General features: G+C 68.3%; 55 protein-coding genes and 3 pseudogenes (1 of these 58 running past the window's edge). 35 read left to right on the top strand and 23 right to left on the bottom strand.

Features of this window, described 5'->3' with window-relative positions; genetic code table 11:
- The 4 genes from M3C25_RS02350 to M3C25_RS02335 form a co-directional block, all read right to left on the bottom strand.
- A protein-coding gene (locus M3C25_RS02350; RefSeq protein ID WP_259854843.1) for a DUF2332 family protein crosses the window boundary here: on the bottom strand, positions 1–70 show its start. The gene continues 449 nt to the left of window position 1, outside the view; the window shows 70 of its 519 coding nt (coding positions 1–70); the start codon lies at positions 68–70; its stop codon lies off the left edge, out of view.
- 92 nt (positions 71–162) lie between these two features.
- Positions 163–474 carry a DMT family transporter gene (locus M3C25_RS02345; RefSeq protein ID WP_259854873.1) on the bottom strand — a complete coding sequence of 104 codons (312 nt, stop codon included), beginning with the start codon at positions 472–474 and terminating at the stop codon, positions 163–165.
- Positions 474–869: a DMT family transporter gene (locus M3C25_RS02340; protein WP_259854842.1), complete on the bottom strand. Its 396-nt coding sequence runs from the start codon at positions 867–869 to the stop codon at positions 474–476. Before M3C25_RS02340 ends, M3C25_RS02345 begins: the two co-directional genes overlap by 1 nt.
- Before the next feature lie 117 nt (positions 870–986).
- The gene (locus M3C25_RS02335) at positions 987–1,331 is read right to left on the bottom strand and encodes a hypothetical protein (protein WP_259854840.1); all 345 of its coding nucleotides are present in this window, start codon (positions 1,329–1,331) and stop codon (positions 987–989) included.
- 215 nt (positions 1,332–1,546) lie between these two features.
- Between M3C25_RS02335 and M3C25_RS13095 the strand changes: the two genes are divergently transcribed.
- Genes M3C25_RS13095 through M3C25_RS02325 form a run of 3 tightly spaced genes read left to right on the top strand, consistent with a single transcriptional unit; the run spans position 1,547 to position 3,389 of the window.
- Positions 1,547–2,128 carry a nucleoside recognition domain-containing protein gene (locus tag M3C25_RS13095; RefSeq protein ID WP_311200478.1) on the top strand — a complete coding sequence of 194 codons (582 nt, stop codon included), beginning with the start codon at positions 1,547–1,549 and terminating at the stop codon, positions 2,126–2,128.
- 51 nt (positions 2,129–2,179) lie between these two features.
- Positions 2,180–2,866 (top strand): YjiH family protein, encoded by a 687-nt coding sequence (locus M3C25_RS13090; protein WP_311200477.1) that lies wholly within the window; start codon positions 2,180–2,182, stop codon positions 2,864–2,866.
- A gap of 22 nt (positions 2,867–2,888) precedes the next feature.
- Entirely contained in the window at positions 2,889–3,389 is a 501-nt protein-coding gene (locus M3C25_RS02325; protein ID WP_259800409.1) for a GNAT family N-acetyltransferase, read from the top strand.
- Between the two features lie 95 nt (positions 3,390–3,484).
- Here the strand turns inward: M3C25_RS02325 and M3C25_RS02320 are convergent, their stop codons facing one another.
- Positions 3,485–4,204, bottom strand: a complete 720-nt coding sequence (locus tag M3C25_RS02320; RefSeq protein ID WP_311200476.1) for a M23 family metallopeptidase — start codon at positions 4,202–4,204, stop codon at positions 3,485–3,487.
- 194 nt (positions 4,205–4,398) lie between these two features.
- Here M3C25_RS02320 and M3C25_RS02315 point away from each other — a divergent pair, with 194 nt between their 5' ends.
- Together M3C25_RS02315 and M3C25_RS02310 are read left to right on the top strand one after the other, a co-directional pair.
- Positions 4,399–5,322, top strand: a complete 924-nt coding sequence (locus M3C25_RS02315) for an ornithine cyclodeaminase family protein (RefSeq protein WP_259854838.1) — start codon at positions 4,399–4,401, stop codon at positions 5,320–5,322.
- A gap of 100 nt (positions 5,323–5,422) precedes the next feature.
- Entirely contained in the window at positions 5,423–6,247 is an 825-nt protein-coding gene (locus tag M3C25_RS02310) for a trimeric intracellular cation channel family protein (protein ID WP_311200475.1), read from the top strand.
- Positions 6,248–6,275: 28 nt separating this feature from the next.
- On the opposite strand, the gene M3C25_RS02305 is transcribed toward M3C25_RS02310, so the two are convergent.
- Positions 6,276–7,577: an aspartate aminotransferase family protein gene (locus M3C25_RS02305; protein WP_259854837.1), complete on the bottom strand. Its 1,302-nt coding sequence runs from the start codon at positions 7,575–7,577 to the stop codon at positions 6,276–6,278.
- A 70-nt stretch (positions 7,578–7,647) separates the two neighbouring features.
- Here M3C25_RS02305 and M3C25_RS02300 point away from each other — a divergent pair, with 70 nt between their 5' ends.
- The 3 genes from M3C25_RS02300 to M3C25_RS02290 are packed head-to-tail and all read left to right on the top strand — an operon-like array spanning position 7,648 to position 9,808.
- On the top strand, positions 7,648–8,745 hold the full coding sequence (locus M3C25_RS02300; protein ID WP_259854836.1) for a phosphotransferase: 1,098 nt from the start codon (positions 7,648–7,650) through the stop codon (positions 8,743–8,745).
- Entirely contained in the window at positions 8,742–9,392 is a 651-nt protein-coding gene (locus M3C25_RS02295; protein WP_259854835.1) for a DUF421 domain-containing protein, read from the top strand. The genes M3C25_RS02300 and M3C25_RS02295 overlap by 4 nt, the downstream gene beginning before the upstream one ends.
- On the top strand, positions 9,389–9,808 hold the full coding sequence (locus M3C25_RS02290) for a QcrA and Rieske domain-containing protein (protein ID WP_259854834.1): 420 nt from the start codon (positions 9,389–9,391) through the stop codon (positions 9,806–9,808). The genes M3C25_RS02295 and M3C25_RS02290 overlap by 4 nt, the downstream gene beginning before the upstream one ends.
- Positions 9,809–9,812: 4 nt before the next feature.
- On the opposite strand, the gene M3C25_RS02285 is transcribed toward M3C25_RS02290, so the two are convergent.
- The 3 genes from M3C25_RS02285 to M3C25_RS02275 are packed head-to-tail and all read right to left on the bottom strand — an operon-like array spanning position 9,813 to position 11,975.
- Entirely contained in the window at positions 9,813–10,211 is a 399-nt protein-coding gene (locus M3C25_RS02285; protein ID WP_259854833.1) for a hypothetical protein, read from the bottom strand.
- Positions 10,208–11,338: a serine hydrolase domain-containing protein gene (locus tag M3C25_RS02280; RefSeq protein WP_259854832.1), complete on the bottom strand. Its 1,131-nt coding sequence runs from the start codon at positions 11,336–11,338 to the stop codon at positions 10,208–10,210. Before M3C25_RS02280 ends, M3C25_RS02285 begins: the two co-directional genes overlap by 4 nt.
- Positions 11,339–11,393: 55 nt before the next feature.
- Complete coding sequence (locus M3C25_RS02275; RefSeq protein WP_259844317.1) at positions 11,394–11,975, bottom strand: helix-turn-helix domain-containing protein; 582 nt, start codon at positions 11,973–11,975, stop codon at positions 11,394–11,396.
- 114 nt (positions 11,976–12,089) lie between these two features.
- Here M3C25_RS02275 and M3C25_RS02270 point away from each other — a divergent pair, with 114 nt between their 5' ends.
- The 5 genes from M3C25_RS02270 (at position 12,090) to M3C25_RS02250 (ending at position 18,972) form a co-directional block, all read left to right on the top strand.
- The gene (locus M3C25_RS02270) at positions 12,090–12,785 is read left to right on the top strand and encodes a hypothetical protein (protein WP_259854831.1); all 696 of its coding nucleotides are present in this window, start codon (positions 12,090–12,092) and stop codon (positions 12,783–12,785) included.
- A gap of 81 nt (positions 12,786–12,866) precedes the next feature.
- On the top strand, positions 12,867–13,274 hold the full coding sequence (locus tag M3C25_RS02265; RefSeq protein ID WP_102162540.1) for an acyl-CoA thioesterase: 408 nt from the start codon (positions 12,867–12,869) through the stop codon (positions 13,272–13,274).
- Positions 13,275–13,377: 103 nt separating this feature from the next.
- Positions 13,378–16,152: a trehalose-phosphatase gene (gene otsB / locus M3C25_RS02260; RefSeq protein ID WP_259854830.1), complete on the top strand. Its 2,775-nt coding sequence runs from the start codon at positions 13,378–13,380 to the stop codon at positions 16,150–16,152.
- A 158-nt stretch (positions 16,153–16,310) separates the two neighbouring features.
- On the top strand, positions 16,311–17,192 hold the full coding sequence (gene erm / locus M3C25_RS02255) for a 23S ribosomal RNA methyltransferase Erm (protein WP_259854825.1): 882 nt from the start codon (positions 16,311–16,313) through the stop codon (positions 17,190–17,192).
- Between the two features lie 133 nt (positions 17,193–17,325).
- Entirely contained in the window at positions 17,326–18,972 is a 1,647-nt protein-coding gene (locus M3C25_RS02250) for an HNH endonuclease (protein ID WP_259854824.1), read from the top strand.
- A 51-nt stretch (positions 18,973–19,023) separates the two neighbouring features.
- Here M3C25_RS02250 and M3C25_RS02245 read toward each other — a convergent pair whose 3' ends face one another.
- The 3 genes from M3C25_RS02245 to M3C25_RS02235 form a co-directional block, all read right to left on the bottom strand.
- The gene (locus M3C25_RS02245) at positions 19,024–20,316 is read right to left on the bottom strand and encodes a sensor histidine kinase (protein ID WP_259854822.1); all 1,293 of its coding nucleotides are present in this window, start codon (positions 20,314–20,316) and stop codon (positions 19,024–19,026) included.
- Between the two features lie 8 nt (positions 20,317–20,324).
- Positions 20,325–21,239, bottom strand: coding sequence for a response regulator transcription factor (locus M3C25_RS02240; protein WP_259854820.1), 915 nt, complete (start codon positions 21,237–21,239; stop codon positions 20,325–20,327).
- A 100-nt stretch (positions 21,240–21,339) separates the two neighbouring features.
- Positions 21,340–21,954, bottom strand: coding sequence for a hypothetical protein (locus M3C25_RS02235; RefSeq protein ID WP_259854818.1), 615 nt, complete (start codon positions 21,952–21,954; stop codon positions 21,340–21,342).
- A gap of 68 nt (positions 21,955–22,022) precedes the next feature.
- Between M3C25_RS02235 and M3C25_RS02230 the strand changes: the two genes are divergently transcribed.
- A complete protein-coding gene (locus M3C25_RS02230) occupies positions 22,023–22,298 on the top strand; it encodes a DUF3021 family protein (protein ID WP_259854816.1) in 276 nt (91 codons plus the stop codon).
- A gap of 39 nt (positions 22,299–22,337) precedes the next feature.
- Here the strand turns inward: M3C25_RS02230 and M3C25_RS02225 are convergent.
- The 6 genes and pseudogenes from M3C25_RS02225 to M3C25_RS02200 form a co-directional block, all read right to left on the bottom strand.
- Positions 22,338–22,646, bottom strand: a pseudogene (locus tag M3C25_RS02225) (Fic/DOC family N-terminal domain-containing protein); the annotation flags it as partial.
- A 133-nt stretch (positions 22,647–22,779) separates the two neighbouring features.
- Complete coding sequence (locus M3C25_RS02220) at positions 22,780–25,038, bottom strand: heavy metal translocating P-type ATPase (protein WP_259854812.1); 2,259 nt, start codon at positions 25,036–25,038, stop codon at positions 22,780–22,782.
- Positions 25,038–25,250 (bottom strand): heavy-metal-associated domain-containing protein, encoded by a 213-nt coding sequence (locus M3C25_RS02215; protein WP_259854810.1) that lies wholly within the window; start codon positions 25,248–25,250, stop codon positions 25,038–25,040. The genes M3C25_RS02220 and M3C25_RS02215 overlap by 1 nt, the downstream gene beginning before the upstream one ends.
- Positions 25,251–25,264: 14 nt before the next feature.
- The gene (locus M3C25_RS02210) at positions 25,265–25,621 is read right to left on the bottom strand and encodes a metal-sensitive transcriptional regulator (RefSeq protein ID WP_102162456.1); all 357 of its coding nucleotides are present in this window, start codon (positions 25,619–25,621) and stop codon (positions 25,265–25,267) included.
- Positions 25,622–25,716: 95 nt separating this feature from the next.
- Positions 25,717–26,490 (bottom strand): aldehyde dehydrogenase family protein, encoded by a 774-nt coding sequence (locus M3C25_RS02205; protein ID WP_259854809.1) that lies wholly within the window; start codon positions 26,488–26,490, stop codon positions 25,717–25,719.
- 103 nt (positions 26,491–26,593) lie between these two features.
- Positions 26,594–27,328, bottom strand: a pseudogene (locus M3C25_RS02200) (aldehyde dehydrogenase family protein); the annotation flags it as partial.
- A 540-nt stretch (positions 27,329–27,868) separates the two neighbouring features.
- Between M3C25_RS02200 and M3C25_RS02195 the strand changes: the two are divergent.
- The gene (locus tag M3C25_RS02195; RefSeq protein WP_259854807.1) at positions 27,869–29,071 is read left to right on the top strand and encodes a cation:proton antiporter; all 1,203 of its coding nucleotides are present in this window, start codon (positions 27,869–27,871) and stop codon (positions 29,069–29,071) included.
- A gap of 38 nt (positions 29,072–29,109) precedes the next feature.
- On the opposite strand, the gene purB is transcribed toward M3C25_RS02195, so the two are convergent.
- On the bottom strand, positions 29,110–30,531 hold the full coding sequence (gene purB / locus M3C25_RS02190) for an adenylosuccinate lyase (RefSeq protein ID WP_259854806.1): 1,422 nt from the start codon (positions 30,529–30,531) through the stop codon (positions 29,110–29,112).
- Positions 30,532–30,546: 15 nt separating this feature from the next.
- On the opposite strand from purB, the gene M3C25_RS02185 reads away from it, so the two are divergent.
- The 7 genes from M3C25_RS02185 to M3C25_RS02155 all read left to right on the top strand — a co-directional run bounded on the left by M3C25_RS02185 (position 30,547) and on the right by M3C25_RS02155 (position 37,340).
- Positions 30,547–30,747, top strand: coding sequence for a hypothetical protein (locus M3C25_RS02185; protein WP_259795014.1), 201 nt, complete (start codon positions 30,547–30,549; stop codon positions 30,745–30,747).
- Between the two features lie 94 nt (positions 30,748–30,841).
- Positions 30,842–31,258: a hypothetical protein gene (locus tag M3C25_RS02180; protein WP_259844313.1), complete on the top strand. Its 417-nt coding sequence runs from the start codon at positions 30,842–30,844 to the stop codon at positions 31,256–31,258.
- Positions 31,255–31,926, top strand: coding sequence for a hypothetical protein (locus tag M3C25_RS02175; RefSeq protein WP_259795017.1), 672 nt, complete (start codon positions 31,255–31,257; stop codon positions 31,924–31,926). The genes M3C25_RS02180 and M3C25_RS02175 overlap by 4 nt, the downstream gene beginning before the upstream one ends.
- Entirely contained in the window at positions 31,923–33,446 is a 1,524-nt protein-coding gene (locus tag M3C25_RS02170) for a hypothetical protein (protein ID WP_259854804.1), read from the top strand. Before M3C25_RS02175 ends, M3C25_RS02170 begins: the two co-directional genes overlap by 4 nt.
- Before the next feature lie 403 nt (positions 33,447–33,849).
- The gene (pdhA, locus tag M3C25_RS02165; protein WP_259854803.1) at positions 33,850–34,950 is read left to right on the top strand and encodes a pyruvate dehydrogenase (acetyl-transferring) E1 component subunit alpha; all 1,101 of its coding nucleotides are present in this window, start codon (positions 33,850–33,852) and stop codon (positions 34,948–34,950) included.
- Complete coding sequence (locus M3C25_RS02160; protein ID WP_259854801.1) at positions 34,951–35,925, top strand: alpha-ketoacid dehydrogenase subunit beta; 975 nt, start codon at positions 34,951–34,953, stop codon at positions 35,923–35,925.
- 8 nt (positions 35,926–35,933) lie between these two features.
- Positions 35,934–37,340 (top strand): dihydrolipoamide acetyltransferase family protein, encoded by a 1,407-nt coding sequence (locus M3C25_RS02155; RefSeq protein WP_170273771.1) that lies wholly within the window; start codon positions 35,934–35,936, stop codon positions 37,338–37,340.
- 150 nt (positions 37,341–37,490) lie between these two features.
- On the opposite strand, the gene M3C25_RS02150 is transcribed toward M3C25_RS02155, so the two are convergent.
- Entirely contained in the window at positions 37,491–38,636 is a 1,146-nt protein-coding gene (locus M3C25_RS02150) for a hypothetical protein (protein ID WP_259854799.1), read from the bottom strand.
- Between the two features lie 471 nt (positions 38,637–39,107).
- Between M3C25_RS02150 and rpmB the strand changes: the two genes are divergently transcribed.
- The 12 genes and pseudogenes from rpmB (at position 39,108) to M3C25_RS02090 (ending at position 48,632) form a co-directional block, all read left to right on the top strand.
- Complete coding sequence (gene rpmB / locus M3C25_RS02145) at positions 39,108–39,344, top strand: 50S ribosomal protein L28 (protein WP_102162445.1); 237 nt, start codon at positions 39,108–39,110, stop codon at positions 39,342–39,344.
- A complete protein-coding gene (rpmG, locus tag M3C25_RS02140; protein WP_102162444.1) occupies positions 39,344–39,514 on the top strand; it encodes a 50S ribosomal protein L33 in 171 nt (56 codons plus the stop codon). Before rpmB ends, rpmG begins: the two co-directional genes overlap by 1 nt.
- 9 nt (positions 39,515–39,523) lie before the next feature.
- The gene (gene rpsN, locus M3C25_RS02135; RefSeq protein WP_102162443.1) at positions 39,524–39,829 is read left to right on the top strand and encodes a 30S ribosomal protein S14; all 306 of its coding nucleotides are present in this window, start codon (positions 39,524–39,526) and stop codon (positions 39,827–39,829) included.
- Positions 39,830–39,889: 60 nt separating this feature from the next.
- Complete coding sequence (locus tag M3C25_RS02130; RefSeq protein WP_102162442.1) at positions 39,890–40,180, top strand: HU family DNA-binding protein; 291 nt, start codon at positions 39,890–39,892, stop codon at positions 40,178–40,180.
- A gap of 119 nt (positions 40,181–40,299) precedes the next feature.
- Entirely contained in the window at positions 40,300–41,157 is an 858-nt protein-coding gene (locus M3C25_RS02125; RefSeq protein ID WP_259854797.1) for a nitrilase-related carbon-nitrogen hydrolase, read from the top strand.
- A gap of 16 nt (positions 41,158–41,173) precedes the next feature.
- Positions 41,174–43,273: a bifunctional copper resistance protein CopD/cytochrome c oxidase assembly protein gene (locus M3C25_RS02120; protein ID WP_259854795.1), complete on the top strand. Its 2,100-nt coding sequence runs from the start codon at positions 41,174–41,176 to the stop codon at positions 43,271–43,273.
- Between the two features lie 155 nt (positions 43,274–43,428).
- Positions 43,429–44,046 (top strand): annotated as a pseudogene (locus tag M3C25_RS02115) (MFS transporter); the annotation flags it as partial.
- Positions 44,047–44,100: 54 nt separating this feature from the next.
- Complete coding sequence (locus M3C25_RS02110; protein WP_259854793.1) at positions 44,101–44,874, top strand: 3-hydroxybutyrate dehydrogenase; 774 nt, start codon at positions 44,101–44,103, stop codon at positions 44,872–44,874.
- Between the two features lie 44 nt (positions 44,875–44,918).
- Positions 44,919–45,845: a 3-hydroxyisobutyrate dehydrogenase gene (mmsB, locus tag M3C25_RS02105; RefSeq protein ID WP_259854792.1), complete on the top strand. Its 927-nt coding sequence runs from the start codon at positions 44,919–44,921 to the stop codon at positions 45,843–45,845.
- 47 nt (positions 45,846–45,892) lie between these two features.
- Positions 45,893–47,392 (top strand): sensor histidine kinase, encoded by a 1,500-nt coding sequence (locus M3C25_RS02100; protein ID WP_259854790.1) that lies wholly within the window; start codon positions 45,893–45,895, stop codon positions 47,390–47,392.
- A complete protein-coding gene (locus M3C25_RS02095; RefSeq protein ID WP_259854788.1) occupies positions 47,389–48,078 on the top strand; it encodes a response regulator transcription factor in 690 nt (229 codons plus the stop codon). Before M3C25_RS02100 ends, M3C25_RS02095 begins: the two co-directional genes overlap by 4 nt.
- Before the next feature lie 89 nt (positions 48,079–48,167).
- Complete coding sequence (locus M3C25_RS02090) at positions 48,168–48,632, top strand: hypothetical protein (RefSeq protein WP_259854786.1); 465 nt, start codon at positions 48,168–48,170, stop codon at positions 48,630–48,632.
- Positions 48,633–48,732: 100 nt separating this feature from the next.
- On the opposite strand, the gene M3C25_RS02085 is transcribed toward M3C25_RS02090, so the two are convergent.
- The 3 genes from M3C25_RS02085 to M3C25_RS02075 all read right to left on the bottom strand — a co-directional run bounded on the left by M3C25_RS02085 (position 48,733) and on the right by M3C25_RS02075 (position 52,732).
- Positions 48,733–50,478: an ABC transporter transmembrane domain-containing protein gene (locus M3C25_RS02085; RefSeq protein ID WP_259854784.1), complete on the bottom strand. Its 1,746-nt coding sequence runs from the start codon at positions 50,476–50,478 to the stop codon at positions 48,733–48,735.
- Positions 50,475–51,689, bottom strand: a complete 1,215-nt coding sequence (locus M3C25_RS02080) for a P-loop NTPase family protein (protein WP_259854783.1) — start codon at positions 51,687–51,689, stop codon at positions 50,475–50,477. The genes M3C25_RS02085 and M3C25_RS02080 overlap by 4 nt, the downstream gene beginning before the upstream one ends.
- Before the next feature lie 290 nt (positions 51,690–51,979).
- Positions 51,980–52,732: a YggS family pyridoxal phosphate-dependent enzyme gene (locus tag M3C25_RS02075; protein ID WP_259854777.1), complete on the bottom strand. Its 753-nt coding sequence runs from the start codon at positions 52,730–52,732 to the stop codon at positions 51,980–51,982.
- A 109-nt stretch (positions 52,733–52,841) separates the two neighbouring features.
- On the opposite strand from M3C25_RS02075, the gene M3C25_RS02070 reads away from it, so the two are divergent.
- Positions 52,842–54,749, top strand: coding sequence for an NHL domain-containing thioredoxin family protein (locus M3C25_RS02070; protein ID WP_259854776.1), 1,908 nt, complete (start codon positions 52,842–52,844; stop codon positions 54,747–54,749).
- The last annotated feature ends 408 nt before the right edge of the window (positions 54,750–55,157 follow it).

Below are 55,157 nucleotides of genomic sequence, written 5' to 3'. Positions count from 1 at the left end.
GAGATCGAGGCCAGCTGACCAGACCACCGCAGGAACGGACTCGGGAACCCGAGCACCGGAGATCGTGCACGGTCCTGGCTGCCTCTGCAACGACGGGACCGGACGCTAACGGCATGCTGCCAGACTGCGCCAGGACCACCTCGGCGGCGGGGTACTCAGCCCCTATCCGAGCTCAACCATCAGCACACCGGTTGCGACGAGCACAATGCCCAATCCCATCACCCAGGTGAGCGGTTCGCGGAAGAGCAGGTGAGTCAGCAGCGCGGTCAGGGCGACACCCCCGGCGGCCCAGATGCCGTAGGCGACGGCCAGATCCATGCCGCTGGCGAGTGTGAGCGACAGGCACGAGAACGCGATGATATAGCCGAGGCCGACGGCGGCGTACCAGATGCGGCCGCCGGTGACGGCCATGCGCAGGCACAGGGTGCCGGCGACCTCGGAGACGATCGCAGCGGTGAGGAACACCCAGGCGATCATGCCGGCCCCTCAGCGGTTTCGAGCCCATCGACTGAACGGTTCGCGGCGTGGGCGCCGAGTTCGATGCACAGCACCCCGGCGATGATGACGATGATGCCCGCACTCATGAGCCAGGAGAACGGCTCGGCGTAGATGATGACCGAGAGCACCGCGGTGAGTGCGACCCCGAAGGCCGCCCACACGCTGTAGGCGACCCCCAGGCTGATCCCGGCGCGCAGCACCCCGGCCAGGCATGTGAAGGCGATGAGGAAGCCGGCCACCACGACGGCGTAGAGCGCCGGGTGGGTCAGAGCGCCCTTGAGCGACAGCGAGCCCGACACCTCGGCGATGATCGCGACGATGAGCAGCACCCAGCCGCGCGCTCGCCGCGGCGCATCAGCAGTCCCAGCCACCGAACCCTCCCGTCATGTGCAGCGTCATCTCAGGTGCACAGCCCGGGCATCACGCGACCCCCAGGCGGCAGCACCTGGGTCAGTGTAGCGGTTCGGCGACGGCAGCGACGGCGCCTGTCAGACGCCGGCCGACGGGCTGCCGGGTGAGTCCGTCTGGCGCTCGCCGTAGACGAGGACGAACTCGTCGATCGCCTCGCGCGTCAGATGCGCGATGTCGGAATGGAGCTTCTCCTCCAGCAGCAGCCGTTGGGCGAGGAGTTCGGCGTGGGATTCGCGGGCTTCGTCAGCGGCTTCGATGAGGGCTTCGCGTTCATCGCCGTCGAGGTTCGGATCACCGGCCGTGATGCGCAGGCACTGTTCGCAGCGGGCGACTTCGCGCCGGGACTGCTCAGCGGCTTCGGTGAGGTCGTTGAGGATGGATTGGTTGTCGAGACAGTCTTCCCATTGGATCTGCGGCGTCATGGCTTTCACCTTTCTCGCTCCCCTGACCCAAGCATAAACAACACCGCTGACATTCGAGCTGAGAATCGCTCATTCCCGCCTGTGAGTATCGGCCCGGCACGCCAGCCGGAATTCCGCGATATCGGACAGCGAACCATGCCCGGGCGCTCATAGCTCAGGTGACATGCCTTACAGTGACCGGGAAAGCTCCACTGAACCTCCGCGGAGAACCGACCATGACGGCACGCACCGAACCGAGCTCCCCGACCCGGCCGCGGGGCATCTGGCGCATCTTCGTCTTCTCGGCCATCGGCATCTTCATGTTCTTCGTGCCGATCACCATCGCCGGCACCAACACGATCCCACTCGACCACATCGTCACCGGCATCAAGACCTACGCCGCACCGGTCGTGCCGTTCATCGTGCTGGCTCTCATCCTGCTGGGCACCGTGCGCCCATTCCTCATCGGCAGCTGGCGGGACTCGCCGACCCGCACCGTGTTCTCCTTCCTCAACATCGCAGGCCTCATCGTCGCGATCCTCATCCTCACCTCCCCGCCGGCCTGGCTGGCGGCTGAGGACATCGGGCCGTTCCTGTGGGAGAAGCTCGTCATCTCCGTCGGGCTCATCGTCCCGGTCGGTGCGATCTTCCTGGCGATGCTCGTCGGCTACGGGCTCATGGAGTTTATCGGCGTGCTCGTCCAGCCGATCATGCGCCCGGTCTGGCGCACTCCCGGCCGCTCGGCGATCGACGCGGTCGCCTCCTTCGTCGGGTCCTATTCCCTCGGCCTGCTCATCACCAACCGCGTCTACCACTAGGGCAAGTACACCGGCCGTGAGGCCGCGATCATCGCCACCGGCTTCTCGACGGTGTCAGCGACTTTCGTGATCATCGTCGCCAGTGCGCTCGATCTCATGGACCACTGGCTGCTGTATTTCTTCACCACCCTGTTCGTCACCTTCCTCGTCACCGCGATCACCGTGCGCATCCCGCCGCTGTCGACGATCCCGCACGACTACTGGCATGAAGCGACCCCCCAGCCGGAGGAGAAGCCTGCCGGATCCCGCCTGCGCGCGGCCTGGGGTGAAGCCCTTGAGGCGCTCGACCGTGCACCGAGCTTCGGGCGCAACATCTGGCTGAACTTCCGCGACGGCATCTACATGGCCGCCTCGATCCTGCCCTCGATCCTGTCGGTCGGGCTCATCGGCCTGCTGCTGGCCAAGCACACGCCGCTCTTCGAATGGTTCGGCTACCTGTTGTACCCGTTCACCTGGATCACCCGGATGAGCGAACCGCTGCTGGCCGGCCAGGCACTTTCGCTCGGCCTCGTCGAGATGTTCCTGCCCTCCACCCAGGTCGCCGATGTCGAGTCGCTCGTCACCCGCTTCGTCGTGGGCATCATCTCGGTCTCAGGCATCATCTTCTTCTCCGCCATGGTGCCATCGATCCTCGCCACCGACATCCCGATCAAGCTGTGGCACCTCGTGGTCATCTGGTTCGAACGCGTCGCCCTATCGATCCTCATCGCCGCCCCGCTGGCCCACCTGCTGCTCTAGTCGGCTGTGCGACACTGATGCCATGACCGAGTCGCTCACCCGCCTGACCACTCGCGATGGTGCAGAGTTCACCGTCCGTCGCGCCAGCGCAGGAGACCTTCCAGCGATCGCCGCGCTGCTTGCCGACGACCCGCTCGGGCAGTCACGCGAGTCCGCTACTGTCGATGACGCTTACCGGCAGGCCTTCGACGCTGTCGATGCCGACCCCGGTCAGCTCCTCCTCGTGATCGAAACTCCTGGCCCCGCGCCCGAGGTGGTGGGCACCTGCCAGCTGACCTTCATTCCCGGCATCTCCCGGCACGGCATGCTGCGTGCCCAGATCGAAGCCGTGCGCATCCGCGCCGACCACAGCGGACAGGGCCTGGGCACGGCGCTGTTCACGTGGGCGATCGCCCACGCCCGCTCCCGCGGCTGTGGTCTCGTTCAGCTCACCACCGATCGCTCCCGCACCGACGCCCACCGCTTCTACGACCGCCTCGGCTTCACCGCCAGCCACACCGGTTACAAGCTGCTGCTCACCTGAACCCGGCCATCTCGTCTGCAGACACGACCGCGCCCGAGGCGGGTCCCACCTCGGGCGCGGGTCTCATGCACACAGCGTGCGCGGATATGTGCAGGTTACGGGGTGACCGGCGCATCGGAGCCGGCGTTGACGCCCTTGCGCTTAAGCCAGTCGTGCGGATCGATGAACCCGGTGTTCGTCGCGGACGTCCACTTCGCGCCGTTCGGCTCATCGCTGTTGACCATGACACCGAAGTGCAGGTGCGGGCCGGTGCTGTTGCCGGTGTTGCCGGCCTTGCCGACGACCGAACCGGCTTTGACCTTGTCACCGGGCTTGACGTCGACGGCGCTCAGGTGGCCGTAGTAGCTGTACATCGCATCACCGCCGATCGCGCCGTGCTTGACGACAACACCGTTGCCGGTGTGGTGCTTGAGCGCTGAGCTCGGGCTCGTGTCGCCGACCTTCTTGCCGGTCTCGACGCGCAGCACCTCACCGTCGGTCACCGCGGTGATCGGGGTGCCGGTGGCCGCTCCGTAGTCGGTGCCGAGGTGGAAGGAGTCCCCGCGCGGGCCGAACGCGCTGGTCGGGGCGCCGGAGCCGGCCGGCACCGGTGAGCTGTAGGAACGTTCGGCGGCCTGTTCGGCCGACTGCTCGGCGACCGTTCCCGAGGCGGCGGTCGGCTGGGCAGCGTGGGCGGCGGCAGGGGAGAGGCCGCCGGCGAGCAGGCCGATGCCTGCAGCGGTGCCGACTGCTGCGGCGAGAAAGGTGCGGCGGCGCTGGGTCGGCGCCGTGGTCGAGGGGGTTGTGGTCGAGGGGGCGGGGATTGCGGAGGACATGGATCCACCTTTCTGACGACTTGGGATCTGTGCGTTCTCCGACCGGCCGTGGGTGACCGGCCATGACCCACCCAAGCAAGCGAAGCTGGAATATCAGTCAGCCGAACCTCAGAGTTCCCTGGCCGGACAGCCTGGCCGGACAGCCTGGTCGGACAGTCTGGCCGGGTTCCTGGCAGCGGCCTAGACTCAGTGGCATGCGCATCTTCACCGACGCCGATATCCGCACCCACCTGACCCCGCGCCTGGCCGTCGACACGATGTGCGCCGCGCTCGCCGCCGATGGACGAGACGAGCTCGCCTGCCCGCCCCGGCTGCGCGCACCGCTGCAGGCGGCCGGCCTCGATGCTGGCACCCTCGTCATCACAGCCGGTGCGACCACCACGCATCTGGGCTACCGGTCCTATGTGCGCGACCGGCAGCTTCCCGGTGGCGCAGAAGAAGAGCAGCTCGTCACGGCCTTCAACCGGGAGACCGGCGCGCTCGAGGCGATCGCGGTGGGCTCCCTGCTCGGCAACCGCCGCACCGGCGCGCTCGGCGGTGCGGCCGCCCGCTATGTCGCAGGCGATGGCCCGCACCGGGTCGCACTCATCGGCGCCGGCCGGCAGGCCGCCCAGCAGCTGTGGGCGCTGCGCGCAGTCGTCGGGATCGAGGACGTGCGCATCTACGCGCCGACTCTCAAACGCCGCGCTGAACTGGCTGAACATGCCGCCAGCAGCTACGGTCTCACCGCCACGGCCGTGGAGACCGCCGAAGAGGCGGTGCGCGAGGCAAGCATTATCGTCCTCGCCACCCGCGCCACCAGCCCCGTCATCGACACCAGCTGGCTTGCCGAGGACTGCCTCATCTCCACTCTCGGGCCAGCCGCCGCCTCGGGCTCGGAGATCCCCGACGACCTGCTCACCGGCGCCTGCGTCTTCACCGACGCCCGCGACCAGCACCTGGCCGAACCCGAGGCGCTGCTGCCGCCCGGCGGGGCCGAGGCGATCATCCCGCTCGGCCAGATCGCCAACAACGAGGTCCGCCCGCGCACCGACGGCCGCCGCGTCTACCTCTCCCGCGGCTTAGCCGGCACCGAGGTCGCCCTCCTCACCGCGCTCGCCGACGCCGTCGACGGCTGAGTACCGACTTTCCAGATCGTTCGACGCCCCGACCACGTCCCCGCGGGGACGCAGGAGCAGCCGGTGACCGAGCATGTGACGCGTGACGTAGGCTGAGGCCGTGAACGTCTCAGTCGCACTGTTCGTCTTAGAACTCGTCGGCGTCTTCGCCTTCGCGATCTCGGGCAACCTGCTCGCCGCGCGCAAGGACTTCGACATCACCGGTGGGGTGGTGCTCGGCTACCTTGCCAGCCTGGGCGGCGGCATCATCCGCGATGTCGTCCTCGGGGAGGTGCCGACGTCTCTGCGCGAGCCGATCTACCTGCTCATCCCGCTGCTGGCCGCCCTCCTCGTCTACTTCATCGGCCGGCACACCGAACGCGCTCGCCTGCCGATCGTCATCTTCGACGCCGCCGGCCTCGCGCTGTTCTGCACCACCGGCACGATCATCGCCTTAGAGCACGGCATGAACGTCTACGGGTCGATCATGCTCGGCATCATCACCGCCGTCGGCGGCGGGCTCATGCGCGATGTCGTCGCCAACGAGATCCCGGCCGTGTTCTCCGGCTCTGAGCTCTATATCATCCCCGCCTTCTGCGGCGCCCTGCTGGCAGCACTCGGCCAGCAGACGAGCATCTGGAACGTGTGGGTGACGATCACCGCCGCCAGCGTCGTCTTCGCCTTCCGGCTCACCGCCTGGTTCCGCGGCTGGCGGGCCCCAGGCAGCATCCGCGGATGGAGCTACCGCGGAGTGGGCCCCGGCATGAAGCGCACAGCCTCAGCCTTCCGCGCACCGGTCCGCCGGGCCAAGGAAACCGCCCGAGAGGTCGCCCGCGAGGTCATCGACGAGGTCACCTCCGAGGACACCACCGCCTCGAAAACGGACACCGCGCCCGAGGCGGGGGAGACTGGCGACGATGACCGCCCACCCAACACAGGCAGGTGACGTCCCCCGCGGGGGACGGGTGGCGAGTTCAGCTCAGCTCATGAAGCGTGTCGTCGAGTGCCGTGAAGAACACCTCGGCTTCGGCCTCATCGAAGACCAGCGGCGGGCGGATCTTGAGCACATCGGCACCCGGCCCCGAGGCGGAGATGAGCACCCGGCGCTGGCGCAGCCCGTTGACGATCGCCGCAGCGGTCTCAGCTGGCTGCCGCTCACTGGACCCGAGCACATCGACGCCGACGAACAGCCCGGCCGCTCGCACATCCCCCAGCAGGTCGGTGCGCTCGGCACGACTGGCTAAGCCGTCGGCGAGCACCTGCCCGAGCTGCGCTGCATGCCGGGCCAGCAGCGACCCGGTGATGACATCGAGGACTGCCTGGGCTGCCGCGATGCACACCGGATTGCCGCCGAAGGTGTTGAAATAGCGCACACTCGCGCCGAACGCATCGGAGATCTCCCGCCGGGACACGACTGCTGAGATCGGCATCCCGTTGCCCATCGGCTTGCCGAGCACAACGAGATCCGGCGTGACTCCGTGCCGCGAGAACCCCCACATCGTGCCGGTGCGCCCGAACCCGGGCTGCACCTCATCGGCGATGACACACCCTCCGAAGGCCCGCGCCACATCCGCAGCAGCGGCTAAGCCGCCCACCGGTTCAGGCAGCACCCCATCAGAGGAGAAGATCGAATCGAAGATCACCGCAGCCACCCCGTGCCCGCGCGCCTCCAGATCGGCTGCTGCCGCCCGCACCTCGGCGGCGACCGTCTCCACGTCCATTCCCGGACGCATGTCGACAGTCGCCACCGCCTCGGCGATGGGATTGTTGACCCCCAGGCTCGGCGACAGGCTCGCCGCCAGCGCCGTCGTGCCGTGGTAGGCGTGCGCGGAGACAATGACACCCTCACGACCGGTGGCGAACCGGGCCATCCGCACCGCCAGATCCACCGCCTCGGACCCGGAGCAGGCATAGGTGACCTGGTCCAGCGCCGCCGGGAAGGTCGCCAGCAGGGCCTCGGAGTAGTCGAGGATCCCCTCGGTCAGATACCGGGTGTGCGTGTTCAAACGCGACAGCTGCGCGGTCGCCGCCGCGGTCACGGCCGGGTGCGCATGCCCGATCGCCGGGACGTTGTTGTACATGTCCAGGTGGGGGCGGCCGGTGGAGTCGTACAGCCATGCGCCCTCGGCGCGCACCACTTCGAGCGGCTCCCGGTAGAACAGCCGGTAGCTGGCCGAGAGCACGGCCTCGCGCCGGGTGAGCAGCTCGGCGGTGCGAGCCGGCACCTCGGGGACGGATTCGGGATCGAAGGCGTTGGCCATGTGCATCTGCGCCATGAACCCAGCGTCCCACATCCGCGGCCCGGATGGTGCAGATTCCTCACGCCCGACCCGATACCCTGAGCGTATGAACCGGCCGCTGCACACGCTCACCGCCGCGGAGCTCACCGACATCTGTCGCACGCACTTCGGTCTCGTCGCCGAGGTCGGCGACTTCCTGCCCGGCGAGATCGCCATCAACGTGCGCCTGCGCGCCGCCGGCCGCGACTACGTGCTCAAGGCCGAATACCCCACCCGCACGATGGGGCCCGGCCACATCGACTGGATCACCCGCGTGCAGGAGACCGCCGCCCGGGCCGGCCTGCCGGTCGCCGGCCAGGTCCCGGCCCTGACAGACCCCGCTGCCGACGCGGGAGTCGCCGAGGCGGGCCACACCCGGGCAGGGGCGGAGCACCGGCCTTTCGTCGCCAGCGTCGACGTCCCCGCGGGGACGCTGCCGGCGCTCATACGCATCCAGGAGTACCTGCCCGGCCGGGTGGCTGCCGGCGCTCACCTGCCCGAGAACTACTCCGCCCAGGTGGGCCGGACGGCAGCTGCGGTGGTCAACGCACTGGCTGGCATGGCCGGGGAACCCGGTCCCATGGTGCACCCCTGGTCGTTCGAGACCACCGGTGCCAACGTCCTCTTCGCCTGTCAGCGCATCGCCAGCCTCGAAGCCGCCGGACAGGTTGCGGCCGAGGTCAGCGGCCAGCTTTCCGGCGACCTCGCCCTGGCCCGGGCGGCCGCGCAGCGCTTCGAGGCCGACATCGTCCCGCAGCTGGACGGTCTGGAGGAGCAGGTCGTCCACCAGGACCTCAACGACTTCAACCTGCTAGTGGCCGATGAGCAGATCACCGGGATCATCGACTTCGGCGATGCCCGCACCGCCCCGCGTGTGGCGGAGCTGGCGATCGCCGCGGCGTACACGATGCTCGGCACCGAACGGCCGCTGGCAGCCCTGCGCGAAACCGTGGCCGCCTATCAGGATGCTGCCGCCGGCACGCCCGCGGAGCTCAGCGACACGGAACTGGGCCTCATCGAGCATGCCGCCTTCACGCGGCTGTGCCTCAACGCCTGCATCTGGACCTCCCGGACCCTGACCGCCCGGCCCGATGACCATCGCGCAGCCTACGGACGGGAGCGGATGAAGCGCACCTGGCCGGTGCTGCGCGAGGTGCTCTCATGACGCCACCGGACGGCTGGCAGGCGGCGCTGCTCGAGACGCTCGGCATCGAACTGTGGCGGATCCCCGTCGTCATCGTCTCCGCGATCCTCATCTACGCCGTCTTCGTCATCCTGCTGCGGATCTTCGGCGCCCGCGTCCTCTCCGGCATCACGAGCTTCGACGCTGTGGTCGCCATCATGGTCGGTGCGGTCGCCGGCCGGGTCATCATCGGCCATCCGCCGACGGTCTCCGCCGGTGCGATCGGGCTCGTCACCCTCATGTGCCTGGAGGCGCTGTTCGGGGCGCTGCGCAGTTCTCTGCCGATGCACCGGGCGCTGAACAACCAGCCGATCCTTATCGTCGCCCACGGCGCGATGCTCACCCGGGTGATGCGGCGCGTGCACGTCACCGCCGATGATGTGCAGATCGCCCTGCGCAGGGCGGGGCTGGGACGGCTGCAGGACGCCCAGTGTGTCATCCTGGAGCCGAGCGGGTCGCTGAGCGTCATCCCCGTCGGCACTCCGGTCGACCGCACGATGATGCAGGGCGTCGACGAAGCCGATGCGCTGCACGGGAACTGGACGAGCCCCGGCGGCAGCGGCAGGTTCGTCATCGAGGACACCGTGACCCCGCGAGGGGAGAGCAGGACAGGAGAAGAGAACGCATGAGCAACGAGATGAGCCGCAGGCGCATGGTGCAGCTGTCAGCCCTGGCTGGTGGTGCCGCCGGCATCGGCGGCACTGCAGCGCTGTCAGGCTGCTCGGGCGCCGACGACGACATCGTCGAGCCCTCGACCGTGGCCGCGGCCGAGGTGCCGGTTGGCTCAGGTGTCGTCGTCGACGACCGGTATGTCGTCGCCCAGCCCACCGAGGGGGACTTCCACGCGTTCAACGCGATCTGCCCGCACCAGGGCTGCTTGGTGCAGACGGTGACGGAAGAGGAGATCATCTGCCCCTGTCACACCTCCCGGTTCGACCCGAAGACCGGAGAGCCGCTCTCCGGCCCAGCCGAAACCGGCTTAGCCGCCGCGCAGATCACGCAGTCAGGCGATGAGCTGACCATCAGCATGACCGGAGACGCCTGAGGTTTCACTGCAGCGCCAGGACGACAGAGGCGACCACGGCTGCGATGACGAGGACGGAGAAGATCGCCTCACCGCCGGCCGCGACGAGGTCCGAGCGAGCGCGCCCGGGACGCAGCCATGGCAGCTGCGGGCCGAGGCGTGCGGCCTCGAAGGCGGCGAAGACGACGGCCAGTGCCGCCGGCACCCACACGAAGAGCGCCCAGCTCGGCAGGCTGACGAGCAGCCACTGCATGATGAACACTGTGACGGCAGCGATGATGCCGACGAACAGCCCCATCCGCGAGACGGGGACGTCCTGGCCGCCTGCTGCCACTGCGCGGCGCGCGCGGATGACGCGCCAGACGGCCTGCCCGGCGCAGGCGAGGATGAATGCGAGGAAGAAGATCGCGAAGATCGTGCTCATGACTGCTCCTTTCCGTCGATGAGGGCGTCGAGTGCATCGTCGACCGAGCGACTCGTGTCCGAGAGCACGATGAGAGCCTCGCCCTCAGGGGTGAAGCCGACGATCGAGCTGAAGCCGCCCGTGCCGCCGTTGTGCAGTATCACGTGCTTCTCACCGGCATCCGGAACCCGCAGCATCCAGTTGAAGCCGATCTCCTGTCCCTCGCGCAGCAGCGCATGTCGGGTTGTGGCCTGCTCCGCGCCGGCCAGCTCACCGGTCATCACCGCCTGCACGTAGCGGGTCATATCGGCCGCAGTCGAACGGATCCCGCCGGCCGGTGCGTTGGCGTTCATCGTCCACGGTGAGGCGGGGACGCCGCCGGCAGCGTAGCCGTGCGGAGCATCGGCGGCTAAGCCGTCGCGAGTGACCGGCAGATAGCTGTCGTACATGCCCAGCGGCTCGAAGATCCGCTCCTGCAGCAGGGTGGGGTAATCCGTGCCGGCCGCCTCGGCCAGGGCGAGCCCCAGCAGCGCGACTCCGTAGTTCGAGTATTCGCCATCGCCGGCATCCGGATCGACCGGCTTGGGCGCGTCGAGCGACTCCAGCCCGGCGAGCAGTTCGCTTTCGGAGGTTTGGTACGGGTCGGTGTGCAGCACCTGGGCGATGAGGGGTGTGAGCGGTCCGCTGGGCTCCAGGCGCGGCAGTCCCGAGGTGTGGGTCGTCAGCTGCATGAGCGTGATCTCAGCTGCCCCGCCGGCCTCGTCGCCGAAGATGTCGCCGAGCGTCGTGTCGAGGGTGACCTCCTCCTTCTCGATCGCCTGGCCGAGCAGCACGCCGGTGAAGGTCTTCGTCACCGAGCCGATCTCGAACTCGGTGTTCTCATCGGCGCCGAAGCCGGCGAACCGCGGCCCACCGCCGTCTGCGCTCAGCCGGGCGATCGCCACATGATGGCGCTGATGGGAGCCGAGGATCTCGATGATCTCCTCACCGAGCTCTGCGTCCCCGGTGCTGCCGCCGAGGCGCGGGAACAGCGGGGACAGACCGGTGAGCAGCAGCGCCACGGCGAGTGCGGCAGCGCCGGGCCACAGCCAGCGCCGCAGCGTGCGGCCGGTGTTCGGGTGCTCGGTGGGCGGGGTGCGGTGTGCCATGGGTCCCTCCTGTGCGTTGCTGATGGAAACCGGCGAGTTGGTGGCAGGGCGGCGCTCAGCCGACCGCGGCGATGATGATCGTGAGGACGGGGATGACGCGCTCGACGGGTATGCGCCACTGCCCGCGCTGCGGTGATTCGAGCCAGCCGGCGCTCGCCAGCTGCTGCAGGTGGTGGTAGATCTGCCCGGTTGAGCCGAAGCGGCCGAGCTCGGAGAGCCCCGCGACCGAGGTGGTGCCGCGGTGGATCTCCTGCAGCAGTCCCAGCCGCACGGAGTGGCCGAGGGCGTCGAGCCTGGTGGCGGCGGTGGTGAAGTCGAGGTCGTCGATGTAGCCGGCCGGCCGCCCGTACTGCCACGACACCGGGCCGGCCGGGGTCTGCGGCAGATCTCCGGCGAAGAGGATCCCGCCGGCCCCACCCGTGGCCTGTTTGAGACCCTCGAGCGCCCACAGCGTGCTGCGCGCCGGATCCACCGCTGGCGTCGCCTCAGATCCGTGCGGTGCAGTGGGGTCACCCGGTGCTGGGTCACCGGGTGCTGAATCGGCGGCGATGCCGGGCTGGCGCGCTTCGAGGGCAGCGATGCGGTCTTCGAGCGCGCTGAGCCGCTCGCGCAGTGCATCGGGAGCAGAATCGGTCATACCCCATTTATACAAGAAATACGGAATTATTGAAAGTACGGATTTATCGGCCAGGTCAGGCCCGTCGACGCTGGCGCCCGCACCTCGTGGGCCTGCGGCTACACTTGTGCGGTGATGTCTGATACCCCCGCAGGAGCACCAGAGCCCGACGAGACGCACAGCGCAGACGAATCGCACAGCGCAGACGAGGCGGTCAGACCCGCCGAGATCCGGGCCGGCCAGTCCGCCCGCGGCGCGTGGATGTTCGCCCGCGGTGCCGCGGCCTTCATCTTCGGCATCGTCACCGTCTTCTTCCCCCGCGAGCAGATCGGCGGGCCCGCTCAGCTCGCCCTGCGCGTCGACACCGCCGACTACCTGCTCATCGGCTACCTCGTCGTCCAGGGTCTGCTCATCCTCGGCTTCGCCCGCGCGGTCACCACCTCTGTCCGCACCCCGGTGCTCGGCCAGGCGGTCATCGTCATCCCGGCGATCATCTTCCTGTTCCTCGCCGAACAGCCCGGCCAGCTGCGCGCGGCCGTCGCCGTGTGGGCGCTGCTGCACGCCGCCTGCGAACTGTGGCTGTGGTCACTCGTGCGCAGTCTGCCGAGCTCCTCGGACTTCCTCATCGTCGGCGGCATCCACGCCCTCATCGGCATCATCATCGCCTTCGGAGACGACATGGGAGCACTGACCGTCATCGGCTTCACCGGCGCCGCCATGCTCGCCTCCGGCGTGCTCTACATGCTCGGCGGCTACTCCCGCCGCTCACAGGCCCGCCGCACCACCGCCTCGGGACCGGCCACCGACCCCGCCGCGAACCCCGATGCCTAGACTGGGCACATGAGCGACGCGACGAACCCACCGCACGGCACCGACGAATCGACCGCCCGCGACAAGGCCGGCCGCCCGGCGATGAACTTCCACACCCGCAAATGGGTGCGGCCCGAAGACCTCAACGCCAACGGCACCCTGTTCGGCGGCTCGCTGCTGCGCTGGATCGACGACGAAGCCGTCGTGTACGCGATGATCCAACTGGGCAACCAGCGGATCGTGACGAAGTTCATCTCCGAGATCAACTTCCTCGCCTCCGCCACCCAGGGCGACATCATCGAGATCGGGCTGGTGGCCGTGAAGTTCGGGCGCACCTCCCTGACGATGCGCTGCCAGGTCCGCAACATCATCACCGGCGAGATCATCCTCTCGATCGACAAGATCGTCTTCGTCGGCCTCGACGAGCACGGCCAGCCCGTCGAACACGGCTACGACACCGTCACCTACGAACGCGACCGCTTCCCCGACCATCTGCTCGGCAGGCGCTGAGACACCGGCGGCAGGCGGCCGTTCGCCTGGGCGCGGGCAAGCCACTACACTGAATGCGCTTTGCCCGCCGGGCGCCCCGCACCACCTGCACCACGAGGACACCATGACCGCATCTCTCGACCTGCTCGACTCCTGGGATCCCGCAGCCCCCACCTCCGGCCCGCTCGGCGACCTCGCCGAGGCCGCCCGCACCCTTGATGCCGAGCTGTTCGCAGAGATCGTCCGCCTGGCCCGGACCCCCAAGCTGCTCATCGCCACCGACTACGACGGCACCATCGCTCCGATCGTCGACAAGCCCACCCACGCCTATCCGCTGCCCATCAGCCTCATCAGCATGCGCGCACTGGCCGCCCTGCCCGACACCAACGCCGCGGTCATCTCCGGTCGGTCCCTGCGCGACCTCGCAGCGATGTCGCGGCTGCCGCGTGAGGTCCATCTCGTCGGCTCCCACGGCTCGGAGACCGACATCGACGCCATCGACGCCCTCGACGCCGAGGCGAAGGCGGCCCTGAAGGACCTGCAGCAGTCGGTGGCCTCCTTGGCGCGGATGGTGCCCGAGGCGCAGTTCGAGCTCAAACCCACCGGTGTGGCTGTGCACCTGCGCGGCCTCGACCCCGATGCCCGCGCCGTCGTCGAAGCCGGCATCACGCAGATGGCTCGGCACGTCGCCGTGTCCGTCGTCCGCGGCAAAGAGGTCGCCGACCTCACCGTCGTCGAATCCACCAAGGGCGAGGCGCTGAATGGGCTGCGCGAACGCCTCGGAGCGGCCGCGGTCGTCTACATCGGCGACGACACCTCAGATGAGCGGGCTCTGGAGACTCTGACGACCACCGACCTGGGCATCACGGTCGCCCCGCTCGACTGCCGCAAGGCCGTCTCCGGGCGCCCCTGCGTCGACACCGCCGCAGGCTTCCAGCTCGCCGACCCCGAGACCGTCTCGCTCGTGCTCTCGAGCATCTTCGAGCTGCGTCGCTCCTGGCTGTTCGGCCAGACCGCCGTGCCGATCGAACGGCACTCGATACTCGCCAACGGGCAGTCGACCGCGCTTATCGACCCCGGCGGCCGGATCTGCTGGATGCCGCACCCACTGCCCCACTCGGCCTCCCTGTTCTCCGAGATCCTCGGCTCCCCAGCCGCCGGCTACTACTCGGTCGCCCCAGCCACCGCCTCGGGCGCGGATGCCCGCAAGCAGAAGTCGCTGACCCAGCGCTATCAGCGCGACACCACCATCGTCGAGACCCGGTGGGCCGGGCTCACCGCCCGCGACTACCTCGCCCCGGTGTCCGAGGACAGCCTCGACACCGTGCTCGTGCGCGTGCTCACCGGCGACGCCGAGGCCGAGATCCGGTTCGCCCCGCGCCCGGACTTCGGCTCGTACCCGATCCGGCTGGAGAAGGTCGGCGACGGTGTGCGGGTGCTCGGCACCTCGGAGCCGGTGATGCTCCACGCTCCCGGCGTCGACTTCGACATCATCAGCGAAGACGGCTCCGACACCGCCGTGGCCCGCGTCGTGCCGACCACGCAGGAGCGCGCCAAGCTCGTGCTGGTGCTCGTGTGCGGCGGGTCGTTCGCCGATACCGACTACCTGCTCGCCGGCGGGGAGTCCTTCGTGCGCCGGCGCGCGGCCGGCTACTGGCGCAACTGGGTCGCCGGCCTCACCCTGCCCGAACTCAAGACCGACGAGGTCACCCGCTCGGCGATCACTCTGCGCGCCCTGTGCCACGTGCCCACTGGCGGCGTGCTCGCCGCCGCGACCTCCTCCCTGCCTGAGGGGATCGGCGGCATCCGCAACTGGGACTACCGCTACTGCTGGCTGCGCGACGGCTCGATGACCGTGCGCACCCTGCTGAGCCTGGGCTCCACCGCCGAGGCGGAGGGCTTCCTGGCATGGCTGGCCGGGATCCTGGAGATGACGGTCGGGCCCGAGCAGCTCCACCCGCTCTACGCCGTCGACGGCTCAGCGCTCACGACCGAGGCAGTGCTGGAGCATCTGCCCGGCTATGCCGGCTCCCGGCCGGTGCGGGTGGGCAACGCCGCTGAACACCAGGTGCAGCTCGATGTGTTCGGCCCGGTCACCGAGCTGCTCGATGACTTCACCGCGGCCGTCGGCACGCTGTCGGAGGAGAACTGGAAGCTCACCTGCGATATGGTCACCGCCGTTGAGCGCCGCTGGCACGAACCCGACCACGGCATCTGGGAGGCCCGCCGGGCCCCGAAGCACAACGTGTACACCAAGGTGATGTGCTGGGTGACCGTCGACCGCGCGATCCGCATCGCCGAGCGGTTCAGCCGCACGATGCCCGGGGCGTGGCGACGGCTGCGCGAAACCATCGCCGAGGACGTCATCACCCACGGCTGGAACGAGAAGGTCGGCGCCTACACAGTGGCCTACGGCGAGGACGACCTCGACGCGGCCTGCCTGTTCGTCGGGCTCTCCGGCCTGCTGCCGGCAGACGATGAGCGGTTCATCGCCACCGTCGATGCGATCGAACGCGACCTGCGGGTCGGGCCGACGGTGTTCCGCTACCACTACGATGACGGGCTGCCCGGGCTCGAGGGCGGCTTCCACATCTGCACCACCTGGCTGATCGAGGCCTTCATCAAGGTCGGACGGATCGCCGATGCCCGTGATCTGTTCCGGCGGCTCGACAACCTCATGGGGCCCACCGGCCTGTTCCCCGAGGAGTACGAGCCGGTCGCCGAACAGCACCTCGGCAACCACCCGCAGGCCTATTCGCACCTGGGCTACATCCGCGTCGCCCGGCAGCTCGACGAACTCCTCGACGTCGCCTCGGATGCCGAACTCGACGACGACGGCCTCGACGAAGTCGACATCGACACCACCGCCTCGGGACCGGTATCATCAGTGTCATCATGATGTCAGCAACTGAGGCTATCGTTTGGGGCCGTTTCCGCTTCTGAGCGGCGGACCCTTCTTCGGATTTCCCATTCCCAGGTTTCGCCGCTCCGCTGTGACCAGCCGGGCGGAGACATTGTGCTGCCCGGACGCCAGATTCCTTTGGAGCGTCCTACATCATGCCCACGTATCGTGGCGGCCGTCATGAGCACGGCCAGAACTACCTCATCGACTCACACACCATCACCACCCTCATCGGCGCCGTCGCCGAATCCGGCGGACCGATCATCGAGATCGGGCCCGGGCGCGGTGCCCTGACCCACCGGCTCGCCGCGCTCGGCCGGCCTCTCACTGCCGTGGAGATCGACCCGCGCAACGCCGCCGCGCTGCGCCGCGAGCTCGCCGCACCCGCCGGCGGGCCGCCGGTCGAGATCGTCACCGCCGACTTCCTGCGCTGGCATCTGCCGGCTGGCAGATGCGTCATCGTCGGCAATCTGCCGTACCACCTGACGACGGCGATGCTGCGCCACATCCTGCCGATCCCGCACTGGCAGGAGGCGGTGCTGCTCGTGCAGTGGGAGGTCGCCCGGCGCCGGGCCGGAGTGGGCGGTGCCTCAATGATGACCGCCCAATGGTGGCCGTGGATCGACTTCACGCTGCTCGGCCGGGTGCCGCGCAGTGCCTTCCGGCCGATGCCGAGCGTCGACGGCGGGATGCTGCGGATGACCCGGCGCGCTGCGCCCCTGCTCGCCGAAAGCGACCGGCGGGCCTACCGCGGGTTCGTCCACGCGGTGTTCACCGGCCGCGGGCGAGGACTGCCCGAGATCCTCAGCCGGATCGTCGGGCAGCGCGCCCGTCAGGCGGTCAAGGGCTGGCTGGCCCGTGAGGGCTTCGGCGCGAGCACCCTGCCCAAGGATCTGTCGGCTGAGCAGTGGGCTGGCCTCTACGCGCTGGTCGCGGGCTGCGGCTGGTCACCGCGTGGCGGCACCGGTTCCCGAGGCGACCGTTCTCGAGGTGGCCGTTCCCGAGGTGGCCGTTCCCGAGGTGGTGGCCGCCGCTGAGCTGACTGGCAGGCGGGTTCCCCGCTCGCCATCATCGTCGCAGGTCAGCCCACGATGTCAGTGCCGGAGTCTAGCGTGGATGTACGTATCGAATGGGCAGGTGACTGCCCGGTGACAGGGGACCGTGATGGCGATGACGAGCACGACCGAGACGTGCGAGACCGATACCGCGACCGGCAGAGCAACCGGGGCCGATGAGCTCGGCGCACGGCTGAGCACGATCGAGGGCTTTCCCTCCCTGGGGGTGGCCGGTGAGGATCCGGATGCCCTCGTGCTCGCCGTCAAACAGGCGATTGCGCACGTCTCGCAGTGTCAGGCCAGGCTGCTGGCACTCCTCGACGAGGTCGAGCGCAGCCGTATCTGGGAGGGCTGGATCGGCATCCGCAGCCTGGCGCACTGGGTGTCATTCGTGTGCGAAGTGCAGGTGCACACCGCACGCGAATACCTGCGCGTCATGCGCGCACTGCGCAAGCTGCCTGAGGTGGCCTCGCTGTTCGCCGTCGGACGGGTCTCGTACTCGAAAGTCCGGGCGATCACCCGGGTCGCTGATCGCATCGACCGCCAGCGAGCGGCCGAGATCGTCGTCCTCGCCACCGCCGAGCAGCTGTCGAAGATGGTGAGCACGTACTCACTGCTCGTCAAGCATGACGAGCGGCAGGAGCTCATCAGCGGGGATAAGGACCGGTTCACCATCCTGCCGAACGGGCAGGGGCGGGCACGGATCCTCATCGACCTGCCCGAGGCCGAGGCCGCCGAAATCCTCGCTGCGGTGGGCGCCGCCCATGACCGGCTCGTCCGCGAGCAGGCCGAAGCCGCTGGGGAAGCATCCGCTTCCGGAGAGCCGGAGGTGCCGGAGAACCCCAGCAACGTCCACGCGGACGGTTTCCCCACCCAGGCCGAGGCGCTGATGGAGCTCGTGCGCTGCGGCTCCGACGCAGCCAACGGCTCACGCACCGATGCGGCCCGCGCGACGATGGTCGTCCACGTCTCACCCGACACCCTCGCGCAGGCCCAGGCGAAGGTGCAGGCGAAGGTGCAGGCACAGCCGGTACCCGACGATGCCGGAGACGTCCCCGCGGGGACGTCTGCGCCAGAGCAGAAGAGCTACGTCGACGGGTACGGGGCGATCTCTGCGGAGTCGTCTGCCCGGCTGGCCTGCAGCTCGGCGATCATCGGCGCGGCACTCGACCGGTTCGGAGACGTGCTGGTGCTCGGCCGGACGAAGCGGCTGGCGAGCTCTCGGCAGCGCCTGGCCCTCAGCGTTAGGGACCTGGGACTGTGCCAGTTCCCCGGCTGCGGCAGACGCCGCCGGCTGGAGGCGCACCACCGCCAGCCCTGGTCGGAAGGAGGGCCGACTGACCTCGACAACCTCGTCCTGCTGTGCCGCTCCCACCACATCGCCGTGCATGAACACCACCTGCGCATCGCCCGCACCGATGCACCGCACTCCGGAGCCCGGCAGGGAAGCACCGGGTTCGTCTTCCTCACCGCAGACGGCCGGGATGTCGGCAAGTTCGAAACCCATCTGCTCCTGGCACCCCCAGGACACACGCAGGACACCATCGACTGGACGCCGTCGGCGCACCCGCCCGACGACCTCGACGAGGTCACCGAGGTCATGTCAGAGCCGCTGAATCTCACCGCCTGCCCGTTCGAGCAGCTCTACGGACCCGATCGCGTCAGCACGTTCGGCGGCGGTTACGGCTTCAATCTCGCAGAATGCGTCTCCTGGCTCTTCGGCGTGGAGAAACCACAGGATGACCTCGGCTTAGCCGCCTAACCGCAGCCCCAGCTCCGAGCACCCGGGGGCGCTGACGTCCCCGCGGGGACGTCACTGACCCACCTCGGGCAGGGCGCCGGTATGGGTTCTGACGATCTCCTCCTCGACCCGTGCCTCGGGAAAGACGACCTCCGTGACCGCCCCGCCGTCTGGAGCGTTGCGGAACAGCAGGTGCATGCCCAGCAGCTTCGCCTGGCCCTGGGCGATGACGAGCCCCAGTCCCATACCCCCGCCGCCGGAGGAGACGAATCGGGTCGGCCCCGAGGCGAGGATGTCGGCCGGATAGCCGGAACCGGCGTCGCTGACGATGACCGAGCTTGGGGTCGTGCGCACGACGATCGGCGCCTTGCCGTGACGCACGGAGTTGACGATGAGGTTGGAGATGATGCGCTCGAAGCGCCGCTGATCGGTCATCACTGTCCGCCCGTCGGAGTCGCAGACCACCTCGATCTCCTGGCCGGTGAACGCACCGGAGCCCTGCAGGGTCGAGACGAGTGAGCGGATCGAGTTGTCGACGTTCATCGGCGCAATCGACGGGGTCGCCCGCCCCGCATCCAAGCGCGAGACCTCCAGCAGGTCCTCGACGAGCACCTGCAGCCGGCTCACCCGCTCCTTGACGAGTTCAGCAGGACGAGAATCCTCCTCCAGCAGGTTCGCCGCATTCACCAGACCGGTCAGCGGTGTGCGCATCTCATGTGCGAGGTCAGCGGTGAATCGCTGTTCGGAGTCCAGTCGTTCGACCAGCCGTGACACGGCGGTGTCGGCAGCTTCAGCGAAGGCGGCGACCTCATCGTCACCGGCCTCGATGACGTCCGAGATCCGCACCGAGGTGTCCCCGCCGGCGATCTTGCGGGCCGCCTGCGCGCCGAGCGTCAGGCGCCTGGAGATCTGCCCGGCAGCCAGCGAACCGATGCCGCCGATGACGACGGCTGCGCCGATCATCCCGAGCAGGATCGCCCGGTCGATGTCGTTGAGCAGGTTCTGTGACTCCTCCGTCGAGTTGCGCACGGATATGACCGCGGTGTGCGATCCGACCTGGATCGGCGCGGCCGCCCACATCGTCTCCTGCCAGTCGACCGTCGAGCGGATCGTGACGCTTTCGCCCTTGCGGGCGGCAGTCTGCGCCTCATCAGGAAGCTCGGGGTCGTCGACGGTGGCGTTGAGGGTCAGCACACCGGTGTCGGAGTAGATCGAGATCGCGTCTTCGAGCTGGTCGGAGACCCGCTGGCGCATCCGGTCGTCCTCGGCCGCCGCCGCGGACTGCCGCACGATGACACCGCAGGACAGCACCGCGATGATGACGGAGACGACGATGAGGAGGACGATCTTCCACCTGAGGGACACGCGCGCCCCTACCCGGCGAACCTGTAGCCGAAGCCGCGCACCGTCTCGATCATCCGCGCGCCGATCTTCTTGCGCAGCCGCTGGATGTGGACATCCACAACCCGAGAATCACCGGCCCACTCGTATCCCCACACGGTGTAGGCGATCTTCTCCCGCGAGTACACATGCCCCGGCTCCTCGGTCAGCAGGAGCAGCACCCGCAGCTCGGTCGGCGTCAGATGCACCTCCTTGTCATCGACGAGCACGGTCAGCCGTGCGCTGTCGAGCACCAGCGAACCCAGCCGCGTGCGGTAGTGCCCGCGGTCAGCGGCATCCGTGCCCGAGGCGGGGGTCGCCTGGCCGGTGCGGGACCCGGCGGCAGCGGCCGGGGCGGCAGGTGCGGCAACAGAAGCGGGGGAGGATTCGGCAGCTGCGCTATGCGAACCCGGGTTCGACAGTCCCGGTGAGGGACCGAGCACCTCGGGAATCCCGTCGAGACCGACGGTCGTGCCGACATCGCTGCCGGCCTTCTCAGCCGGTGGGCCGATCTCGTCGGGGGAGAAGCCCATCGGCTCGTTGCCGGCGGTGATGAACCGGCGCACCACGGCGCGGATGCGGGCGTTGAGCACCTGCATGTCGAAAGGCTTGATGAGGTAGTCATCGGCGCCGGCCTCAAGAGACTGGACGATATCGATCGGCTCAGAGCGGGCGGAGATGATGATGATCGGCACGGTCGACTTCTCGCGGATCGCCCGGCAGATCGACGCGCCGTTCATCGTCGGCAGCATGAGGTCGAGCAGCACCACGTCAGCGCCGTGGGAGGCGACGAACTCGTAGCCGTCGCGGCCGTCTTCGAACGCGCTGACGGTGTAGCCGAAGCGCTCCAGAGAGATCTGTGTGGTCTCGCGAATGACCTCATCGTCTTCGACCAGCACGATATGCATGAGGGACCTCGTTTCGCTGCACATGAATCGCGGTACTGAAGGGGTGTGACATACAGCTTAACGGGGCGTGCCCCTGACTGCGGGTCTCAGGCGGGATGAGTCACTTCCCGCCGTCGCGGCTGATCCGCTGCCCGCCCTCGAACCGGCCGTCATGATACCGGTACACGCGCACCGACCAGCCCGAGGGACAGCAGCGCTTGTCACCGTCGCGATACAGCGACTCCTGGGCCACGAGCGTACCGCCCTGCCCGGGGGTGAGCGTCAGGTCCGTACCCGAGACGACGAGCTTGACGGCAGGCCTGCCGTCTTCATCGCCGACCACCAGGCCAGCGAATCGCTGTTCGTCGCGCGGGGTGGTCACCTGGGCGATCTGGTACTTCGTCTCGCCGACCATGAGCGGTTCGCCCAGGGTCAGGCAGTCGGTGCAGTACAGCAGGGTCTCGAGCACCTGGGCATGTGCGGCATCGGCGGCCAGTGCGGCGTCATCGACGGCGGCCTCCCGGATCTCTTCGGCGGAGAACGGTTCGTCGACAGGCAGGTTCTCCGACGGCCGGGTGGCGCTGGGCACCGGGTGGCCCTCGGGGCTCTCGACGCGCAGCCCGCCGTCGGGACTGCAGCCGGTGAGCAGGAAGACACCGACGCTCAGCACCGCGGCTGCACGCCGGCAGCGGCTGCGGATCCGGGCTGCGGCGCTGGCGGGTGTTCGTCCTGTCATGTCACTAGTGTGCCAGGCTGCGCCCGGCCTCGCCCGCCGCAGCGGTACGGAGTAGAATAGTGGCCACTATGGCTCATCAACAGGACTCCCACTCCCCGGCATACCCGTCGAACACGACCGTGAGCTACAAGGACTCCTTCATGTTCGGTGTCGTTGCCGCTGGCATCGTCCTCATCTCAACGATCTTCTTCACCGCCGCCTGGTCGAGCCTCAAGGCGATGGGGCTCGTCGGCCTCTACACCGTCATCACGTTCCTCGTCGTCTTCGGTGTGACCGCGCTGCTCAACTGGATCAGCACCCGCAAGGACGACGGCGATCAGAAGTCGTTCCCGGTCCTGAAGTAGACCGCGCGTGTGCGCATTCGTCCAGTCGGCACCGTCGAAGAGCGCGCGACTGTAACGGTACGCCTCCTTTGTTGCCGGAGACGCTGAGGCATCGGCGACTTGGGAGAAACGCAGCAGCTCGTCAGTGGTCGTGACGATGTTCTCGATTTCGGAGCTGGCCTGCGCTTCGATGTAGGGCAGCGAGTTGACGAGCACTTCCGGGTTCGGAATCCTTCTGCGCGCCTGGTCGAGACCGGCCAGTGCCGCCCGCGCTCCGATGGCAGCCTTGAGGATCCGGTGAGTTTCGAGCACCTCGGCTGCGGGCAGTGAGGGCAGCTCGTTGTAGGGCACCGCTGGATTCCACGACATGGTCTGAGTCTAAAGACGAACCCCGGACATTGAAAGATTTCGCCTGAATCTTTCAATGTCCGGGCAACAGTGCAAGCGCTTTTACATGTCCTCCGTGAATGCGCCCCGGCGGGCATACCCCGGTGAGCTCAGCTCAACGGAAGCGCAGCAGGCGCAGGCTGTTGAGCACGACGAATACCGAGCTCAGCGCCATCGCAGCACCGGCGATCATCGGGTTCAGCAGACCGAGCGCGGCGATCGGGATCGCAGCGGTGTTGTAGGCGAAGGCCCAGAACAGATTGCCGCGGATGATCGCCAGGGTCCGCCGGGACAGCCGGATGGCCTGCGGGATCTGTGCGAGGTCATCGCGCACGAGCGTGATGTCCGAGGCCGCGATCGCGGTGTCGGTGCCCGAGCCCATCGCCAGGCCGATATTGGCCTGCGTCAGTGCCGCGGCGTCGTTGACGCCGTCGCCGACCATCGCCACCGACCGTCCCTCAGCCTGCAGCGCAGAGACCACCTCGACCTTCCCGTCGGGGCGGACATCGGCATGCACCCGCTCGATCCCGACCTCGGAGGCGACCGCCTCGGCGACCCGGACGTTGTCACCGGTGAGCAGGATCGGCTCGAGCCCGAGTTCGCGCAGCTGCTTGATTGCAGCAATCGCAGAGTCCTTGAGCGCATCGGCGACGGCGATGCAGCCGGCGAACCGGCCGTCGATGCCGACGGCGACGATCGTCGCCGGCAGGTCCGGGACCTCGGCCGCGGGCACGTCGATGCCGTGCTCGCGCAGCAGGTCCGGCCGCCCGATGAGCACCGCGTGGGCAGGGCCGGCAGATGCTCCCGTTCCCGAGGCGGTGGTCACGGTGGCGCGCACTCCGCCGCCGGGAATGTTGGCGAAGTCGGTAACCTCGATCGCCGGAGCGGCCGTACCAGAGGTGCCGGCCGCGCCAGCGGGGGCTGCGGAGCCGGCGGCGGCGATGGCCTGGGCGATCGGGTGCTCCGAATGCGCCTCGACAGCCGCGGCGATCGCGTAATCGTCGTCTGAGAGCTGGGATTCGGCCACCTGCATGCGGCCCTCGGTGACCGTGCCGGTCTTGTCGAGCACGATCGTGTCGAGGCGCCGGGTCGATTCCATCACCTCGGGCCCGGACATCAGGATCCCGAGCTGGGAGCCGCGCCCAGAGGACACGGCGACCGCCGTCGGGGTGGCCAGGCCGAGCGCACACGGGCAGGCGATGATGAGCACCGTCGTCGCGGCGATGAGCCCGCCGGACCAGGAGCCTGCCGCCAGGCCCCAGACGAGCAGGGTCGCCGCGGCGATGACGAAGACGATCGGCACGAACACCGCCGAGATCCGGTCAGCCAGCCGCTGCACCGGCGGTTTTCCGGTCTGGGCGCGGGTGACGAGCTCGGCCATCTGCGCCAGCGTCGTCTCGGCGCCGACCCGGGTGGCGCGCACGGTGAGCGACCCGGAGGTGTTGATCGTCGCGCCGGTGACCGTGTCTCCGGGACTGACCTCGACGGGCACGGACTCTCCGGTGAGCATCGACTCATCGACCGCCGAATGCCCGCTGACCACCTCACCATCCGTGGCGACCTTCTCACCAGGGCGGACGCGGAACACCTCGCCGGCGGCCAGGTCCTCGATCGGCACCTCGACCTCGCCGGACTCGCGGATCACCCGCACTTCGGTGGCACCGAGGCTCAGCAGCTCGCGCAGCGCCTCGGTCGCCCGGCCCTTGGCGCGCTCCTCGATGAGCCGGCCGGTGAGCAGGAAGACGATGATCGCCACCGCAGCTTCGAACCACACGTGGTAGTTGTGCGGGATGTACCACAGGTGCCCGGCCGCCGCAGCCCGCGCGAGTGCGACGAGTGAGACGACGGTGGCGATGATGACGCCGACGCTCACCAGCGTGTCCATCGTCGTCGACCGGCCGCGGGCGGCCTTGTAGGCAGCCGTGTAGAACGGCCACGCACCCCAGGTGACGACCGGCAGGCTGAGGGCTGCGACGAGCCACTGCCAGCCGGGGATCCCCAGCCCCATGCCCATCGAGATGACGACGACGGGCAGGCCGAGGATTGCCGATCCGATGAGCCGTGGGCGCAGGTGCCGTGGGTCGTAGTCGATGACCTCCGGGCCGCGGCCTGGGGCCATGGGCGTGCGCACCGTCGCCGAATATCCAGCCTTCTCGACAGCAGCGGTCAGCTGCTCATCGGTCACGTCCGGGCCGGCGGTGACGCGGGCGGAGTTGAGCGGCAGGTTGACGGTCGCTTCGACGCCGTCGAGTCGGTTGAGCTTCTTCTCGATCCGCGCCGAACACGACGCGCACGTCATCCCGGTGATGTCGAGATCGACGCTGCGGGGCTGCTCGGCAGGACGGGTGCGATCGGCAGCGGGGCCGGCGCTCATCAGCGAACCTCGTAACCGGCCTCATCGACGGCGGCTTCGATGGCGACAGCTGAGAGCTCGGCATCTGATGCGATGCGCACGGTCGAGTCGCCGCCGGCGACCAGGTCGACCTCGACGCTGCGGACGCCGTCGAGCGCGCTGAGCTCCTCCTTCACGGCGCGCTCACAGTGCTCGCAGGTCATGCCGGAAACGGTGATGGTGGTGGTGTGCATGGGATTCTCCCTTCTCAGCTCTTGATGAGCCGTCGGATGGCGGCGGTGGCCTCGTCAACCTTGGCAGCCGCTGCCTCCGGGGACTCCTGGGCAGCGGAGACGACGCAGTGACCCATATGCTCGCGCAGCAGCTCGACCGACACCGAGTGCAGGGCGGCGGTGGCGGCAGAGATCTGCGTGAGGATGTCGATGCAGTAGGTGTCTTCTTCGATCATCCGGCCGATCCCGCGCACCTGTCCTTCGATGCGCTTGACCCGGTTGCGGAAGGCCTGCTTGTCCTTCAGATAACCCGGGGGCGCCGGGGTGTAGGCACCGGCTGCCGGGCTGTTCGTGTCCGGGCCCGAGGCGGGGGCTGGGTTCGTCTGTGTCATGACGCGATTCTATACCCTCTAGGGGTATCAATCAACGGGGTCTGCGGCTGCTGTGCGGTGCGGGACATAGCTGGCCGTGAGACGTGAGCGTGAGCTCAGCGCATGCGCAGAGCCCGCAGCGCGGCGAGTGCAGTCGTCATCGTGTGCTGGAAGCGCTCGGCCGGCAGCCGGTCACTGGGGGCCAGCGGGTGCAGCGCCTGCCGGGCGATCGCACGTGTGCGGGTGAAGGCGAGCAGCGCCTCGGTCCCGTGCCGGTGCCCGAGCCCAGAGTCCTTGATGCCTCCAGACGGCGCCGCAATCGAACCCCACACCGCGGCGAAGGCCTCGTTGATATTCACCATTCCGGCCTCGACCTGCCGGGCGACCTGCCAGCCGTGGGACGCCGAGGTGGAGATGACGCTGGCATTGAGCCCGACGTCAAGGCTGTTGGCTGCAGTGATGGCCTCAGCATCGGAGGCCACTGGGTAGACGCTGACCACCGGCCCGAAGGTCTCTGCGGCGAAGAGGTCGGCGTCGGCTGTGACGTCGGTGAGCACGGTTGGGGCGTACATCCACGGCCCGGCCTCCGTGCTCAGGTAACCCCCACAGCGCACCGTGGCGCCTGCTGCGCGGGCCTGCTCGACATGACCGTGGACCTTCTTCACCTGCGCAGCCGACGTCAGCGAACCGAGATCGCGCGAATAGTCGAACGCCGCCCCCTGCTGCAGGGATTCGGCGGCGGAGACGAGCCGATCGACGAACTCCCCGTAGCGTTCGCCGGCGACGTAGATCCGCTCGATCGACAGGCACAGCTGCCCGGCAGAGGAGAACGCCCCGCGCGCGGCACAGTCCACAGCGGTGTCCATATCGGCGTCGGCGCAGACGATCATCGCGTTCTTGCCCCCGAGTTCCAGGACAGCCGGAATGAGCCTGGCCGGCCACCGCCTCGGCGATGGCCCGGCCGGCCGCCGTCGATCCGGTGAACGACAGCCCGTCGACCCCGGCCAGCATCGGTTCGGAGACATCCTCCACCGGGCCGGGCACCAGCTGCCACAGATCGCGCGGAAGGCCCGCTTCAATCGCGAGCTGGCGCATGAGCACAGCCGAAAGGACCGTCTGCGAATCGGGCTTGTGGACGACCGCGTTGCCGGCGATGAGCGAGGCGACGAGGTCGTTGGCGCCCAGGGACAGCGGATAGTTCCACGGCGAGACGAACCCGATGACCCCGAGCGGCGCGTAATCGACCTCGGTGCGGGTCAGCCCGGGCACAGCACCGCGCCGGCGCGTCGTGCGCAGTGTGCGCGGGGCGGCAAGCGCGGTGAATCGGCAGACGTTGTAGGAGTCGAGCACCTCGTCGTAGGCGTGCTGGCGGGCCTTGCCGGTCTCGGCCTGGACGACGTCGAGGAGCAGCTCCTCGCTGCGCCGGATCAGATCGTGCAGGGTGAGGAACACTGCCGCGCGCTCACGCACACTGCGGGCAGCCCACGCTGTCTGCGCGCGTGAGGCGCGGGCGATCGCAGCCTCCACATCAGCGGCGCTCGCCCCGGCGAAAGCCGTCAGCGGCTCACCGGTGAAAGGCAGGTTCGCGATGGTCTGCGCGCCGGTTCCGGCGGCGTCTCGCAGTGGGTCGCCTGCGAGGAATTCACGCAGTCGGGCCGACAGCTCGATCGGATGGGCAGCCGCCCGGGTGTCGGTCAGCGGGGCGGTCTCCTCGGCGCCTGTGCTCATGTGCCCAGTGTCTCATCCATTTCCGGTGAGGCGGCTGGACTGCGCCCATGGCCACACCGATCCCAGCCCCAGACTGGGTGACGGTGGCAGGCGGAGGTTGGGTCGCCCCGTATGCGGCCGGCACCGACAGGCTGCCCGCCATCGTCTGGCCGACCGGCCTCGCCCGCAGCCCCGCTGAGGGACCGAGGAGGTTCAGACCTCGCTGAACACATCGGCCGCATCCACATCGTCGCAGGCGATCAGCTCGCTGGAACCTGAGAGACCTGCCGGGGCTCGGGTGGAACGTCGAAACCGGGATGACCCACCCGGAGCACATCCCTTCTCCGGGGGCTCTCGGCGCCTCAGATGCCTGGCAGCCGTATGCCGGCATGAGCCCGGGTCAGATGGCACCGTGGCGCGTCTGCTACACCCTTTCCATGCGTGGCCGATCATCGTGGCGGCCGCGCAGATCGGCTATTGGGTGCGCCGCCGCTGAGGACCTTCCGGTCATCGGCGCGGTCGCAGGTAGCGTAGGACCAAGTCGAAGGAGGAAGCAGGTTCATGCACGAGTCTCACATGCTCGTCGACAATCTCCTGTCGATGTGGTGGATCGCGATCGCCGCCGTGCTCGCACCGATCCTCGCGCTCACCACCAGACGCCTCGTGCCCGATGTCGTGTGGCTGCTGGTGTTCGGTATCGTCATCGGGCCGCACGCCCTCGGCCTGGCCGACAGCACCGAGGCCGTCGAGTTTCTCCGGGAACTCGGCATCGGCTTCCTCTTCCTGCTCGCAGGTTTCGAAGTGAACACCTCGGACATGCGCGGCCGTCAGGGCCGGCACGCGGCACTGACGTGGGTCCTCTGTGCGCTGCTCGGCGTCGGCGCCGGATTCCTCGTGCTCCAGGGTGACTGGCAGGTCGCGATCGTCTTCGGCATCGCCTCCACCTCGACTGCCCTCGGCACCCTGCTGCCGATCCTCAAGGACTCCGGCGTGATGGATTCTCCGCTCGGCCGGGCGGCCATGGTCCATGGCGCATACGGCGAGCTGCTGCCGATCGTGGCGATGTCCCTGCTGCTGTCCACCCGCGGCACCTGGCAGGCGGCGCTGATCCTCCTGTTCTTCGCCGTCGCCGCAGTGGTGACTGTCGCGATCCCGGTGCGGATCTTCCGCCGGATCCCGCTGCTCGGACGGGCCTTCGGAGCGGCCTCGAACTCGACGATGCAGACAACGCTGCGCATCACCGTCTGGGTGCTCATCTCCCTCATGCTGCTGACGGCACTGCTGGAACTCGATGTCGCTCTCGGCGCATTTGCCGCCGGGCTCCTCATGAACGCGTCCCTGCGCGCGGCCTCGCCCCGCCACGCCGAGGAGGTCATGCACAAGATCGAAATCGTCGGATTCAGCTTCCTCATCCCGGTCTTCTTCGTCACCAGCGGAATGACCATCGATCTTGCTGCCGTACTCGCTCAGTGGCCGCTGCTCGTCGGCTTCGTGACGGTCATCGGATTGGTGCGCGGTTTGCCGGTCTTCCTGCGCGAGCAGCTGACATCGACGCATTCCGAGCTGGGATCGGTCCGTGAGCGGGCAGCACTGGGTTTCTACTCGGCGACCGGTTTGCCCATCATCGTCGCTGTCACCCAGATCGCAGCATCGTCGGGCCTCATTTCCACGACGATGGCCTCGACCATGGTCACCGGAGGAGCGGTGACGGTGCTTGTATTCCCGTTCATCGCCTCTCGTCTCACGCCGCGTCCGGCGGGGTGAGACAGGGGCGGTGAGTCACGGGGTCGTCGTCACCGCGTTCAGCGCGCGACTGCACGCCAGGCGGCCACCGCCTCGGCTGCGATCTTGGCGGCCAGGCCGGTGTAGGTCGCCGGGCTGAGCGCAGCGAGGCGGTCCGCGTCCTCCTGCGGCAGCCCGAGGCTGTGGATGAAGGACTGCAGTTCGGCCCGGTCGACGCGGTGCCCGCGGGTGAGGTCCTTGAGTTTCTCGTACGGGTTGTCCATACCCGGCACTCCGGTGAGATAGGCCGCACGCATGACCGACTGGATCGCCTCGGCGAGCACCTCCCAGTTGCTCTCAAGGTCCGCATCGAGGGCGTCGGTGTCGATCGCGAGCTTCTCCAGGCCCTTGACGAGGTTGCCCAGCGCGAGCACCGAGTGGCCGAGCGCCACGCCGATGTTGCGCTGGCTGGTCGAGTCGGTGAGATCGCGCTGCATCCGCGAGGTCACGAGCGTCTCAGCGAGCGTGTCGAGCAGCGAACAGGAGATCTCGAGGTTCGCCTCGGCGTTTTCGAACCGGATCGGGTTGACCTTGTGCGGCATCGTCGACGAGCCGGTCGCGCCCTCGACGGGGATCTGCTTGAAGTAGTGGATCGAGATGTAGGTCCACATGTCGGTGGCGAGGTTGTGGGCGATCCGGTTGAACCGGGCGATGTCGGCGAACAGCTCCGCCTGCCAGTCATGCGACTCGATCTGCGTGGTGACCGGATTGAAGGTCAGCCCGAGCTTCTCGACGAACTCACGGGCAAGGGCAGGCCAGTCCGCCTCGGGGACGGTGACCGTGTGCGCCGAGTAGGTGCCGGTCGCGCCGTTGATCTTGCCGAGGAACTCGGTGTCGCGGATCCGCTCGTACTGGCGGCGCAGCCGGTGGACGAACACGCCGAGCTCCTTGCCCATCGTCGACGGGGTCGCCGGCTGACCGTGGGTGTGGGAGAGCATGGGCACCGAGGCCAGCTCCTCGGCCATCGAAGCGAGCTGGTCGATGAGCGCAGCTGCCCGCGGCAACCAGATGTCCTCGACCGCGCCCTTGATGCCGACACCGTAGGAGAGGTTGTTGATGTCCTCGGACGTGCAGCAGAAGTGCACGAGCTCCGAGAGGTCATCAGCACCGATCGACGACAGCGCTTCCTTGATCGTGTATTCGACGGCCTTGACGTCGTGGACGGTGACGGCCTCGAAAGTCGCCAGCTGTTCGATGGTCTCCTGGCCGTAGTTCTCGACGATTCCGCGCAGCTGCGACTTCTCGTCATCGAGGAGTTCGCGCGTGCCGGGCACCACGCGGTTGTCGGCCAGATGGATGAACCATTCGACCTCGACGTGGATGCGGTTGCGGTTGAGCGCGGCCTCCGACAGGTAATCCAGCAGCGGGGCGGCGTCGGCGCGGTAGCGGCCGTCGAGGGGTCCAAGGGCAAGGTCAAGCGAAGAGAGCGATGCGCGAGTCATGGCCCCTATCATCTCATGCGGCGGGTCCGGACGGGACTGCGCGGTGAGCGCGGCGACATCGTCGCTGTCATCGAGACCGTCGCTGAACCGCTGGAGCTGCCCCTCGGGTGTGAAGGCAGCGACGAGACAGCTGATGAGACTGCTGAACGCATCTGCTCCGAGCTGCAGGACAACCTCGCACAGCCGTCGTTCGCGCGGGGTGAGCTGCGCGGCTGACGCCCGGTCCGAGCCGCGTGTGGACGCGCAGGCGTCATCCACACCCCGCGCCCGAGGCGGTGCCCACCATGACAGCGCGGGTGAGACTTCCGGCATGGGTGGACACGCAGGGTACGTCTGGCCGGTGGCCAAGCCGATCGTCGACAAGGCGGTCGGCAAGACCATCGAGGTCGGCAAGGCCGGCAGGGAGTGGGCAGAAGACCAGATCGATGAGCACATCATCGAACCGCATCTCATGCCAGCACTCGAAGGCCTGCTTGCCGATGTCGAACAGTCGCAGGCAGCGTGGATGCGCGTGGCCGAGGAATGCGCCAGAGCCGAGGCGGTGTGCCGGCAATCGGGTTCCGTCGGCTGGGTCTCATCCGCCGCCGAGGTGTTCCGCGAGCGGATCGACGAACACGCCCGTGAGGTCGGGTCACTCGCCACAGAGGCCCAAGCCGTCGTCGAAGCCTACGACCACTACCTCGCTGAGCTGCGCAGCTCACCGGTCGGTCAGGCGCTGGGCCTATGAGCACGCACGCACCCGAGCGCCACGCATGGCTGCCGATCGCCGCTGCAGCTCTCACCTGTCTGGACGCCGCTGACCTGGCACACTGGCCACCGGCCTTCATCCCAGAGCAGCGAGCGCGCACGACTCCGCTCGATGATGCCTCCGCGATCGCTGCCGGTGAGCAGCTGCCGAGCGCAGCGCAGATGGAGGATTGGGTGCGGCAGGCCAGCACCGTGCTGGCCGCCGGACGCCTGCGATGGAGTGTGAGCATCACCCTGGACGAACGAGAGCTCTTCATCGTCGCAGCCCTCCTCGGCCACACCTGTGTGCTGCTGTGCCGCCAGCACACCCCCGATCAACCTGCACCAGCCGGGTTCATCGGCACCACCTGCGCCCCGGCGGAGATCGGCGATGTCATCACGGCTCTCATTCCCGATGACGGGCAGCGCACCGTCACTTGCCTTTTGAGCGATCGCATCGACCCGGTCCGGGCCCGCCGGTGGGTCATCCACGACTGCCCGGACTGCCCGCACGGAGTGAGCGCGCTGCTCGGTGCTGACGTGTGGGAGCAGATGCACGCAGAACTGGGCGGCACCGGATTCCAGCAGTGGATCCGCACCCGCATGGCAGGCGACCTCATCGCCGCCACCGCAGCCCTGGCCGTCGACGAGGAGGAGATCCGGCGATGAGCGACATCCAGGTCAGCGGCGGTGCCGGCGGCATCCACGCCCACCTCAACGACTTCGACCGCACCGCTGAAGTCCTCATCTCCACGGCAGGCGACCTCGGCGCTGTGCTGCGCGGGGCGGCGGCGTCGGACGCCACGATCTCCCGCCTCGTCATCAGCCCACTGGCCATGCCAGCCGCCCTCCAGCTGCAGGGCCGCATCAACGACTTCCTGCTGCGCAGCGGATCGACAGCCGGTTCGCTGCTGCTGACCGCCGGGGCACTGAGCAACAGCGCTGCCGCCTACCGGGCCAGCGAACAGGCAGCAGAGGAGATCTTCTCCCGCGCGGCCACCGCTGCCGGCGTCGCACTCGGCCACATGGCCCGCACCGCCGTCGTCGCCGGAGCCGGGATCGGGCTTGCCGTCGGCGCTGCCGTGCTGACCAACCCCATCACGCTCATCGTCGCCGGAGGTACCGCGCTGCACCTCATCACGACGGGAAAGCACACGGTCCTAGCCGATGCCGCCGGCCGGGAACTGGAGAAGATCGGCACCGCGCTCGCCCACCATCCCGAGTTCGCCCAGCCGCTCATCGAACACGTCCTGCCCGGCTTCATCGGCGGGTTCCTCGGCCTGCCCGGCCCGCTGAGCACCGTCACCGGCCCGCAGTCGACAGAGGATCTCGCCGGGATCATCCTCATCGCCGGCCGTCAGTTCGGTCTGTTCGACTCCACTGACGTCACCGTCACCGGCGGCAAGCACCGGCAGCCGGATCCGCAGCGGGCCACCGCGCCGAAGGACGCCACCGAACTGCTCGAACGCACCCTGGACTCCCACCGCGGCAAGGACAACGGGGATGTGCAGATCGAGAAGATCGTCGACGCAGACGGCGACACCCGCTGGATCATCTACGTCCCAGCCACCACCGACTGGAGCGCGGACCCCAGCCGCAATGGCACAGATATGACGACGAACGTCGAAACCGCAGCCGGATACGACAGCGTCATGCGCGAAACCGTCAGGCAGGCGATCGAGGACGCCGGCATCCCGCCCGGTGACGAGGTGATGATCACCGGGTTCTCCCAAGGCGGCATGACCGCCGCGAGCCTCGCGGCCGATCCGGAGTTCCGCAAGCGGGTCAACGTCTCCGCCGTCATGACCACCGGCAGCCCGGTCGGGGACTTCGACATCCCCGACGGCATCGAGGTGCTCTCCCTCGAACACGCCCAGGACATCGTGCCGACTCTCGACGGGACCGACAACCCGGCAGGACAGGACCGGACGACCGCCCGAGTCGAACTCGACTACGAGGCGCTGCGGGATCACCCGATGTTCGACGGCAAGACCGATGCGGAGATCGACGCCGCGCTCGCCAGCCCCGGGTTCGCCCACAACGGGACCCTGTACACCGAGAGCATGGCCAAACTGCTCGCCTCTGGAGACCCGAGTGTCGACGCGTGGGCCACCGGCAGCGCTGCCGGATTCTTCGCCGGCACGACGACCGCCCGATACTCCTACAAGGGCACGCGCAGGCAGCATTGACACACATGGCAGAGACGCTTCTCAGAAGGTTCCCAGCCGACATTTAGTCGGGTGTCCAAGCAATTGTTCGACAACGTCAAAAACCCTGCCCCCACCTCGGCGGCGGCCTACCAGGGACGGGGTGGTGACCCTACGCTGGAAGCAGGTCGGTGCACGGCCGCGCCACCGCTTCGGAGCACCCATTCGAGGCAACCCGTCAGCTTGGCACACACCATGCGAATCCGTTAGTGTGTGACCACATTGTGAAATGTCTCACTGCCGGGGCTGGGTGCACAACCGCGCCGACCCCACTGGTTCGGACCGCTTCGCCGACGAACTCGGTCAGCGGCCACGACGTTAGGAGAACGCCATGACATCGAATATTGCGCAGGGCGCCAGCCCTGATATTGGGTCGGGCCCGCGAATGATTCAGATGCTGACTCCCGAAGGCGAACGTGTCAGCTCGGGAGAATACGACGCTTTCGCTGCAGAACTCACCGACGAGGATCTGCGTGGTTTCTACAAGGACATGGTGCTCGTGCGCCGCGTCGACGCTGAGGGCAACGCCCTGCAGCGCCAGGGCCAGCTCGGCCTGTGGGCCCCGCTGCTCGGCCAGGAGGCCGCCCAGATCGGCATGGGCCGCGCCAGCCGCCCCCAGGACTTCGTCTTCCCGACCTACCGCGAGCACGGCCTGGCATGGTGCCGTGGCGTTCCGCCGGAGACCCTGCTGGGCATGTTCCGCGGCCAGAACCACTCCGGCTGGGATCCGCAGGCACTGCGCTTCCACACCTACACGATCGTCATCGGCTCCCAGACCCTGCACGCCACCGGTTACGCCATGGGCATCCAGATGGACGGCGACGTCGGGACCGGCGACCTGGAGCGCGATGCTGTGTCGATCGCCTGCTTCGGCGACGGTGCGACCAGCCAGGGCGACGTGTCCGAGGCGCTGACCTTCGCCGGCGCTTTCAACGCACCGGTGCTCTTCTTCTGCCAGAACAACCAGTGGGCGATTTCGGAGCCGACCAGCGTGCAGACGCCGGCTCCGCTCTACACCCGCGGTCAGGGCTTCGGTGTGCCCGGCGTGCGCGTCGACGGCAACGACCCGATCGCCATGTACGCCGTCTCCCGCGCCTCGCTCGACTCGGTGCGCGCCGGCCACGGCCCGATGCTCATCGAGGCGTTCACCTACCGGATGGGTGCTCACACCACGGCTGACGACCCGACGAAGTACCGTGACGACGCGGTCACCGAGGAGTGGAAGGCCAAGGATCCGATCAAGCGCCTGCGCATCTACCTGGAGAACGAGACCGACACCGGCGAGGACTTCTTCACCTCTGTCGATGAGGAAGCTGACGCGCTGGCCGCCCGCATCCGTGAGGCCTGCGTGTCCATGGTCGAGCCGGACGTCTCGGAGATCTTCGACAACGTCTTCGAAGACCCGCACCCGCTCATCGAAGAGGAGAAGGCAGCCTACCTCGACTACCTCGACTCGTTCGCCGACACAGCTGAAGGAGCGCGGTAAATGACGACTCTGGCGCTGTCCAAAGCGATCACCGCAGGCCTGCGCAAGGCGATGGAGGACGACCCGAAGGTCGTCCTCATCGGTGAGGACATCGGAAAGCTCGGCGGCGTCTTCCGCGTCACCGAGGGTCTGCAGAAGGACTTCGGCGAGCATCGGGTCATCGACTCGCCGCTGGCCGAATCCGGCATCGTCGGCACCTCGATCGGCATGGCTGTGCGCGGCTATCGCCCGGTCGTCGAGATCCAGTTCGATGCCTTCATCTTTCCGGCCTACGACCAGATCGTCACTCAGCTGGCGAAGCTGCACAACCGCACGCTCGGCCAGGAGAACGTCCCGGTCGTCATCCGCGTGCCCTACGGCGGCGGCATCGGCTCCCCGGAGCACCACTCCGAAAGCCCCGAGGCCGTCTTCGCCCACCATGCCGGACTGCGGATCATCTCGCCGTCGACCCCGCATGACGCCTACTGGATGATCCAGGAGGCCATCAAGAGCCCGGACCCGGTCATGTACTTCGAGCCCAAGCGCCGCTACTGGATGCGCGGGGACGTCGACATGGACAACCGCGGTCTCGATGTGCACTCCGCCCAGGTCGTCACCGAGGGCACCGACGTCACGCTCGTCTCCTACGGCCCGCTCATGCCGCCTGCCGCTGATGCGGTCGCTGCTGCGGCCGAGGAGGGCACGAGCATCGAGCTCATCGACCTGCGCTCACTCAACCCGATCGACTTCGACACCATCGAAGCCTCGGTGAAGACGACCGGCCGGCTCGTCATCGCGCACGAGGCCCCGGTGTTCCTGGGCCTGGGCTCGGAGATCGCCGCCCGGATTACCGAACGCTGCTTCTTCCACCTCGAAGCGCCCGTGCTGCGGGTCGGCGGCTTCCACACCCCGTATCCGGGTTCGAAGCTCGAGCACCACTACCTGCCTGACCTCGATCGCATCCTCGACGGTGTCGATCGCGCCCTCGCCTACTAAGGACCTGCATGTCGAACCTCTTCAACCTCCCCGACGTCGGCGAAGGTCTCACCGAAGCCGATATCGTCTCGTGGAAGGTGGCAGTCGGCGACGCTGTCACCGTCAACCAGATCCTCGTTGAGATCGAGACCGCCAAGTCGCTTGTCGAACTGCCCAGCCCGCAGGCCGGGACCATCTCCGCCCTCCTCGTCGAGGAAGGCCAGACCGTCGAGGTCGGCACCCCGATCATCGAATTCGACGGTGACGGCTCCGGTGCTGGCGGCGGATCCGATGCCGGTGCAGCCGGCGAGCAAGCCGAAGGCGGCCAGGCTGAGAAGTCCGGTGACTCCAGCGATGGCAGCGCCGGCCCGAACCTCGTCGGCTACGGCGTACGTGCGGACTCCTCGAAGCGCCGCCCGCGCAAGACCCAGGCGGCCAAGCCCGCCCAGACCGAGGCACCGTCCCGCGAGGTGCCCGAGGTGCAGGAAGAGCCGGGACAGCCGGCCGAAGCCGCACCGCAGGAGCAGCCCGGCGGTACCGGCGCAGAGCGCCCGAAGGTGCTCGCCAAGCCGCCGGTGCGCAAGCTGGCCAAGAGCAAGGGCATCGACCTGCTCGACGTGACCCCGACCGGTGCCCGCGGTGAAGTCACCCGCGACGACCTGCTGCGCCACATCGAATCCGGCGGATCGGCTGCCCAGCCGGCCACCGCCTCGGCGCCGGCAGCCGGCCAGCAGCCAGCGACCGGAACCGAGGAGCGGATCCCGTTCAAGGGCGTCACGAAGTTCATGGCCCAGGCCATGGTCGACTCCGCCTTCACCGCCCCGCACGTCACCGAGTTCCTCGACGTCGACGTCACTGCGATGATGGAGCTGGTCAAGCGGCTGAAGACGAAGAAGCAGCTCGGCGAGGACGTGCGCGTCTCCCCGCTGCTCATCGTTGCCAAGGCCGTGTGCTGGGCTGCGCTGCGCAACCCGCGGATCAACTCGTGCTTCGACGGTGACGACATCGTCGTCAAGCACTACGTCAACCTCGGCATCGCCGCGGCCACCCCGCGCGGACTCATCGTGCCCAACATCAAGGGCGCCCACGCGATGGGACTGCGCGACCTGGCCCTCGAACTCGGCGAGCTGACCGCCACGGCGCGGGCCGGCAAGACGGCACCGGCCGATCAGGCCGGCGGCACGATCACCATCACCAACGTCGGCGTGTTCGGCGTCGACGCCGGCACCCCGATCATCAACCCGGGAGAGGCGGCGATCCTGGCCTTCGGCCAGGTCCGCAAGCGCCCATGGGTCGTCGATGATGAGATCGTCGCCCGCGACATCACGACGCTGGCGGTCTCAGCCGATCACCGGCTCGTCGACGGTGAGGTCATCTCGATGTTCCTCGCCGACGTCGGCCGGGCACTCGAAGACCCGGCGCTCATGCTCATGTGAGTGAGGTGACTCTGCACTGACACAGCGGGCTCGCTCCCTTTTCGGGGCGGGCCCGCTGTCGTGTGTGGGCGCCTGCCGGTCATTGCCGGGGCAGGAAGGTCCAGGGTGCCGGGGACTGAGAAGCTCAGGGCTGCCGGGGGATAGGGAGGCTTACGGGTTCAGCTTCGTTGTGCCCTCGGGGCCTTCGGTGGAGGAGATCTTCTTGGCGAAGCAGTTGTCGCGGTCGATGCCGAGCTCCTGGCACTTGGTAAGTGCGGCCTCCGGGTCGTCATAGGGCTCATTGAGCACGGTGATCCAGTAGTCCTCGAGCCGGAAGCTCGACCACTGCGAGCTGTTGAGCAGCACCGCCTCCGGATGCTGGGCGCGCAGCGCCTCGAACTCCTCCAGGATCGCCTCATCGGTCCACGTCTGCTGCTCGGTCGTCAGGCCCACCTGCTTGGCGCTCAGCTGCACCACCCAGTGCCCGTCGAGTTTCGAGGCGACGGTCGCGTGGTCGTTCTGCGCCAGCTCCTTGAGCTGCTCGGCAGCCGGGACCGAGGTCTCGCCACCGTCGGTGCCCTCTGCGCTGGGCTCCTGGGTCGGCTGGAGGTCCTCATCCGGGCCGAGCAGCGGCAAACCGAGGAACACGGCAACAGCCACGAGCACGGTCGCAGCGATCGCCGCGACAACCGTCATTCCGGTGCGCCGGCGACGGTTGGATGCCGGCGGGCCGGCAGGGCCGGGCGGGCCAGTCGGGGAGTCGTTCTGTGCGATGCGCTGCTCACCGGTGTGGGCGGCGATGTACTCGTAATAGGTCGAGCGGTCATCGGCAGCCGAGGCGCCGGGTGCCGGATGGCCGGCCGAGGCGTCGGCGGGCGTGGTCCCGGCTGGGGGTGCCGACTGTGCCGCTGCGGCCGCGGCTGCTGCGGTGCCTGCCGGCTGCTGGGCCAGCAGCGCGGCCACCGGATAGAACTTCCCGTCCGAGGCCTGATAGTAGTCCTGGCCGTCAGCGGCCCGGTAGTACAGCTGCCCGGCCGGGCTGGACCAGTAGCCCTGCGGCAGGCCCGGATGCGCACCGGCCGCCCCACCGGGGGTGCCGGCCGCCGGTCCGGAGGCGGGCGCGGCGGCGGCCGCGCTGGCAGCCGGGCTCGGCTCGGGTTCGCGATCCCACTTCTCGCTCTGCGCCGGGCGGATGCGCGGGCGCGCCGACTGGGGGGTGGGTTCAGCAGGGTCGGTGCGCGGCGCCTCGGGAGCGGGCGACGGAGGCGGGCTCTGGGGTGAGCCTTCGGGGCGTGGCGGGATGGCCGGCCCGGTCATCGCCGGCCCTTCGAATCACGCCTGCGTGCACCGGATGCAGCATCCTCGCACATGCGAACACTGTCCATGTCCATATACATTGGCAGAGGCTACTATCGAGTTCAACTGAATTTGCCTGCGACGCGCGCGCATCAGTAAGATGTTCTCTTGTTGACTCGTCAGACAGCACCGCTGTCCTGATGATCGTGCTCATTGAGCGCTGCACGATAGCTTCGGCCCTCTCTCACAGGCCTCAACGGCTTCAGCGCTGGTGAGACATCACGCCGCTCAAGCGGCGTACACAAACCCTTCACCGGGGTTTCATTCACGCCACCGCAGTGTGTTCCACGGGTGTGCACCGGCCTGCCTGCGCAGGCGGTGCATCTGGAATGCAGCACCGGTGACGACGATGTGTTGATGTCTTCGGCGAACCCGCCCCCGCGCCCGCACGGCGCAGCGGATTCCGCCGCTCAAGTGAACTGGAGGAGAGAAATGGCAGCAACCTGCCAGGTGACCGGAGCAGTTCCCGGTTTCGGACACAATGTGTCCCACTCGAACCGCCGCACCAAGCGCCGGTTCAACCCGAACATTCAGAAGAAGCGCTACTACGTGCCCTCGCTGCGCAAGACCGTGACCCTCAATGTGTCCGCCAAGGGCATGAAGGTCATCGACGCACGCGGCATCGACGCTGTGGTGACCGAACTCATTGCTAAGGGAGTGAAGCTCTGATGGCAGCAAAGACCAAGGACATCCGTCCGATCATCAAGCTCAAGTCCACTGCCGGCACGGGCTACACCTACGTCACCCGCAAGAACCGCCGCAACAACCCGGACCGCATCGTGCTGAAGAAGTACGATCCCGTCGTCCGCAAGCACGTAGATTTCCGAGAGGAGCGCTGAGCGCACACAATGGCTAAGAAGTCCAAGATCGCACGCAACAAGCAGCGCGCTGAGATCGTCGAGCGCTACGCCGAGCGCCGCGCAGAGCTCAAGCGCCAGCTTGTCCACCCTGATTCCACCGACGAGCAGCGCGAGGAGGCCCGCCTGGGTCTGCAGAAGCTCCCGCGCGATGCCTCGCCGATCCGCCTGCGCAATCGCGACCAGGTCGACGGTCGTCCGCGCGGCTACCTCCGCAAGTTCGGACTGTCCCGTGTGCGCTTCCGTGAGATGGCACATCGCGGAGAACTGCCCGGAGTTACCAAGTCGAGCTGGTAATCTCTGGTAAGTTCGGTATCGGTGAATCAACCGACCTATGTCCTGAAGGAGGACAACCTTATGGCTAAGAACCGCAGTGAACTCGTTTCCGAGGTTGCCGAGAAGACCGATCTGACCCAGAAGCAGGTGTCGGACGTCCTCGACGGTGTGTTCGAGTCGTTCAGCGAGGTCGTCAAGAACGGCGACAAGCTGACCATCCCGGGCTGGCTGTCCGTTGAGCGCACCGAGCGTGCAGCTCGCAAGGGCCGCAACCCGCGCAGCGGCGAAGAGATCCAGATCCCCGCTGGCTACTCGGTGAAGCTCTCGGCCGGATCGAAGCTCAAGGCAGCTGCCGGCTCGCCCAAGAAGTGACCTCCTCTTCCGGATACGGAACTTCGGGAAGCGCCCCGGGCCCCGCCGGTCCCGGGCGCTTCTGCGTCCACCCCGCCCCGGCTTTGGCCGCCCCGAAGCGCGCGACTACCCTAGAGGGCATGCGAGTTTCTGCGATTCAGCTGGCTTACACCGACCGTGAGGACCAGTCTGCGCGCATCCGCCGGGCCGCCGCCCTGGCCGCCTCCCAGCACGAGGCCGACCTCATCGTGCTGCCCGAACTCTGGTCCGCCGGCGCCTTCGACTACCGCGCCTGGGGCACCCGCGCCGAATCCGTCGCCACCGGCCCGACCATCGCCGCGCTGGCGGCGATCGCCCGCGAGACCGGCGCCTACATCCACGCCGGATCCATCCTCGAAGCCACCGACGAAGCCCAGGCCCGCCTCGCAGCCGCAGGCGGAGACATCACGGCTCTCGGGGAGATCCCCGACAGCCAGCGCGGCCTTTACAACACCTCAGTCCTCCTCGACCCCGCCGGCGAGGTGGTGGCCACCTACCGCAAGATCCACCGGTTCGGGTTCGGTGCAGGCGAGCCGACGCTGCTCGACGCCGGTGAGGACATCGTCACCTGCCCCATCACCGCAGGCGGCCGCGAGATCACCCTCGGCCTGGCGACCTGCTACGACCTGCGCTTCCCGGAGATGTTCCGCGCACTCGTCGACGCCGGGACCGAGGTGGTGGTTGTGCCTGCCGCATGGCCGGCCGCACGTGTCGACCACTGGAGCCTCTTCGCCCGCGCCCGAGCCGCAGAGGACTTCACCGCCCTCATCGCCTGCAACACCGCCGGCTACCACGCCCGCACCCAGATGGGCGGCCGCTCGGTCATCGTCGACGCCGCCGGCGTCGTCCTCGCCGAGGCGGGGCCGGACGCGACCATCCTGTCTGCCCACATCGACATCGACGCGATCGCCCAGCGCCGCGAGAGCTTCCCAGCGCTGGCCGACCGGCGGCTGAGCTGAAGGCCTGAGCACACACGTGACATCAACGTCTGCACCCTCAACTGGCCGCGCGCACTCCGGCTCCAGCCCGGCCCGCGGATCCGGCCCCGACGTCACCGCAGCCCGCCGGCTGCGGCTGGCCGCGATCCCCGGCTTCATCCTCATCGCCGCCGTCTGCGGTGCCTTCGCCCTCGACTTCACCGGTGCGGCCGCACCGCTGCTGCTGAATGACTCCGGCCCGCTCGGCCGGTTCGGCCTGCCGATCGCCGAGTTCCTCTTCAACCTGTCGATGTCGGTCACCCTGGCCGCGCTGTTCCTGGCCACGCTCGTCTTCCCGCGCGACCACGGCGGGCGGATCCGCCACAAGGACCGCAAGACCCGCCGCGATATCCCGCTGGACCCACTGTGGGAGCGCACGCTCGGTGTCGCCCAGATCGCCTCGATCGTCTGGACGGTCGCCGCGGTCGCCGTGCTCATCTTCGCGTTCATCGACTCCGTCGGCGCACAGGCATTCGAGGGCGACTTCTCCCAGCAGCTCGGCGTCTACATCACCCAGATCCCCTACGGGCAGCTGCGCCTGGCGATCGTGCTCATGGCCGCGACGCTCTCCACGCTCGTCTTCGCCACCCGCTCGTTCATGGGCATCGGGCTCATCACCGTCCTCGGTGTGCTCTCACTCGTGCCGCTGGCCCTCATGGGCCACTCGGCTGAGGCCTACGGGCATATGCAGGCGGTCAACAGCATCGGCCTGCACCTGCTCGCCGTCGTCGCCTGGCTCGGCGGGATCCTCGTCATGGCCGTGCTCGCACCGCTGCTGACGAAGCGCGATGACCTGGCCGTGCTCGTCTCCCGGTTCTCGACGATGGCACTCATCGCCTTTGCCATCATGGTCTACTCCGGGTTCGTCAATGCGCTGCTGCGCGTGCGCACTCTCGACGACTGGCAGACCCCGTACGGGCTCGTCGTCATCGGCAAGGTCGTCCTCACCATCATCCTCGGGGTCATCGGCTACTGGCACCGCACCTTCGTCATCAACCGGCTCAAAAGCGCTGCTGCCGCCCGCAGCGAGTTCTGGCGGTTGCTCGGCATCGAAACGCTCATCTTCGGTGCGGTCATGGCGCTGGGCGTCGTGCTCTCCCGCTCCCAGCCGCCGATCCCCGATGAACCGCCGCCGGCCCCGACCCCGGCGGAGATCCTCACCTCCGAACCGCTGCCGCCGGAGCCGACCTGGCTGTCGTACTTCACCGAATGGCGCGTCGACCCGCTGTGGACGGTCATCACCGTCGGCTTCGTCGTCGGCTACCTGCTGGCCGTGCGCGAGCTGCGCCGGCGCGGCGACACCTGGTCGACCGGCAGGACCATCAGCTGGGTCATCGGCATGGCCGGGCTGTTCTACATCACCTCCGGCGGCCCGATGGTATACGGCCAGGTGCTGTTCTCCGGGCACATGATCCAGCACATGCTCCTCGTCATGGCCGTGCCCCTGCCGATGGTCCTCGGTGCGCCCATCACCCTGCTCATGCGTGCGACGAAGCCGCGCACCGACGGCTCCCGCGGCCCGCGCGAATGGATCCTCGGGGCAGTCCACTCCCGCTACCTGCGGTTCTGGGCCCACCCGATCGTCGCAGCGGTCAACTTCGCCGGCTCCATGGTGATCTTCTACTACAGCGGCATCATGTACCCGGCCCTGGAGACCCACCTCGGCCACGAGCTCATGATGGTCCACTTCCTGGCCGCCGGCTACCTCTTCGCCCAGTCGCTCATCGGCATCGATCCTGGTGTCAACCGGCTGCCCTACCCGATGCGGCTGCTCATGCTGCTGGTGACGATGACCTTCCACGCCTTCTTCGGCGTCTCGATCATCTCCTCCGAGGCGCTCATCGAACCCGACTGGTTCGGCAATATGGGTCACGGCTGGTTCCCGGCACTGGAGGACCAGGCGCTCGGCGGTGAGATCACCTGGGGCATCGGCGAGTTCCCGACGCTGGCCCTGGCGATCATCGTCGCCGTGCAGTGGTCGCGCTCCTCCGACCGCGAGGCCAAGCGCCGCGACCGCTCCGAGGACCGCAGCGGCGATGCCGAGCTCAAGGCCTACAACGAGATGCTCGCCAACCTGCAGCGCGGCCCGCGCAGCTGAATCGGACGCGCCAGGGCGCTCGCACGGCCGGCGCGGAGTCGACATGGTGCTTGACCAAATGTGAAGCAGATCTCATGACTGGGTGAGTTTTAACCGCAGTGACGAACAGCCCGCGCTGCTGTGGCGCCGTTCCTCCTCACGCAAGGAGCACCATCATGAGTGCAGCACCACCCCAGGACACCCCGAGCGTGCGCCGCAACCTCCAGCGCGTCGTCGCCGCCTCGATGGCCGGCACGATCGTCGAATGGCACGAGTTCTTCCTCTACGCCTCAGCGGCCACCCTGGTCTTCAACGTCATCCTGTTCCCAGCCTCGGACAACCCGCTCGACGCGATCATCGCCGCGTTCGCCACGTATGCGATCGGCTTCATCTTCCGCCCGCTCGGCGGTGTCGTGTTCGGCCACTTCGGCGACAAGTACGGGCGCAAGAAGCTGCAGCAGCTCTCCATCATCCTCGTCGGCGTCTCCACCTTCCTCATGGGCTGCCTGCCGACCTTCGACCAGTGGGGCTACGCAGCCCCGATCATCCTCGTGCTGCTGCGCGCGGCCCAGGGATTTGCCGTCGGCGGCGAATGGGGTGGAGCCGTCCTCCTCGTCGCCGAGCACTCACCGAACCACTCCCGAGGCTTCTGGGCCTCCTGGCCGCAGGCCGCTGTTCCGTTGGGCAACCTGCTGGCCACTGCGGTGCTCTTCGCCCTCTCGACCGCACTCAGCGATGAGGCCTTCATCTCGTGGGGCTGGCGGGTGGCCTTCTGGCTGTCGGCCGTCATCGTCTTCACAGAGCGGGCCGCCCGTGCTGGCGCGGCCGGCCGGAAGTAGGCTGAGCGCATGGAACACGATCCGAAGCAGAACCCTCAGCAGGATCTCTCCGGTCGCCGCGCGCTCGTCACCGGCGGTGGCTCGGGCCTCGGCAGGGCGATCGCCGCCCGGTTCGCCCAGATGGGCGCCGAGGTGACCGTCGCCGATGTCTCAGCCGAAGCCGCCGAGTCCGTTGCCGCGGAGATCGGCGGGAAGGCCTGGGTCGTCGACCTGTCCGATACGCAGGCGCTTGACGGACAGCCGATCGACACCGACATCCTCGTCAACAACGCCGGCATCCAGCGCATCCACCCGATCGAGGAGTTCCCGCTCTCCGAATGGCAGCTCATCCAGAAGCTCATGCTCGAAGCGCCCTTCGTGCTGACGAAAGCCGTGCTGCCGGGAATGTATGAGCGCGGCTGGGGCCGCATCATCAACATCTCGTCTGTCCACGGGCTGCGCGCCTCGGCGTTCAAGAGCGCCTATGTCGCGGCCAAGCACGGCCTCATGGGCCTGACGAAGGCGACCGCACTGGAGGCCGGCAGACACGGGGTGACCTGCAATGCGATCAATCCCGGCTATGTCATGACCCCGCTGGTCGAACAGCAGATCGCCGATCAGGCTGCCTCGCGCGGGATCTCCGAGGATGCCGTCCTCGACGAGGTGTTCCTCGCCCACTCGGCGCTGCCGCACCTCGCCCAGCCCGAGGACGTCGCCGCGATCGCCGCGCTGCTCGCAGGCGAGGGCGGCAAGGCGATCACCGGAGCCGCGCACTCCGTCGACGGCGGCTGGTCCGCGGCCTGACCTGCACGTCCGCACCTGAGACGACACGAGAAGAAGGAGACCTCATGGCGACGATTGGATGGATCGGCCTGGGCAATATGGGCCTGCCGATGACGAAGAACCTCATCACAGCCGGGCACAGCGTGCGCGGATACGACCTGAGCGAAAGTGCCCGCAGTGCGGCCGAAGCCAACGGTGTGACCGCCTGCACCACCATCGCCGAGGCGGTGGCCGGTGCCGATGCCGTGTTCGGCATGCTGCCCAACGGGACGATCTCGAAGGAGGTGTTCTGCGGAGCCGGCGGCGTGCTCGAGTTCGCCGAACCCACCGCACTGCTCATCGACTCCTCGACGATCGACGTCGCCTCGGCCCGGGAGATCCACGAGACGGCCCAGCAGGCCGGCTTCGCTTTCGTCGACGCCCCGGTCTCCGGCGGCATCTCCGGTGCCGCGGCGGCGACACTGACCTTCATGCTCGGCGGCGACCCAGCCGACACCGCCCGGGCGAAAGAGCTCGTCGAGCCGATGGCCGGCAACATCTTCGACTGCGGTGGGCCCGGCAACGGGCAGGCGGCGAAGATCGTCAACAACATGATGCTCACCGTCAGCCTGCAGGGCGCAGCCGAAGGTGCGGTGCTCGCCGACAAGCTCGGCCTCGACGCGCAGACGTTCTGGAACGTCGCCAGTGTCTCCTCCGGGGACTCGTGGCCGCTGCGCACCTGGTACCCGGTGCCCGGCATCGTCGAGACCGCCGCGTCCAACAACGGCTTCGAGGCGACCTTCTCCGCCGCGCTCGCCCACAAGGACGCAGGCCTGGCACAGGCGGCGGCCGCCGATGTCGGCGTCACGCTGCCGGGGGCGAAGGCGGCGTTCGAGAACCTGCAGAAGCTCATGGATGACGGCTACGCCGATATGGACTGCTCGCTCATCATCCGCAACATCGATCCGCAGGCACCCGGCGTCCCGCAGGACGCTGAGGGCTCCCGGAGCTGAGGCGGGCCCGGACAGAGGCGAGCGGAACCGTCCGCGGGGCAGGGGCGATGGCAGAGGGGATCCGGCCGACGAAGCCGGTGCGCAGCGTGCGCATCCGCGTGCTCACCTCGATGCTCATGTTCATGACCGCCGGTCTCGTCATCGCCGGCAGCGTGACGTATGCGATCCAGTTCTCCGTCCTCGAAGACCGCATCGACCAGGAGCTGCTGCAGGAGGTCGAGGAGCTCAAGCAGACGGCCGAACGGCGTCAGGCCGACCTGGGCGGCGTCGACACGCTGGAGGATCTGCTGCGCGCGGCCACCGTATCGGAGGTGCCGAGCCGGCATGAGAGCGTGTTGGCGATCGTCAACGGCAAACCCCGCTTCCGGCCGGTCGAGCAGGACTTCGACATGTCCGATCCGGGCGTGCTGCGCCAGATCGAGGACAGGTTCCGGCCGGGTCGCACGATCTTCACCACCCTGAAAGTCGGTGACAAGCCGGTGCGGGCGGTCATCGCCTCTGTCACGATCGCCGGTGATGACAACGAGGGCATCTACGTCGTCGGCAATGAGATCACCACGCAGCAGCACCAGATCTGGCGGGCGGCCACGACCTACGCCGGTGTGTCGGTGGCGATGCTCGTCGGGGCCGCGCTGGTCGGATACCTCGTGAGCGGGCGGCTGATGCGGCCGCTGGCGGACCTGCGCGAGGCCACCGAGCAGATCACCGTCTACGACCTCGGCCGCCGTGTGCCGGTGCCGCACACTCGTGACGATGTGCGCTCCCTGGCGGACAACTTCAACCGGATGCTCGACCGCATCGATGAGGGCTTCACCGAGCAGAAGCGGTTCATGTCCGATGTCTCCCACGAGCTGCGCACCCCGCTGACGATCATCCGCGGCACCCTGGAGACCACCGACCCGAACGATCCCGAGGATGTGCGGGAGGGCAACGCGATCGCCCTGGACGAACTCGACCGGATGAATGGGCTCGTCGGCGACCTGTCCACCCTGGCGCACTCCTCGCGCCCGGACTTCGTCACCCTGGCACCGGTCGATTTCGGTGCGTTCGGCGGCAAGGCCCTCGCACGGATCGAACACCTCGGCGAACGCAACTGGCAGCTCGACTCGGACGTCAGCATCACGACGCTCTCAGATGAGAACCGCCTCATGCAGGCGATCGTGCAGATGGCGGCCAATGCTGTGCGCTACTCCGAGGACGGCACGACGGTGACGCTGCGGCTGCGCGAGCACAGCGAGCACATCTGCATCAGCATCGCCGATGAGGGCATCGGCATCGCCGCCGAGGATCAGCCGCGCATCTTCGAGCGCTTCAACCGCGCCGCCTCGGCAGCCGGGAAGGCCGGCTCGGGGCTGGGCCTGTCGATCGTGCGGGCGATCGCCGTCGGCCACGGCGGCGATGTCTCCGTGCGCTCGCAGCCTGGGATCGGCTCGACCTTCACCATCGTCATCCCGATCATCGCGCAGCGGCCGGAGGATCCAGCGGCCGCAGAAGCCCGCGCTGATGCCCCGTCCACCCCTGCCACTGAGTCCGGAGACACCCTATGAGGATCCTCATCGCCGAAGACGAGCCGCGCATCTCACGCTTCGTCGCCCGTGGCCTGACGGCCAACGGCTATTCCCCGACCGTTGTCGAAGACGGCATCGCCGCCCTCGACTATGCGACCAGCGGGGAGTTCGACCTGCTCGTCCTCGATGTCGGGCTGCCGCGCATGGACGGTTTCACGGTGCTGCGCACCCTGCGGTCGATGGGCCACGACATCCCGATCGTCGTCGTGACCGCACGCGACTCCCTCGACGACACGCTGCACGGGCTGGAAGGCGGGGCTGATGACTATCTGACCAAACCGTTCCGGTTCGAAGAGCTGCTGGCCCGGATCAGGCTGCGCGCCCGTGAACGCCACAGCGAACCGGCCCCCGAATCCAGCGACACCCTCACGCTGGGTGACTTCGCACTCGACCTGCGCACCCGCATCGCGACCTGCGGCAGCGGGGACGAGCGCACCGAGCTGGAGCTCTCAAGCCGCGAATTCGCGCTGGCGGTGATGTTCCTGGAGCACCCGAACCAGGTGCTCTCCCGCGAACAGCTGCTCACCCATGTGTGGGGCTACGACTATGACGGCGCCTCGAATGTCGTTGACGTCTATCTGCGCTACCTGCGCAAGAAGCTCGGTGCCGAGCGCTTCGTCACCGTCCGGGGCATCGGCTACAAGCTCGTCGACCCGGCTGCCTGATCCGGCAGTGGTGAAACGTCATCGTGCAGATGAGAGAGCTCTCATCTGCGCTTCACACCCGTCTCACATTCTTCGGTCAGACTGTGCGCATGAAACGATTCGGGACGATCGGCATTCTCGCTGCAGCCGGCCTGGCCGCAGCCTCGCTTGCGCTGCTTCCGTCATCAGCAGACATCGACCGTGACCAGCCGGGCATCAGCGTCGGCGAAACCCCTGTAGGCTCTGACCGTCCAGGCCCCGATGCGCCCCCTGAGGCCGCGAACCCCGAAGACGGCGACGCCGAGGCAGAAGGCCCAGCAGATCTCGATCCAGCCGAGCAGGCCGCCCGCAGGGCAGCGGAGGAGAGCGGCAGTGCAGCCGTTGACGCCAAGCGCGTCCCGGCACCTGCCAGCCGCCCGCGCGGCGGAGCCGACAGCGGCACCGATTCCGGAGGCGGAGGAGGTTCCGGCTCAGGATCCGGCTCCGGTTCCGGCTCCGGCCGTGGGGTGTGCGAGTGGGATGACGACGGCTGGGAGTGCGACGGCGGTGGAGACGACGACGGCGACGACGATTGAGCTGGGCTGAGGGAAGGATCCCGCAGCCCAGCTCCTTTCATCACCGCTCCTCTCATCGCCGCGCGTCTCATCACGACGCGTCTGCCTGCTTGCCGAGCGCTCACCCCGCAGCGGTGAGGTCGACGGTGCGCGCACCCACCGCCTCGGCGACGGCAGGTGAGCCGGCGAAGAGCACCACACCGGGGTAATCAGCGAGCACAGACGTCAGCATGGCCGTCCCGGCTGCGCCGAGATCCCCGTCAAGGCCGTCGATGAGCAGCAGCGGCGGATCGGCATAGACCGCGCGGGCCAGGGCGAGGCGGGCGCGCTCACTGCGGGAGAGCGGCTGGCCGCCGGCACGCAGCATCGTGCGGGCACCCTTCGGCAGTGCATCGACGTCGAGACCGACCCGGTCGAGGGTGGCGGCGTCGAACTGTCCATCCAGATCCGGGCGGCGGTAGTGCAGGGCGCGATCCAGCCGACCGCGTTCGAACACGGTGCCCGCGCGCGCCCAGCCGACCAGCCGGCGGCGCGTGGTCGGGGACAGGGAGAGCAGATTCTGCCCGTCGGCCCAGAACGCATCAGGCTGCGCGGATTCCGCAGCTCTGCCGGCGCTGAGCGTGTGGCCGCTGGAGTCGAGACCGGCGATCCGGCGCATGAGGGCACTGGCCCGGCCGCCGTCGTCAGCGAGCCAGACCACCTCACCGGGGGCGGCGGTGAGCGGCTGCTCCAGCAGGCCCGGTGCGCTCAGCACCACCGAACCGGCAGCGGCGGCTGGCAGCGGGCAGGTGAGCTCGGCACTGGCTGCCCGCCGGGCGGCCGCCTGCTCGCTGCGCTCATCGGCGGCGGAAAGCGCGGGTCCGATGATCCTGCGGGCGGCGAGGAAGGTCTGACGGTACTCGATGATCCGGCCGAGATCGAGGATCGGGCTGGTCGCGATGCCGGTGAGGGCCATCGCCGCCATCACCGTCCCGGGGGAGGCGGCGGTGGCGATGCCGATCGCGGCGACGAGCAGACTGGCGAGCAGGCCGGCGACCGCACCGGCAGCGCGCAGCGCACCGACGGTCTCAGCCCGGGTGACAGCATGCTCGGCCAGCTGTGCGGACTGGCTGGTGATGCGCTTGAGCTCACGGTCGCGCCCGCCGTCGGCGATGATCGTCTCGGCGGCGGTGACCGTCTCAGCGATCCGGGCGGCCAGCCGGCCGCGGGTGCGTCGCAGAGTGCAGGTGCGCTCGAACATCGGCTGCTTGAACCACACGAGCAGCACCCCCAGCACGGCGACCGGGATGATGAATCCGAGTGCCAGCTGCCAGTGCAGGACGAGCAGGATGACGCTGGTCCCCAGAATCAGCGGCACGCCGACGAGGGCAGGTGCGATGCCCTGGGACACCCAGTTCTTCACCGAGGACAGGTCGTTGGTGGTGCGTGCGACCGTCACGCCCAGCGAGGTGCGCTCCCCGGGGCTCAGTGCCGAGCCGAGCAGCCGCAGGCGCAGCTGATGGACATAGTCCTGCCCGAGGCGCTCGGCGACGGTGCGCTCGTGGATCTTCAGTGTCCCGACCCCCAGTGCGGAGAGGACGAGCACGGCCACCGACAAGCCGAAGACGAGCGTGCTGGCAGCACCGGCCGACTGCATCCGGATGAGCGCCCAGGCGCCCAGCCCGCCGAGTGCGGCCTGCCCGAGGCCGATGCCCACCAGCCCGGCCAGCCAGCGGCGGCGAACCCCGGCGGCCAGCCGCGGCAGCATCCCACGGGTGGCCCTGCCAGTGCTGCCGACGCGCGCGCACACCGTATGCACCGCCAGGTGGTAGGGGCCTGGACGCTGCGCTGCAGCAGCGGCCGCAGCGGCGGACGCCTGCGCGCTCATGACCGTCCGGCCGCTGCCTTCGCGGCCGATGCCATGCCGGCACCGTCGAAGACCGACAGCGCGATCTCGGGCAGGCACAGCTCGTAGGTTCCGGTGACCGGCACATCGAGTGCGGTGCGCGCCTCGGCGGCGGCCAGCGGCGAGGCGGTGACGACGCCGGAGACGAGCGCGGGTTCGCGGTCGAGACTGCGCAGCACGCTCACCCCGCCGACTGCGCCGAGGGCGTCCCCGGCAGAGAACACGAGGTGGTCGACGACCCCGGCGAACTCCGCGTCGGCGAGCAGCTGTGCGGTCTCGCCCTGGTAGATGCCGTCGGCGATCTCGACGAGCACCACATCGGCATCGACCGTGCTGCCGGCCGGGCCGCCGGCGAGCTCGTCGACAAGGGTGAGGAACAGGTCGCGGACCTCGGTGAGGCTGAGCTGGAAGGTCGAGCAGTAGCCGAAGTCGGTGAAGTCGAGGACATGCGCCGCCCCGGCATCGGCGAACAGCCGCGCGTCGTTGCCGGCGCCGGTTCCCGTCGCCTTGCCGGCGGCGACCCGCAGGCCGGCTGCGGCCAGGCCGTTGGCCAGGCAGGCCAGCGTCGTCGACTTCCCGGAGTTCATCGAGGTGCCCAGCACTGCGATGACCGGCACGCGGTGCCCGCGCCGCTGCGTCACGGCGGTGATGCCGGTGTCGACGCTGCGGTGGGCGGCACGGGTGAGGGTGATGGCTCCCGACTGGTCGCGCAGCACGCCGATCGGCTGGATCTGCGTGGGGGCGTCGACGCTGGCGTGCTGCTCGATGACGGCAGCGGCCATGCCGCCGGCGGCGGCCAGATGGCAGTCGGAGAGCGCCGGCGGGACGACAGCGTGGAACTGATCGGGTGCGTAGCGTGCGCCGTAGGCGACGACGATCTCGTCACCGGGGAACAGCAGAGCCTTGCGGGAGTCCGGGGATTCCAGCCGCTTGTGCTGGCCGATCTCCAGCACCCGGGCGAGGACGACATCGCCGGCCTGCGGTGCGTAGTCGGGGTCGGTGATGAGTTCGACGTCGGTGGAGAGCTCGACGAACTGCTTGGCGAAGCGGGTCGAGTACGCCCACTTGGCGCGCTCGAGGCGCTGCCGGAGCGGCTGGGCCGCCGGGGCGGCAGTGGGAGCGGCGGCGGCAACCGAGCGGTCCGCAGCAGCGCTGGTGGCGGGGGTCTGTGCGGGAGTCACCAGAAGCGACATGATTCTCTTCTCAACATTCTCGTCGTGCTGACGGTGGGGTCGCAGCGCCGACTGGTCGCTGCATGCAGCAGTCAACCGGCCGGTCATGAGGCAGACGTGAAATGCCGATGAGAGGGCTCTCATCTGGAGGTTTTCGAGGCTGTCGGGCAGTTCGAGAAGCGCGAGATTCCGCGGTTCTCACGGGTTCACGCGAGAATCCTGTGACTCTCAGCACACCACTGCCGCGAGTTGGTGCTCGACTGCCGTCCCGGTCCCGAGGCGGTGGTCGCGTGGGTGGGAGGGGAGCTCGCTCAGGGCGCTGGACGGGCGCCGAAGACGCTCGAGCCGATCCGCACGACTGTCGCGCCCTCTTCGATCGCGAGGGCGAAGTCAGCGCTCATGCCCATCGACAGCTCCGTCGCGTCATGTGCCAGGATCCCCTCGTCGATGAGCCGGTCGCGCAGCTGGCGCAGATCGGCGTAGCTGGGGCGGATGACCTCGTCGCTCTCCCCGGGCAGCCCGATCGTCATGAGCCCGCGGATCCGCAGCCGGTCGAAAGGGGCCAGCGACTCGATGAGCTCAGCCGCCGCCCCGGGAGCAGTGCCGAACTTCGAATCCTCACGCGAGGTGTTGACCTGGACGAGGACGTCGATCCAGCGGTCGAGAACCTCCAGGCGGTTGTGCAGCTTCTCAGCCAGCGGCAGGTTGTCGACCGACTCGATGCACGTGCATGAGTCGACGCGCAGCGTGTGATTGACCTTGTTGCGCTGCAGCGGCCCGATGAGGTGCGTCTCGTGCTCGAGATCGGCTAAGCCGTCGGCCTTGCCGGTCAGTTCCTGCACCCGGTTCTCGCCGATGAGTGTGAAGCCGTGCTCGATCGCGACCCGGATCTTCTCCACTGGCTGCGTCTTCGTCGCCAGCATGATCCGCACATCGTCAGCGGTGCGGCCGGAGCGCTCTGCCGCCTCGGCGGCCTGACCGGCCACCGCATCGAGACGGTCGCGGATCTTTTGAGCATGTTCGGAGGAGAGGGGCTCGGGGCTCGTCGCGGCTGCATCGTTCATGACTCCATGATGGCACTTCTCCTCTCTTTCGTGGCCGCCGTCTCGGATGCCGCTGACACATATGACAGCCGCAAAGCAGACAGGTGAGCCGCGGTGGCACAATGAGGGTATGACTGACGCTCTGCGCCTGCGCGCTCCTGAACTCACCGGCCGCCGCTGGATCAACACCGGCGGCATCGACCTCAGCCTCGCCGACCTGCGCGGCAAGGTCGTGCTGCTCGACTTCTGGACCTTCTGCTGCATCAACTGCCTGCACGTGCTCGATGAGCTGCGCCCGATCGAGCAGAAATACGCAGACGAGCTCGTCATCATCGGCGTGCACTCCCCGAAGTTCGAGTTCGAGCGCACCGTCGAAGCCGTCGACAAGGCCGTCGAGCGTTACCAGGTCGAGCACATCGTCCTCGACGACCCGGACCTTCAGACCTGGCAGGCGTACTCCGCCCGCGCCTGGCCGACCCTCGCCCTCATCGACCCCGAAGGCCACCTGGTGGCCTCGATGTCCGGTGAAGGCCACGCTGCCGGGCTCGCCTCCCTCATCGAAGACCTCATCGAAGAGCATGCGGCCAAAGGCACCCTGCGCCGCGGCAACGACCCCTACGTCCCGCCGGCACCAGTCGAGACCGACCTGTTCTACCCCGGCAAGCTCATCCGGCTCACCACCGGCGAGCATGCAGGCAACCTGCTCGTCGCCGACTCCGGACACCACTCACTCGTCGAATACGACCCGTCGGGCAGCACCATCCTGCACCGCTACGGCTCCGGGGAACGCGGTCGGACTGACGGGCCGGCAGAGACCGCCGAGCTGAGCGAACCTGGCGGCTTAGCCGAACTCCCGGCCGAGCTGGCAGCCGAGGTCGGCTATCACGTCGTCATCGCCGACACCGTCAACCACCTGCTGCGCGGCCTCAACCTCGACACCGGTGAGATCTCGACGGTCGCCGGTACCGGCGAGCAGTACATGGTCGGCGCTGTCGACAACGTCACCGGCACCCACGGCGACACGGGCCGCTACGACGGCCCAGCCGATGCCATCAAGCTCTCCAGCCCCTGGGACGTCCACTACGCCGAGACCACCGGCGAGGTCGTCATCGCGATGGCCGGAAACCACACGATCTGGTCGTTCAACCCGCAGACCGGCACCATCCGGCTGCTGTCGGGCACGATGAACGAAGGACTCGTCGACGGTGACGCCGAAACTGCCTGGTATGCGCAGACCTCCGGCGTGGCAGCCGCTTCGGACGGCTGCGTGTGGCTGGCCGATTCGGAGACCTCGGCACTGCGACTGCTTGACCCGGCCACCGGTGTGGTCGAGTCGAAGCTGGGGCAGGGCCTGTTCGACTTCGGGTTCCGCGACGGGACCGCCGCCGAGGCGCGCCTGCAGCATCCGCTCGGTGTGACCGAACTGCCCGACGGGTCGGTGGCGATCGCCGACACCTATAACGGTGCGATCCGCCGCTACGAGCCCCGCACCGATGAGGTCACGACGTTGGCCCGCGGGCTCGACGAACCGTCTGACATCCTCGTCCTGCCCGACAGTGACGGCGAGCAGCCGAGCCTGCTCGTCGCCGAATCGGCAGCCCACCGGCTCACCCGGGTCGCCATCCCGGCTGAGGCACAGCATGTCGACGAGGGCGCCCAGCAGACCTCCCGCCCGGCCACCGAGCTCGGCACCGGCACGCTGACCCTCACCGTCGGGTTCAGCGTGCCTGCCGGGCAGAAGCTCGACGACCGGTTCGGCGACCCGACCCAGCTGCAGGTCTCGTCCACTCCGCCAGAGCTCATCACCGCAGGCGCCGGCGGTAGCGAAGGTTTGGAGCGGACGATCGAGATCGCCGATGGCATCGACTCCGGTGTCCTGCACATCACCGCCCGGGCCGCGGCCTGCGACGGCTCCGAGGACGGGGAGATCCCGCTGCACGCGGCCTGCCACCTCTACCAGCAGGACTGGGGCATCCCGGTGACGCTGAGCCCTGAGAACCCGCACGAGCTGCGCCTCGACCTGCGCGGTACCAGCTAGGAAGCGTCTGCAGCATCTGAGGACTAAAGAATGACCCGGTCTTTGTAACCGGTACTTCGTGACTCGTCTTTGACGAAGACGGCTGAGGGGCTCCGGGAGTGGACGGATCGTTGCTGGAGGACGTGTCTATGTTCGCCTAGAGGGCAGAGCCTTTTCGGTCACAGTTTGGTAACGGCGGGGTGTCGGGTGGGGTTGGGGTGGTTGGTGCGCAGTTTACTCCAAGGTAAGACTCGGCGCCTGTTCAGGATTCGGGTTTCGGTTTGTCTCGGATCGGGTGGTGGCTGGTGTTCTGGTATGTGTATGCGAATCGGTGGTTCGCGGTTGTTGCTGGGGTTTGTGCGTTTGTTCTGATTCCGTCGATGGGGTTGCCGAATGTTGTGGAGCCGGCGGTGGCGGCTTCGGCTTCGT

It is taken from the genome of Brevibacterium luteolum, assembly GCF_025147615.1.
GTDB classification, from domain to species: domain Bacteria; phylum Actinomycetota; class Actinomycetes; order Actinomycetales; family Brevibacteriaceae; genus Brevibacterium; species Brevibacterium luteolum.
Note: the sequence above shows the minus strand (reverse complement) of the source record. Positions and strands in the feature narration are given on the sequence as shown.

What these genes read in the sequence shown, in the direction of transcription:
- M3C25_RS02265 (WP_102162540.1), top strand. Translation starts at nt 12,867, where the DNA reads ATGAACTTCCACACCCGCAAATGGGTGCGGCCCGAAGACCTCAACGCC.
- M3C25_RS02210 (WP_102162456.1), bottom strand. Translation starts at nt 25,621, where the DNA reads ATGACACAGACGAACCCAGCCCCCGCCTCGGGCCCGGACACGAACAGC.
- M3C25_RS02290 (WP_259854834.1), top strand. Translation starts at nt 9,389, where the DNA reads ATGAGCAACGAGATGAGCCGCAGGCGCATGGTGCAGCTGTCAGCCCTG.
- M3C25_RS02250 (WP_259854824.1), top strand. Translation starts at nt 17,326, where the DNA reads ATGACGAGCACGACCGAGACGTGCGAGACCGATACCGCGACCGGCAGA.
- M3C25_RS02240 (WP_259854820.1), bottom strand. Translation starts at nt 21,239, where the DNA reads ATGCATATCGTGCTGGTCGAAGACGATGAGGTCATTCGCGAGACCACA.
- M3C25_RS02230 (WP_259854816.1), top strand. Translation starts at nt 22,023, where the DNA reads ATGGCTCATCAACAGGACTCCCACTCCCCGGCATACCCGTCGAACACG.
- M3C25_RS02325 (WP_259800409.1), top strand. Translation starts at nt 2,889, where the DNA reads ATGACCGAGTCGCTCACCCGCCTGACCACTCGCGATGGTGCAGAGTTC.
- M3C25_RS13095 (WP_311200478.1), top strand. Translation starts at nt 1,547, where the DNA reads ATGACGGCACGCACCGAACCGAGCTCCCCGACCCGGCCGCGGGGCATC.
- M3C25_RS02295 (WP_259854835.1), top strand. Translation starts at nt 8,742, where the DNA reads ATGACGCCACCGGACGGCTGGCAGGCGGCGCTGCTCGAGACGCTCGGC.
- M3C25_RS02085 (WP_259854784.1), bottom strand. Translation starts at nt 50,478, where the DNA reads ATGAGCGCGCAGGCGTCCGCCGCTGCGGCCGCTGCTGCAGCGCAGCGT.
- purB (WP_259854806.1), bottom strand. Translation starts at nt 30,531, where the DNA reads ATGACTCGCGCATCGCTCTCTTCGCTTGACCTTGCCCTTGGACCCCTC.
- M3C25_RS02315 (WP_259854838.1), top strand. Translation starts at nt 4,399, where the DNA reads ATGCGCATCTTCACCGACGCCGATATCCGCACCCACCTGACCCCGCGC.
- M3C25_RS02175 (WP_259795017.1), top strand. Translation starts at nt 31,255, where the DNA reads ATGAGCACGCACGCACCCGAGCGCCACGCATGGCTGCCGATCGCCGCT.
- mmsB (WP_259854792.1), top strand. Translation starts at nt 44,919, where the DNA reads ATGGCGACGATTGGATGGATCGGCCTGGGCAATATGGGCCTGCCGATG.
- M3C25_RS02130 (WP_102162442.1), top strand. Translation starts at nt 39,890, where the DNA reads ATGGCTAAGAACCGCAGTGAACTCGTTTCCGAGGTTGCCGAGAAGACC.
- M3C25_RS02090 (WP_259854786.1), top strand. Translation starts at nt 48,168, where the DNA reads ATGAAACGATTCGGGACGATCGGCATTCTCGCTGCAGCCGGCCTGGCC.
- M3C25_RS02195 (WP_259854807.1), top strand. Translation starts at nt 27,869, where the DNA reads ATGCACGAGTCTCACATGCTCGTCGACAATCTCCTGTCGATGTGGTGG.
- M3C25_RS02275 (WP_259844317.1), bottom strand. Translation starts at nt 11,975, where the DNA reads ATGACCGATTCTGCTCCCGATGCACTGCGCGAGCGGCTCAGCGCGCTC.
- M3C25_RS02125 (WP_259854797.1), top strand. Translation starts at nt 40,300, where the DNA reads ATGCGAGTTTCTGCGATTCAGCTGGCTTACACCGACCGTGAGGACCAG.
- M3C25_RS02170 (WP_259854804.1), top strand. Translation starts at nt 31,923, where the DNA reads ATGAGCGACATCCAGGTCAGCGGCGGTGCCGGCGGCATCCACGCCCAC.
- M3C25_RS02180 (WP_259844313.1), top strand. Translation starts at nt 30,842, where the DNA reads ATGGGTGGACACGCAGGGTACGTCTGGCCGGTGGCCAAGCCGATCGTC.
- M3C25_RS02080 (WP_259854783.1), bottom strand. Translation starts at nt 51,689, where the DNA reads ATGTCGCTTCTGGTGACTCCCGCACAGACCCCCGCCACCAGCGCTGCT.
- M3C25_RS02305 (WP_259854837.1), bottom strand. Translation starts at nt 7,577, where the DNA reads ATGGCGCAGATGCACATGGCCAACGCCTTCGATCCCGAATCCGTCCCC.
- M3C25_RS02070 (WP_259854776.1), top strand. Translation starts at nt 52,842, where the DNA reads ATGACTGACGCTCTGCGCCTGCGCGCTCCTGAACTCACCGGCCGCCGC.
- M3C25_RS02185 (WP_259795014.1), top strand. Translation starts at nt 30,547, where the DNA reads ATGCGGCGGGTCCGGACGGGACTGCGCGGTGAGCGCGGCGACATCGTC.
- M3C25_RS02110 (WP_259854793.1), top strand. Translation starts at nt 44,101, where the DNA reads ATGGAACACGATCCGAAGCAGAACCCTCAGCAGGATCTCTCCGGTCGC.
- rpmB (WP_102162445.1), top strand. Translation starts at nt 39,108, where the DNA reads ATGGCAGCAACCTGCCAGGTGACCGGAGCAGTTCCCGGTTTCGGACAC.
- M3C25_RS02220 (WP_259854812.1), bottom strand. Translation starts at nt 25,038, where the DNA reads ATGAGCGCCGGCCCCGCTGCCGATCGCACCCGTCCTGCCGAGCAGCCC.
- M3C25_RS02155 (WP_170273771.1), top strand. Translation starts at nt 35,934, where the DNA reads ATGTCGAACCTCTTCAACCTCCCCGACGTCGGCGAAGGTCTCACCGAA.
- M3C25_RS02320 (WP_311200476.1), bottom strand. Translation starts at nt 4,204, where the DNA reads ATGTCCTCCGCAATCCCCGCCCCCTCGACCACAACCCCCTCGACCACG.
- rpsN (WP_102162443.1), top strand. Translation starts at nt 39,524, where the DNA reads ATGGCTAAGAAGTCCAAGATCGCACGCAACAAGCAGCGCGCTGAGATC.
- M3C25_RS02160 (WP_259854801.1), top strand. Translation starts at nt 34,951, where the DNA reads ATGACGACTCTGGCGCTGTCCAAAGCGATCACCGCAGGCCTGCGCAAG.
- M3C25_RS02280 (WP_259854832.1), bottom strand. Translation starts at nt 11,338, where the DNA reads ATGGCACACCGCACCCCGCCCACCGAGCACCCGAACACCGGCCGCACG.
- otsB (WP_259854830.1), top strand. Translation starts at nt 13,378, where the DNA reads ATGACCGCATCTCTCGACCTGCTCGACTCCTGGGATCCCGCAGCCCCC.
- M3C25_RS02150 (WP_259854799.1), bottom strand. Translation starts at nt 38,636, where the DNA reads ATGACCGGGCCGGCCATCCCGCCACGCCCCGAAGGCTCACCCCAGAGC.
- M3C25_RS02300 (WP_259854836.1), top strand. Translation starts at nt 7,648, where the DNA reads ATGAACCGGCCGCTGCACACGCTCACCGCCGCGGAGCTCACCGACATC.
- M3C25_RS02100 (WP_259854790.1), top strand. Translation starts at nt 45,893, where the DNA reads ATGGCAGAGGGGATCCGGCCGACGAAGCCGGTGCGCAGCGTGCGCATC.
- M3C25_RS02270 (WP_259854831.1), top strand. Translation starts at nt 12,090, where the DNA reads ATGTCTGATACCCCCGCAGGAGCACCAGAGCCCGACGAGACGCACAGC.
- erm (WP_259854825.1), top strand. Translation starts at nt 16,311, where the DNA reads ATGCCCACGTATCGTGGCGGCCGTCATGAGCACGGCCAGAACTACCTC.
- pdhA (WP_259854803.1), top strand. Translation starts at nt 33,850, where the DNA reads ATGATTCAGATGCTGACTCCCGAAGGCGAACGTGTCAGCTCGGGAGAA.
- M3C25_RS02075 (WP_259854777.1), bottom strand. Translation starts at nt 52,732, where the DNA reads ATGAACGATGCAGCCGCGACGAGCCCCGAGCCCCTCTCCTCCGAACAT.
- M3C25_RS02235 (WP_259854818.1), bottom strand. Translation starts at nt 21,954, where the DNA reads ATGACAGGACGAACACCCGCCAGCGCCGCAGCCCGGATCCGCAGCCGC.
- M3C25_RS02215 (WP_259854810.1), bottom strand. Translation starts at nt 25,250, where the DNA reads ATGCACACCACCACCATCACCGTTTCCGGCATGACCTGCGAGCACTGT.
- M3C25_RS02335 (WP_259854840.1), bottom strand. Translation starts at nt 1,331, where the DNA reads ATGACGCCGCAGATCCAATGGGAAGACTGTCTCGACAACCAATCCATC.
- rpmG (WP_102162444.1), top strand. Translation starts at nt 39,344, where the DNA reads ATGGCAGCAAAGACCAAGGACATCCGTCCGATCATCAAGCTCAAGTCC.
- M3C25_RS02095 (WP_259854788.1), top strand. Translation starts at nt 47,389, where the DNA reads ATGAGGATCCTCATCGCCGAAGACGAGCCGCGCATCTCACGCTTCGTC.
- M3C25_RS02205 (WP_259854809.1), bottom strand. Translation starts at nt 26,490, where the DNA reads ATGATCGTCTGCGCCGACGCCGATATGGACACCGCTGTGGACTGTGCC.
- M3C25_RS02285 (WP_259854833.1), bottom strand. Translation starts at nt 10,211, where the DNA reads ATGAGCACGATCTTCGCGATCTTCTTCCTCGCATTCATCCTCGCCTGC.